The organism is Tateyamaria sp. syn59 (assembly GCF_007995245.1).
Classification (GTDB): Bacteria; Pseudomonadota; Alphaproteobacteria; order Rhodobacterales; family Rhodobacteraceae; genus Tateyamaria.
This window is the reverse complement of record NZ_VCBA01000009.1, coordinates 1-57,671: the sequence shown is the minus strand read 5'-3', so window position 1 is coordinate 57,671 and position 57,671 is coordinate 1. Positions and strand designations below refer to the sequence as shown.

The 57,671-nt window shown below is 57.0% G+C and carries 50 protein-coding genes and 2 pseudogenes; 13 read left to right on the top strand and 39 right to left on the bottom strand.

Features of this window, described 5'->3' with window-relative positions; genetic code table 11:
- Positions 1-527: 527 nt before the first annotated feature.
- Together FD715_RS16760 and FD715_RS16755 are read left to right on the top strand one after the other, a co-directional pair.
- Positions 528-1,106 carry a Uma2 family endonuclease gene (locus tag FD715_RS16760; protein ID WP_223274943.1) on the top strand — a complete coding sequence of 193 codons (579 nt, stop codon included), beginning with the start codon at positions 528-530 and terminating at the stop codon, positions 1,104-1,106.
- Positions 1,107-1,470: 364 nt separating this feature from the next.
- The gene (locus FD715_RS16755; protein ID WP_147112405.1) at positions 1,471-1,824 is read left to right on the top strand and encodes a hypothetical protein; all 354 of its coding nucleotides are present in this window, start codon (positions 1,471-1,473) and stop codon (positions 1,822-1,824) included.
- Positions 1,825-1,896: 72 nt separating this feature from the next.
- Here the strand turns inward: FD715_RS16755 and FD715_RS16750 are convergent.
- Positions 1,897-2,013 (bottom strand): annotated as a pseudogene (locus tag FD715_RS16750) (integrase core domain-containing protein); the annotation flags it as partial.
- A gap of 234 nt (positions 2,014-2,247) precedes the next feature.
- Here FD715_RS16750 and FD715_RS16745 point away from each other — a divergent pair.
- Entirely contained in the window at positions 2,248-3,798 is a 1,551-nt protein-coding gene (locus FD715_RS16745) for an aldehyde dehydrogenase family protein (RefSeq protein ID WP_147112402.1), read from the top strand.
- 131 nt (positions 3,799-3,929) lie between these two features.
- Here FD715_RS16745 and FD715_RS16740 read toward each other — a convergent pair whose 3' ends face one another.
- The 9 genes from FD715_RS16740 to FD715_RS16700 form a co-directional block, all read right to left on the bottom strand.
- A complete protein-coding gene (locus FD715_RS16740; RefSeq protein WP_147112398.1) occupies positions 3,930-6,062 on the bottom strand; it encodes a TonB-dependent receptor in 2,133 nt (710 codons plus the stop codon).
- Positions 6,063-6,206: 144 nt separating this feature from the next.
- Complete coding sequence (locus FD715_RS16735; protein WP_147112395.1) at positions 6,207-7,232, bottom strand: siderophore-interacting protein; 1,026 nt, start codon at positions 7,230-7,232, stop codon at positions 6,207-6,209.
- A gap of 9 nt (positions 7,233-7,241) precedes the next feature.
- Complete coding sequence (locus FD715_RS16730; protein ID WP_147112392.1) at positions 7,242-8,018, bottom strand: ABC transporter ATP-binding protein; 777 nt, start codon at positions 8,016-8,018, stop codon at positions 7,242-7,244.
- On the bottom strand, positions 8,015-9,043 hold the full coding sequence (locus FD715_RS16725) for an iron chelate uptake ABC transporter family permease subunit (RefSeq protein WP_147112389.1): 1,029 nt from the start codon (positions 9,041-9,043) through the stop codon (positions 8,015-8,017). Before FD715_RS16725 ends, FD715_RS16730 begins: the two co-directional genes overlap by 4 nt.
- The gene (locus FD715_RS16720) at positions 9,040-10,008 is read right to left on the bottom strand and encodes an iron ABC transporter permease (RefSeq protein ID WP_223274941.1); all 969 of its coding nucleotides are present in this window, start codon (positions 10,006-10,008) and stop codon (positions 9,040-9,042) included. Before FD715_RS16720 ends, FD715_RS16725 begins: the two co-directional genes overlap by 4 nt.
- A gap of 8 nt (positions 10,009-10,016) precedes the next feature.
- A complete protein-coding gene (locus tag FD715_RS16715; protein ID WP_223274939.1) occupies positions 10,017-11,075 on the bottom strand; it encodes an iron-siderophore ABC transporter substrate-binding protein in 1,059 nt (352 codons plus the stop codon).
- 382 nt (positions 11,076-11,457) lie between these two features.
- Entirely contained in the window at positions 11,458-13,569 is a 2,112-nt protein-coding gene (locus tag FD715_RS16710; RefSeq protein WP_147112383.1) for a TonB-dependent siderophore receptor, read from the bottom strand.
- A gap of 96 nt (positions 13,570-13,665) precedes the next feature.
- Entirely contained in the window at positions 13,666-14,526 is an 861-nt protein-coding gene (locus FD715_RS16705; protein ID WP_147112380.1) for a helix-turn-helix domain-containing protein, read from the bottom strand.
- 224 nt (positions 14,527-14,750) lie between these two features.
- Positions 14,751-15,233 (bottom strand): hypothetical protein, encoded by a 483-nt coding sequence (locus FD715_RS16700; RefSeq protein ID WP_147112377.1) that lies wholly within the window; start codon positions 15,231-15,233, stop codon positions 14,751-14,753.
- 195 nt (positions 15,234-15,428) lie between these two features.
- Here FD715_RS16700 and FD715_RS16695 point away from each other — a divergent pair, with 195 nt between their 5' ends.
- Positions 15,429-17,087, top strand: a complete 1,659-nt coding sequence (locus FD715_RS16695; RefSeq protein ID WP_147112374.1) for an ABC transporter ATP-binding protein — start codon at positions 15,429-15,431, stop codon at positions 17,085-17,087.
- A gap of 68 nt (positions 17,088-17,155) precedes the next feature.
- On the opposite strand, the gene FD715_RS16690 is transcribed toward FD715_RS16695, so the two are convergent.
- The 6 genes from FD715_RS16690 to FD715_RS16665 all read right to left on the bottom strand — a co-directional run bounded on the left by FD715_RS16690 (position 17,156) and on the right by FD715_RS16665 (position 21,249).
- Positions 17,156-17,431 (bottom strand): XRE family transcriptional regulator, encoded by a 276-nt coding sequence (locus FD715_RS16690; RefSeq protein WP_147112371.1) that lies wholly within the window; start codon positions 17,429-17,431, stop codon positions 17,156-17,158.
- A 442-nt stretch (positions 17,432-17,873) separates the two neighbouring features.
- A complete protein-coding gene (gene pufX, locus FD715_RS16685; protein ID WP_147112366.1) occupies positions 17,874-18,113 on the bottom strand; it encodes an RC-LH1 core complex protein PufX in 240 nt (79 codons plus the stop codon).
- A 12-nt stretch (positions 18,114-18,125) separates the two neighbouring features.
- Complete coding sequence (gene pufM / locus FD715_RS16680) at positions 18,126-19,049, bottom strand: photosynthetic reaction center subunit M (protein WP_147112363.1); 924 nt, start codon at positions 19,047-19,049, stop codon at positions 18,126-18,128.
- Positions 19,042-19,890 carry a photosynthetic reaction center subunit L gene (gene pufL / locus FD715_RS16675; RefSeq protein ID WP_147112360.1) on the bottom strand — a complete coding sequence of 283 codons (849 nt, stop codon included), beginning with the start codon at positions 19,888-19,890 and terminating at the stop codon, positions 19,042-19,044. Before pufL ends, pufM begins: the two co-directional genes overlap by 8 nt.
- 399 nt (positions 19,891-20,289) lie before the next feature.
- Entirely contained in the window at positions 20,290-20,763 is a 474-nt protein-coding gene (gene puhC / locus FD715_RS16670) for a photosynthetic complex assembly protein PuhC (protein WP_223274938.1), read from the bottom strand.
- Positions 20,764-20,787: 24 nt separating this feature from the next.
- Positions 20,788-21,249 carry a sel1 repeat family protein gene (locus tag FD715_RS16665; RefSeq protein WP_189799525.1) on the bottom strand — a complete coding sequence of 154 codons (462 nt, stop codon included), beginning with the start codon at positions 21,247-21,249 and terminating at the stop codon, positions 20,788-20,790.
- A 273-nt stretch (positions 21,250-21,522) separates the two neighbouring features.
- Between FD715_RS16665 and FD715_RS16660 the strand changes: the two genes are divergently transcribed.
- Positions 21,523-22,029: a pseudoazurin gene (locus tag FD715_RS16660; protein WP_147112352.1), complete on the top strand. Its 507-nt coding sequence runs from the start codon at positions 21,523-21,525 to the stop codon at positions 22,027-22,029.
- 60 nt (positions 22,030-22,089) lie between these two features.
- Positions 22,090-22,821 carry a hypothetical protein gene (locus FD715_RS16655; RefSeq protein ID WP_147112349.1) on the top strand — a complete coding sequence of 244 codons (732 nt, stop codon included), beginning with the start codon at positions 22,090-22,092 and terminating at the stop codon, positions 22,819-22,821.
- A 36-nt stretch (positions 22,822-22,857) separates the two neighbouring features.
- Here FD715_RS16655 and FD715_RS16650 read toward each other — a convergent pair whose 3' ends face one another.
- The gene (locus FD715_RS16650; RefSeq protein ID WP_189799524.1) at positions 22,858-24,858 is read right to left on the bottom strand and encodes a TonB-dependent receptor; all 2,001 of its coding nucleotides are present in this window, start codon (positions 24,856-24,858) and stop codon (positions 22,858-22,860) included.
- A gap of 413 nt (positions 24,859-25,271) precedes the next feature.
- Between FD715_RS16650 and FD715_RS16645 the strand changes: the two genes are divergently transcribed.
- From FD715_RS16645 to FD715_RS16635, 3 genes are read left to right on the top strand one after another with little or no spacing between them, the layout of a single operon-like run.
- A complete protein-coding gene (locus tag FD715_RS16645) occupies positions 25,272-27,098 on the top strand; it encodes an ABC transporter ATP-binding protein (protein ID WP_147112344.1) in 1,827 nt (608 codons plus the stop codon).
- Positions 27,095-28,828, top strand: coding sequence for an ABC transporter ATP-binding protein (locus tag FD715_RS16640; protein WP_147112340.1), 1,734 nt, complete (start codon positions 27,095-27,097; stop codon positions 28,826-28,828). Before FD715_RS16645 ends, FD715_RS16640 begins: the two co-directional genes overlap by 4 nt.
- Positions 28,825-29,472, top strand: coding sequence for a protein-S-isoprenylcysteine O-methyltransferase (locus FD715_RS16635; RefSeq protein WP_147112337.1), 648 nt, complete (start codon positions 28,825-28,827; stop codon positions 29,470-29,472). The genes FD715_RS16640 and FD715_RS16635 overlap by 4 nt, the downstream gene beginning before the upstream one ends.
- A gap of 291 nt (positions 29,473-29,763) precedes the next feature.
- Here FD715_RS16635 and FD715_RS16630 read toward each other — a convergent pair whose 3' ends face one another.
- From FD715_RS16630 to FD715_RS16605, 6 genes are all read right to left on the bottom strand, one after another.
- Entirely contained in the window at positions 29,764-30,441 is a 678-nt protein-coding gene (locus tag FD715_RS16630) for a bifunctional 2-polyprenyl-6-hydroxyphenol methylase/3-demethylubiquinol 3-O-methyltransferase UbiG (protein ID WP_147112333.1), read from the bottom strand.
- 3 nt (positions 30,442-30,444) lie between these two features.
- A complete protein-coding gene (locus tag FD715_RS16625; protein WP_147112330.1) occupies positions 30,445-30,927 on the bottom strand; it encodes a pseudoazurin in 483 nt (160 codons plus the stop codon).
- Positions 30,911-31,681: an ABC transporter ATP-binding protein gene (locus tag FD715_RS16620; protein WP_147112326.1), complete on the bottom strand. Its 771-nt coding sequence runs from the start codon at positions 31,679-31,681 to the stop codon at positions 30,911-30,913. The genes FD715_RS16625 and FD715_RS16620 overlap by 17 nt, the downstream gene beginning before the upstream one ends.
- Complete coding sequence (locus FD715_RS16615) at positions 31,678-32,751, bottom strand: iron ABC transporter permease (protein ID WP_147112323.1); 1,074 nt, start codon at positions 32,749-32,751, stop codon at positions 31,678-31,680. The genes FD715_RS16620 and FD715_RS16615 overlap by 4 nt, the downstream gene beginning before the upstream one ends.
- Positions 32,752-32,797: 46 nt before the next feature.
- A complete protein-coding gene (locus FD715_RS16610; RefSeq protein WP_147112321.1) occupies positions 32,798-33,958 on the bottom strand; it encodes an ABC transporter substrate-binding protein in 1,161 nt (386 codons plus the stop codon).
- A 528-nt stretch (positions 33,959-34,486) separates the two neighbouring features.
- Positions 34,487-35,290, bottom strand: a complete 804-nt coding sequence (locus FD715_RS16605; protein WP_147112318.1) for an aminoglycoside N(3)-acetyltransferase — start codon at positions 35,288-35,290, stop codon at positions 34,487-34,489.
- Positions 35,291-35,667: 377 nt separating this feature from the next.
- Between FD715_RS16605 and FD715_RS16600 the strand changes: the two genes are divergently transcribed.
- Positions 35,668-36,879 carry a dienelactone hydrolase family protein gene (locus FD715_RS16600; protein ID WP_189799522.1) on the top strand — a complete coding sequence of 404 codons (1,212 nt, stop codon included), beginning with the start codon at positions 35,668-35,670 and terminating at the stop codon, positions 36,877-36,879.
- Between the two features lie 181 nt (positions 36,880-37,060).
- On the opposite strand, the pseudogene FD715_RS16595 reads toward FD715_RS16600, so the two are convergent.
- The 7 genes and pseudogenes from FD715_RS16595 to FD715_RS23075 all read right to left on the bottom strand — a co-directional run bounded on the left by FD715_RS16595 (position 37,061) and on the right by FD715_RS23075 (position 44,769).
- A pseudogene (locus tag FD715_RS16595) lies at positions 37,061-37,818 on the bottom strand (IS5 family transposase).
- Between the two features lie 1,175 nt (positions 37,819-38,993).
- Positions 38,994-39,503: a hypothetical protein gene (locus FD715_RS16590; protein WP_147112313.1), complete on the bottom strand. Its 510-nt coding sequence runs from the start codon at positions 39,501-39,503 to the stop codon at positions 38,994-38,996.
- A gap of 557 nt (positions 39,504-40,060) precedes the next feature.
- Entirely contained in the window at positions 40,061-40,747 is a 687-nt protein-coding gene (locus FD715_RS23080) for an N-terminal phage integrase SAM-like domain-containing protein (RefSeq protein WP_223274950.1), read from the bottom strand.
- 599 nt (positions 40,748-41,346) lie between these two features.
- Positions 41,347-41,748 (bottom strand): hypothetical protein, encoded by a 402-nt coding sequence (locus FD715_RS16580; RefSeq protein ID WP_147112307.1) that lies wholly within the window; start codon positions 41,746-41,748, stop codon positions 41,347-41,349.
- Positions 41,749-41,858: 110 nt separating this feature from the next.
- Entirely contained in the window at positions 41,859-42,317 is a 459-nt protein-coding gene (locus FD715_RS16575; protein ID WP_223274937.1) for a hypothetical protein, read from the bottom strand.
- A 143-nt stretch (positions 42,318-42,460) separates the two neighbouring features.
- Positions 42,461-43,846 (bottom strand): MFS transporter, encoded by a 1,386-nt coding sequence (locus FD715_RS16570; RefSeq protein ID WP_147112301.1) that lies wholly within the window; start codon positions 43,844-43,846, stop codon positions 42,461-42,463.
- A gap of 410 nt (positions 43,847-44,256) precedes the next feature.
- On the bottom strand, positions 44,257-44,769 hold the full coding sequence (locus FD715_RS23075; protein ID WP_147112298.1) for a DUF2799 domain-containing protein: 513 nt from the start codon (positions 44,767-44,769) through the stop codon (positions 44,257-44,259).
- 646 nt (positions 44,770-45,415) lie between these two features.
- Here FD715_RS23075 and FD715_RS16560 point away from each other — a divergent pair.
- Positions 45,416-46,525 (top strand): tRNA-dihydrouridine synthase, encoded by a 1,110-nt coding sequence (locus FD715_RS16560; RefSeq protein ID WP_147112295.1) that lies wholly within the window; start codon positions 45,416-45,418, stop codon positions 46,523-46,525.
- A 197-nt stretch (positions 46,526-46,722) separates the two neighbouring features.
- Here FD715_RS16560 and FD715_RS16555 read toward each other — a convergent pair whose 3' ends face one another.
- Both FD715_RS16555 and FD715_RS16550 read right to left on the bottom strand, forming a co-directional pair.
- Positions 46,723-47,502, bottom strand: coding sequence for a phage tail protein (locus tag FD715_RS16555; protein WP_223274936.1), 780 nt, complete (start codon positions 47,500-47,502; stop codon positions 46,723-46,725).
- Between the two features lie 221 nt (positions 47,503-47,723).
- On the bottom strand, positions 47,724-48,146 hold the full coding sequence (locus FD715_RS16550; protein WP_147112292.1) for a heme-binding protein: 423 nt from the start codon (positions 48,144-48,146) through the stop codon (positions 47,724-47,726).
- Positions 48,147-48,212: 66 nt separating this feature from the next.
- On the opposite strand from FD715_RS16550, the gene gndA reads away from it, so the two are divergent.
- Positions 48,213-49,634 carry an NADP-dependent phosphogluconate dehydrogenase gene (gndA, locus tag FD715_RS16545; RefSeq protein WP_147112289.1) on the top strand — a complete coding sequence of 474 codons (1,422 nt, stop codon included), beginning with the start codon at positions 48,213-48,215 and terminating at the stop codon, positions 49,632-49,634.
- Here the strand turns inward: gndA and FD715_RS16540 are convergent.
- From FD715_RS16540 to FD715_RS16510, 7 genes are all read right to left on the bottom strand, one after another.
- Positions 49,623-50,546: an SMP-30/gluconolactonase/LRE family protein gene (locus FD715_RS16540; RefSeq protein WP_147112287.1), complete on the bottom strand. Its 924-nt coding sequence runs from the start codon at positions 50,544-50,546 to the stop codon at positions 49,623-49,625. The genes gndA and FD715_RS16540 overlap by 12 nt on opposite strands.
- A complete protein-coding gene (locus FD715_RS16535; protein ID WP_147112284.1) occupies positions 50,506-51,249 on the bottom strand; it encodes a cytochrome b561 domain-containing protein in 744 nt (247 codons plus the stop codon). Before FD715_RS16535 ends, FD715_RS16540 begins: the two co-directional genes overlap by 41 nt.
- Positions 51,249-52,184: a carbohydrate ABC transporter permease gene (locus tag FD715_RS16530; RefSeq protein ID WP_147112281.1), complete on the bottom strand. Its 936-nt coding sequence runs from the start codon at positions 52,182-52,184 to the stop codon at positions 51,249-51,251. Before FD715_RS16530 ends, FD715_RS16535 begins: the two co-directional genes overlap by 1 nt.
- Entirely contained in the window at positions 52,184-53,095 is a 912-nt protein-coding gene (locus FD715_RS16525) for a carbohydrate ABC transporter permease (protein ID WP_147112278.1), read from the bottom strand. Before FD715_RS16525 ends, FD715_RS16530 begins: the two co-directional genes overlap by 1 nt.
- Positions 53,096-53,177: 82 nt before the next feature.
- Entirely contained in the window at positions 53,178-54,506 is a 1,329-nt protein-coding gene (locus FD715_RS16520) for an extracellular solute-binding protein (RefSeq protein ID WP_147112274.1), read from the bottom strand.
- A gap of 28 nt (positions 54,507-54,534) precedes the next feature.
- A complete protein-coding gene (locus FD715_RS16515) occupies positions 54,535-55,623 on the bottom strand; it encodes an ABC transporter ATP-binding protein (protein ID WP_147112271.1) in 1,089 nt (362 codons plus the stop codon).
- A 99-nt stretch (positions 55,624-55,722) separates the two neighbouring features.
- The gene (locus FD715_RS16510) at positions 55,723-56,754 is read right to left on the bottom strand and encodes a LacI family DNA-binding transcriptional regulator (protein ID WP_223274935.1); all 1,032 of its coding nucleotides are present in this window, start codon (positions 56,752-56,754) and stop codon (positions 55,723-55,725) included.
- Positions 56,755-57,010: 256 nt separating this feature from the next.
- Here FD715_RS16510 and FD715_RS23000 point away from each other — a divergent pair.
- Positions 57,011-57,671, top strand: a 661-nt coding sequence (locus FD715_RS23000) for a M15 family metallopeptidase (RefSeq protein WP_147112270.1), incomplete at its 3' end; no start/stop codon positions are given.

The following is a 57,671-nucleotide window of genomic DNA, read 5'->3' as shown; positions in this document are numbered from 1 at the left end:
ACACGATAAAATGCTCAGTTGCGCGCTGGTAGTGCTCTTCTGGTAGCAAAACGTGCCAGAAAAGTGCTGCAGAACGAGCAAAGCAAGCAAACGAACCCTGCAATACATGACGGAGCACCGTTTTCGCAAAGTATTAGGCTGCCGACTTATGGCGTGAGACTTGTACGCCTTACACTGGCCATCCGGTCCGCCTGCTTGGTTTTTTGCGCGGTTCTGAGACAGGAAGGATCGACCTGAAGGCACCGTCTTTCCCCCTGACCAAGACCGATGCGGGCGGCATGGCACAGTGCAAACTCTTTGAGACCCGACGCGCGGCCTACCGACGCCTGTAAGTGGCTGCGGACTGTAGCAAGGACCGGGACGCGCACTTCAAGATTATCCGCTTGAGGCTGGGCCGTGGCCCCGTCTGGGCGAACTGGATGGTGCTGTGCGCTGATGATGCAGGCTGATTTTCAAAGGAAAGAGAGGGCTTTGTGTCCTGTCGTGGCAACTTGCCAGCAAAATTGTTATATGATGATGGAAGCTTCATGATGAGACACGCCATGAACAAGATGATCCGACCGCGCGGGACAGCCACGTACCAGGACGTGATCGACGCGCCGCCCAATGTGACGGCCGAGATCATCTACGGTGCGCTGCACACGCATCCACGGCCCGCTCCGAAGCATGCCGTCTCACATTCGAGTTTGGGTGCCGAACTGCACGGGCCCTTCAGCAAAGGCAGCGGTGGTCCAGGCGGATGGTGGATTCTGGATGAACCAGAGGTCCACCTGGGCACGGATGTTTTGGCTCCAGATGTCGCTGGATGGCGCCGAGAACGGATGCCCACCATCCCGGACACTGCCTGGTTCGACATCGTGCCGGATTGGGTCTGCGAGATACATTCTCCATCCACCCGCAAGGTGGATCAGATCGACAAGAGCGAAATCTACGCCACCTTTGGCGTGAAGCATATGTGGTTTGTCGATCCCGACGAACGCACATTGATTGCCTACGAGAACAACGACGGCGCCTGGACTACCATCGCCACGCTGCGCGATGATGATCCCGTCTGCGTGGCGCCCTTCGATGCCATCACCTTCAAGCTGGATGACCTCTGGGCCTGACGGCCCGTCACGCACAAAAATCTCTTCTTCAGAGTGCAAGGCCCGGTCAATCGACCGGGCTTTCTGCGTTCTGGTGCCCGGAAAGGACAGATCTAAGGATACACTGTGGTGAATTTCCGCCGCCACATATCCGGATCGTTGACGCGTGTGTCGATCCTCGGGAAGATCAGACGGACTTCTTCATAAATCACATCCAAACAGAGCATCACCAGGCGGCTGACGGGATAGTTTTACAAGATGGTGAGGAAGAAGACTGCAGCACTACAAGAGCATCGAGTTCTTTGATCAGGGTGTAGCTGATCGAATCCATGACTTTTGGGTGCAATTGTCTGAGCAAATCGCCATGGACGTACTACGCACTTAGATGACCGCAAAGCGAGGAAACATGCGACGCATCGGCTGGGTGGTGATTGTGCTTGCACTGCTTTTTTGGCAGGTGCTGTTTGGGTTTGCGGCGTTCTACTGGCCGCAAACAAACCTGCCGTCTTATGCGTTTTGGTCCTTCGTGGCCTGCGTGATAGCGTATTTTGTCTGGGGGCGGGCCAGTTTTCTTTTCATAGGTATGACGATTAATATCGGGCACTACTATTTTGACCGACTTTATCTCGGCGATGGACTTGGTCCACATGAGCAATGGGTGCCCTACATGCAGGTCATCACAGTCGCGCTCGCCGGACTTGCCGTTTACTTGCGAAAAACTGAGGACGCGGAGACCTGACAGAAACGATTGTCCGAGTACTTTCGCAGTGCTCGCTTATGGGTTGTGACCTGCTCCTATTTAAGCCTGCATTTATTGGCTAGCGCTGTTCGGGGCTTGGTCCCCTCTTGACCGTGGGCGATACTCGCACGGGGTGCGTCCGCCGAGGGTCGAATGCGGACGGTGATTGTTGTAGTCGGCGCGATATGCCGATGAAGACGTGCGGTGATACCGTTACATGCTGATCCGGTTTAGTCCTCTGCCACCTTAGAAAGCGGGAAGTCGGCAACGCGCATCCCAAACGGAGTGCTTCCCGGCCGACGGCGCAATGCTAAGGTCTTATTTTCAAGCCATCGAGTTGGTGGCACCGTATGTCCACCTGCCAGCATCAGAATTCCTCAGCCAGCCATTAACGCCTGAATTCAGACTTCTGGGAGGAAGATCATGAACGTACACACCAATGCGAGCGGTCCCAGCACCGCTTTGGACGCAACTCATTTGGGGGTCGAGTTCCCCTACAAGGCGCGCTACGGCAACTTTATCAACGGCGCATTTGTGGAACCGAAATCCGGGAAATGGTTTGAGAACGTGACCCCGATCACGGGCGAACGCCTGTGCGAGGTTGCGCGGTCCAATGCAGCCGATATCGAGGCAGCACTTGACGCGGCCCACGCCGCCGCCCCGAGCTTTGGCAAAACATCGCTCGCAGAACGATCCACAATGCTGTTTCGCATCGCCGACCGGATCGAACAGAATTTGATGACCCTCGCCGTGGCCGAAACACTGGACAACGGCAAACCCATTCGCGAGTCGGTCAATGCCGACCTTGCGCTGGCCATTGATCACTTTCGGTACTTCGGCGGTGTGATCCGCGCAGATGAAGGTTCGATCGCTGAGATCGATGCAAATACCTATGCGTATCACTTCCACGAACCGCTTGGAGTGGTCGGTCAGATCATTCCGTGGAATTTTCCGATCCTCATGGCGGTGTGGAAGCTTGCGCCCGCGCTGGCCGCAGGAAACGCGGTGGTTCTGAAGCCAGCCGAGCAGACACCAGCGTCGATCATGGTGCTTGTGGAGTTGATCGCGGATCTGCTGCCCGACGGCGTCGTCAACGTGGTCAACGGCTTTGGGGAAGAGGCGGGCGCCGCGCTCTCGACGTCGACACGGATCGCCAAACTGGCATTCACAGGCGAGACGGGCACCGGCAAAATCATCATGAAGGCAGCGGCCGAAAACCTCATCCCCGTAACGCTGGAATTGGGTGGCAAGTCACCGAACATCTTCTTCGGGGACGTCATGGATGCCGACGATGCCTTCCTCGACAAGTGCTTTGAAGGGTTCGCGATGTTCGCCCTTAATCAGGGCGAGGTCTGCACGTGCCCATCCCGGGCGCTCGTGCACGAAAGCATCGCAGAGGCCTTCCTTGAACGTGCCGTCGAGCGGGTCAAAAACATCAAACAAGGCAATCCCCTGCAAATGGAGACGATGATCGGCGGGCAAGCATCGACCGAGCAGATGGAGAAGATCACCGGCTACCTCAAACTTGGTCGGGAAGAAGGCGCAAAGGTGCTTGTCGGTGGCGAAACCGCCGCCTTGGGCGGTGATCTGAACACCGGGTACTATGTCCAGCCCACGGTCTTCCGCGGCGACAATTCCATGCGGATCTTTCAGGAAGAGATCTTTGGCCCGGTCTTGTCCGTGACGACGTTCAAGGACGAGGCGGAGGCGATCGCGATTGCCAATGACACGACCTTTGGCTTGGGGGCAGGCGTCTGGACGCGCGACGGAAATACCGCCTTCCGGATGGGTCGCGCGATTGAGGCGGGCCGCGTGTGGACCAACTGCTACCACCACTACCCGGCACATGCGGCGTTTGGTGGATACAAGAAGTCCGGCATCGGCCGCGAAAACCATAAGATGATGCTGGATCACTACCGCAACACAAAGAACCTGCTTGTCAGTTACGATGAAAATCCGATGGGGTTCTTTTAAACTAATCGACTGCACTATGATGAAAGGGGCCGACGGTTCGTCGGCCCCTTTTTCATGATGCTGATGCCGTCTGATTATGTCGCGGCCTAACCGGCATCCACCTTCCGAAGACGCTGACGTCAATGGCCTTGTTAGAACTCGGCCTGAATGTAGGCGCCGATTGTCCGGGGTTCTCCGACCCGGATAATCGTGGGATCGGCAGACTGGAACCGAGCTGTCGCATAGTCCTCGTCAAACAGATTCCGGGCATAGATTCCTGCCGTCAGATTGTCGTTGATTGGATAGGTCGCGTGGGCGTTTACAAGCCAACGCGAGTCGTCCTTGTACGTATTTGCGTTGTCCTGGAACGAGGCTGCCTTGTAGGACGCATCAACAGCGAGTGAAAAACCACTGTCCCACGTATAGCGTCCGCCGATGCTTGCGGTCCAATCTGGCGCAAAGGGGAATTCATTTCCGGTAAAGTCGTCTGAACCGCTGATGAAGCTTTTGAATTCGGTTTTCGTGTAGCCGACGTTTCCAAAGAGCTCGAGTTGATCGGTCGGCTCTGCTTCGACACTCAGTTCAAATCCGTAAAGCTCCGCCTTGGCCGCGTTAACCGTGTCGAAGTTGAACAGCGGATCAAGCGGTGTACCGGTCTGCGTGCCTGGTACGGAAATCTGCATATCTTTCCAGTCCGTGTAGAACAGGTTGCCTGCAACCCGCAGGCGGTCGTTGTTGAACGAGCCGCGGTATGCAAGTTCGAAGTTGTTTGAGTATTCCGGATCATATTCCGAAAGGAAATTCTCTCCTGGTATAAGCGTTTCGACAAAGTTCGAGCTGACACCGCCGGCGCGGTAGCCGCGTTGTACTGTGAAACTGACCGACTGATCGGGATCAATATCGTAGGTCAAGCCGACCTTTGGCAAAAATGCCTCAAAGCTCTTTTCGCCGGTTGTCAGGCCAATGTCAGGGATCCCGGCGGCCCCATTTAAGAGCGGGCCAAAATCCACAGACTGGGCAAACTTGAACTCTTCTGTGTCATAGCGGGCACCAATCGTCAGGGTCAACCTATCCGCAAGAGCAATGTCCGCCTCGCCATAAATGGCAAAGTTGCGAACCTCGGTTGTGAACTCTTCATTGCGGAAGTCAGAAAAGCCCGGGAAGCCGAGAAGCGTCAGATCGGTGTCTGTACGGGAGGGCCGTGAGTCCTCGGTCTTGGTGTAAAAGAGGCCGAACACGCCCTGAACGCGTTCGCTTTCATATTTGAATTGGATGTCCTGCTCAAAGGTCTGGCTGTCGCCGCTGAAGTCACGGAAAGACTCGCCCGGTTGAAATGGCTTAACGGAGCCTTCTAGCCGCGTATAGTCTTGGTCGTAGAAGTTTGTCTGCGTTTCAAGCGTCCAGAATCCGTTGATGTCGTAACGCGTGGACAGCCCCCAGTTTTGATGGACTGACCCTTCGACCGCGTCCGCTGTGTCGAAGGACACGCGCTCTGCCTCGCGCACATAATCCTCGCCACCAGTGCTGTCGGTGTAACTATACTCCAGAACCGCATCGAACCGGTCGCTGGGCCGCCAGCGCAATTTGGCACGGTACGCTTCGTAGTCGCGCGCGTCATATTCATTGTCATCGCGCGGCTCGCTCCGTACATAACCGTCGGTCGAATTGGTTTCGGCGGTGAACCGCACTGCGACGGTGTCGCTCAGTGGTTCGTTGATCGCAAATGCCAACCGTTGGGTGTTTCGCGATCCAACCTCGGCCCGGAACCGGTATTCTTTGAAAAACTCCGGGTCACGCGTGTTGATGATCACGGCCCCGGCAAGCGCATTTCGGCCCTGTTGTGTCGACTGGGGACCGCGTAAAATCTCGACTTGGCCCACATCCCACGTGGAATAGGGACCAAAGAACGTGGATTGATAGTTGTTCAGCGCGACACCATCGACTTGGACAGACACTAGAGTGCCATTCAACTGGACATTGTTGACGGCCCCGTTGGTTTGAATACCCCGCAACACAAAACCCTTGTTGCCGAAAGTCGTGCTGACATTGGGTGCGCGCTCAACAACATCGTAGATGTCTACATCGCCACGCTTTTCCAGTTCTTCACCGCTTTCGACCACGGCAGAGGTCGAACTGTCCTGAACCGATCGTGTCTGCAATTCGCCAAGGATCAGCGTGCCCAAATCGACTGCATCGTCGGAAGATTGCGCATGTGCGGCTATCGTCAGGGATGTAATGGCAAGGATGGATGTCGCGCAAAGATAGCGCGGGTGGGCAAATAGCATAACGCGGCTCCAAAGGAAGGTCTGGTGAGGAGCTTGGGGGCGTTGGCCTGCCTGGCGCTCGCGTCCTAGCAGTGCGCGGCTTCAAACAGAATGCAGCAGCCGCCTAACGATAACAGCCAGTGACATTTTTGCACATTTACGTGATCAGTCGGACTCCGAAGCCACGCGTGTCCAATAGGTCGCAAGATAGCGCGCAGACTTGGGATGCTTTTCAATCGCATTAGCTTTGCGCAGTAACTTAACCTGTTCTGCTTCCGCAGCGATCCAAACGTATCCATCTGTGCACGCTGACGCCGCCGCGCACACTGCAGTGACAAAAGCATCCGGACCAACCGTTTGAACACTAAGGCCGGGATGCTGCGGCAGCGGATAGTCCTTGCGCATGTCGTGATTCAGAAGGATCACGCGGCCAGATACATCATCTGCAAGGCTTTCGATGATACGCGATATCGCGGGATAAGCGGTTTCGTCGCCCGCTAGTACAACGTCGGACGCATCGATCACACCGCCCCCACCGGGCCCGATCACGGCAACCTGCGTACCCGGTCTGACCTGTATCGCCCAGTCTGATGCCTGGCCGCCTTCATGCACAAACACATCAACGTCGATCTCTGCACCGCGCTGCGCACGCAGGGTGTAGACGGGCCTGTGCAACGCTTTGTCACCGGTTGGCCAGCGTGTTGAACCATTGGCGGTGAGTGTTGGCCACTCAGGATCGGTATTCCCTTGGTGCGGCAGCACGAACCGGAAGTGGATCGCGCGATCATTAAAGCCTTCCGGTTTGGATAGGCACAGGGTTAAGCGCTGGAACGACGGACATAGCCGTTCAGCGGCGATCACCTCGGCAAACTGGAAGTTCGGTGGACGCAGACCTTCTTGCACCGTATCTGACCACGCGATCTGTTGGGTGAGATCAGGCAGGAAGTGGATAATGTGGTCGACCAAGCCTTCGCGCAGAACGTGCAGATTGCTTGGGCCATCAGCCTCAACTTCGATCCTGATAGCGTTTGAGCCACGGTCCACAATACCAAAAACGCCGTATTCTGACTGGATCCGCAGACTGTCGGCACTGTTGTCCAAAACTGGCAAGCCATGTTCCGTGGCCTCGTGCAGCATCAAACCCTTCATTGCGGCAAATGTCAGTCCGTCGATATCGGAATAGACTTTCATGGTGTGCTCTCAGAGTGGAATGACATGGGGTAGATCGTCGATTGGCCCGGTGATGATCTCCGAATGCAAATCGTAGATGGCGAAAATATTGGCTTTCGTGACCACCTCTTTTGGTGTGCCTTGGCAAACGATGCCGCCGCTGCGCAAGGCTATGATGTGGTCAGCAAATCGTGCGGCCAGATTGATGTCGTGCAAAACCATGACGACCGTTAGATCACGCTCTTGTTGCAGCTGCCGCACCAGTTTGAGCGTTCCAATCTGGTAGTGCAGATCAAGAAACGTCGTTGGTTCATCAAGGAGCAGTATGCCGGTGTCTTGCGCCAAGACCATCGCAATCCAGGCCCGCTGCCTTTGGCCGCCCGACAGATCGGACAAGGGACGGTCGGCCTCATCTTCGAGCCCGACTTGGGTGAGCGCTTCGCGAACGACCCTCTCATCCCGGTCGGACCATTGTTGAAGCGGGTTCTGATGTGGCGTGCGTCCACGCGCAACAAGGTCGATGACCCGCATGCCCGTCGGGGCCTCGGCACTTTGTGGCAGCAGTGCAATGGCGCGTGCGACAGCGCGGGTGTTTTGGCGATGCAGTGGCGTGCCGTTCAATAATGCTGCGCCGCTCTTTGGTACAATCAATCGCGCAAGACAGCGAAGCAAGGTGGATTTGCCGCAGGCGTTGGGGCCGACAATCGCCGTGACCTTGCCGCTTGGAATATCAAGCGTGATCCCGTCCAGCACTGGGCCATTGCCATAGCTGAATTCAAGATCTCGCGTGACCAGTTGCGATGTCATCTACGCGCCTTTCGACTTTGGAGGATGAGGACCCAGATCAACACCGGTGCACCAATCAGCGCGGTGAAGATCCCAGCAGGCAAAACGAAAAGCGCAGGCAATGCTTGGGCCGCCCGGTCTGCCAATAGGGTCACCAGCGCGCCAACAAGAGCGGCAGAGAACAACGTGGGACGCGGCAGACCGTTCAGCCCATGCGCAATCGGTCCGGCCACGAAGGCCACAAATGGCAGTGGGCCGGCGGTTGCGACGCACAAGGCGACAAGGACAACGGCCAAAGTGATGGTGATCAGACGTATTCTTACAACCGGCAGGCCCCAACTGATTGCCACATCATCGGCGACCGAAAGGCGGTTCAAGGAAAACTGTTGCCAAAAACACAGTGGTGCGACTGCTGCGAGACCAGCCCAGATCAGTCCGGTATCATCCCAACTGCGCGCATTGAGCGACCCAACGATCCACTTGACCAACTCGCCGACATTATTGGCGTCAAGCCGTGTCATCAGTAGATCGGTGATGACACCAAGGCTTACCGTCAAACCGACACCGACCAGCACAATGGCGCCCGGCGTCAGCCCCTTGTTCCAACTCAAGGCCAACAGCAGCGTGGCAGCCAAAGCGCCCCCTGCCAATGCGCCGAGCAAAACAAACGCTGTTGTTCCGATGAGAGCAACTGACATCACAGCGCCAAGCCCCGCTCCGGCGCTGAACCCGATCACATCGGGGGAGGCGAGCGGGTTGCGCAAGAGCGTTTGCACCATCTCGCCTGCCAATCCAAATGCAAGGCCGACACCCAGAGCCGTCAACAACCGTGGCAAGCGATTTTCGAGAACAACCATCTGGGTGACCTGGTCGGCGGTGCCGTTGAGCGCGGCCAAAACATCCGAAAATGTGATCGGAAACGTGCCGCCCAGCAACCCGGTTGCCAGCATCGCCAGCACACCAAGCAGCAGCAGCGCATTGACGACGACGATCCTGCTTGTGATCCGTGCTGACAACAGGCGATTGCGGAGAACAAGCGTTGTCACAACCGCACCTCGCGCCGTCGTTGTACGAGAAGGACCAAGGCCGCACCGCCAATCAGTGCCATCACGGCGCCTGCCTCAACCTCTTGTCCGGGCAGTATGAAACGCCCCGCTACATCCGCAATCATCGCCAGTGCTGCACCCAGTACCGCCGATCCAAAAGCAAGCCGTCTTGTGTCACCATGTACGAATGGCCGCACAAGATGCGGAACGACAAGCCCTACAAAGGCGATAGGTCCCGCAACCGAAACGGTTGTCCCGCACAGCAGCACAACGGCAATCAAACTGACCAGACGTGTCAGTCCAACGCGCACACCTAGTGCACGCGCAGTGTCGTCTCCGACAGCCAACGGGTTGAGCAGAAATGAAGCGATTGCTGCCGCTATGAAGCCAAGAACAAACAAGGGCGACACGGCCCAAAGGCTTTGGGGATCGATCTGGTTGAAGCCGCCAAGAACCCAGTATCTATAAATGTCCAGGGATTGGCGGCTGAGGATCAGCAGACCCCAGGTCAGCGAAAGAAATAGGGCGCTCAAACCCGCTCCGACAAGCACCATGCGGATCGGGTCAGGCCCGTCGCGTCGCATGCCACCACCCAACAGCAGAACAAGGACAGCTGATACCGTAGCGCCGGCCAAAGCGGGGATAACGAGTGCACCGGGCGCCGTCAGTTGCAACGCCCAGATGCCGACGGCAACGCCAAAAGCTGCACCACTGTTGATGCCTAAAATGCCTGGATCAGCCAGAGGGTTCCGCGTCATCGTTTGCATAAGCGCCCCGGCAACACCAAGCGCAGCGCCGCCGATCAGAGCAGCCACCGCACGTGCAACGCGCAACTCCCGAACAACCATGTGGTCTGCGTTACTTGCATCGAAGTTCAGCAGCGCATCGACAACTTCGCCAAGGGGCACATCGCGCACCCCAAGTCCAAGCGACGCCACTGCCGCACACAGCGCAACTACTCCCATACTTCGATTCATTCGGGCACACCGGGAACAGTTGTGTCGGGTTTCCCATCCAAAGCGGCCTCAATCATCGGCTCTAGCCGATCCAAGGCATAGTTCAGGGCGAGGGGGCTGGAATGGCTCAGTGCCGCCGTCAAAACCGGGTCAGCAACAATCTCGCGACCTTCCCGGTATGCTCGCATCGACCGGCGCAGCGTGATCCGCTCAAGACTGTTTTTTGGATCAGCGACAGTCAGCCAGAGCAGCAGATCTGTATCAATTGGGTCCAACTGTTCTTGAGACAGACGGACATTGTACGTGGTGGGTCCGGCCAGCGCCTCGACTTGTGGGGCGTTTACAAAGCCAAGCTGTTCCAGAAACTGCCCGCGCAAATCCGCGCGGGTGTATGCACCAATCTGATCTGGCCAAACCGCTGAGGCTGTTCGGCCCTGCCAATGTGGATAGGCACCGCGCAGCCTCGCAAATCGTGCTTCAATCTGGGCAATTTGTGCTTCCGCCGTCTCCTCGATGCCCAAGGCGCGTCCGACTTGACGTGTCATCTGTTGCCACGTCGCGCTGAAGTCGCTGGCACCTGCAGGCGGCGGCAATGTCGGCGCGATACTGGAGAGTAAATGGTATTCGGTTTCAGTGATGCCGGACCACTGTGCCAAGATAAGGTCGGGTTTAAGCAGCGCGATCGCCTCGACATCTATACCACCTGTAATGATGTGCGGCTGTGCATCGCCCAGGTATTCGGAAGCCCACGGCCAAACGCCGGACGGGTTGTTCCCGTACCAATAGCGCAGCGCGATCGGAACATGCCCAAGGCCCAGAAGATAGTCATGGCCAATGAACGAAAGTGATACGACGCGTTGCGGTGTCCCAGAGATTTCCGTGTGTCCAAAGCGATGATGCAGCACACGAGGATCTGCCGTCGCCATGACCGGCAGAAAGAGTATGAGCAGCATACATGCAAGGCGCAGCACCACGACAGCGAACCTATTTCCATTGGAATGAAATGGTGTGGCTGGCGAACGACGCGGGCTCACGACAAGCATATGCCTACCTTGTCCGCCAATGACCAGAGCCAATCTGGTGCGCAGCCAGTAGCGGCGTGATCAGTTTCGCTGATATGCGAGCATCGTCCTGCGCCTTCAATAGTGCTGACTGCAAGCAGGTTTACGGTGCCGGTTTGGACCATCTATCGTCCGCCGATCCAACACTTTTACCGTCGGCCAGCATGTATTTCGAGCAGGAGGCCGACTGATATAGACGCGGCTCACCAACCTTTGGCTTACGACATGTATAGAGTAACCTTACAGTCTAATCGCATTGCCGCGCACAGTGTTAACGGTCGCATGATTAAACGGATGAAGGCAGTGCTCCCTTAAGCAGGCCGATTTCCGCGGAAACAAGCTTTTGCGTATCGATACACAGGCTTGAAACGGTTCCAGCGCCTCTACAAGAACTCCATTACCACTGGTAGGTCACACGTGCCTGGAGCGTTCGACCATCCCCGAAAAAGCACCCGAACGGGCCGCAATTTGCAACATATGCCTGGTCGGTGAGGTTGGTTATGTTGAGCGACATGTTCAAATTCTCGCGCACTTGATAGCTTGCGCGCACGTCGAGCAATGTCACACCTTCAAGGCCAAGGGTGTTGCCTGCGTCGCCAAAACGATTGTCGATAAAGCGCACGCCACCGCCCAGTTCAAGGCCGCCGAGTTGGGAGCCGCCGTCAAAGGCATAGTTTGCAAAAAGTCCGAAGCTTTGCTCGGGCGCGTTTGGCAATTCGTTGCCTTCGTTGACTCCTGACAGAACCTTGGTTTGGTTGTAGGTGTATTGCCCGCGAATGCTCCAGCCGTTGTTGAGGTCGATCGTGCCCTCAAGCTCCAGCCCGCGCGAATGGGCTTCGCCAATCTGGCGAGTGCCCGTTGCAGTACCTTCTGTCACAGTATTGGGAATGTTCTGCTGACGCAGATCATAGATGGCGGCGGTGAACAACGCATCGAGGCCATCGGGTTGCCACTTCAAACCGACCTCCCACTGCTCGCCCTCGGTTGGTTTCAATGCATTGCCGTCGATGTCAGAGCCAATTTCCGGATCGAAGGAGGTTGTATAACTGCCATAGGGCGCAACCCCGTTGTCGAATACATAAGACAGCCCGATCCGACCGGTGGTTTCTGTGTCATCTTGGTCGATTTCGGAAATACCAAGGCTGTTTCCACTGCGCCCTTTGATTTCGCTCCGGTCGTGCCGGATGGCCAATGAGCCGCGCCAGTTTCCCGTACTAAATTCGTCCTGAGCGTAAAATGCCACCTGTTCCTGCACCAGGTCGTTGACGATAAAAAATGTCGGTCCCCTTAGGTCAGCGCCAGTGCGGACTGGGTTCGATAGGCTGATGGGGTTAGCGTTCAGAAACTCTGTCCGATCCACCAAGTCATAGCGCAAATACTCCATACCAAAGAGTAAGTCATGTGTGACCGCGCCTGTCTCGACAGTTCCGCTTAGCCGCAGGTCCAAGTTGACGGTCTCGGAGTCCTCAAGCTGGTTGATACCGCCGCGGTTGATCGTATCCCCGTCCGCAACTGCGTTTTGTACAAAAAAGCCCGTGTAGTCCCAATCAAAGTTCTGGTAGCGGAAGTTGGCATCGAGCGCCCAGTTGTTGTCCAAATCGTGACGCATTTGGAATCCCAGATTGAGGTTCTTGCGTTCACTCCTGTCGTCGGTCGGATCACCGGCATAAGAGTCGCGCAATTGTTCATCAATGCCCGTGCCGACGAGATCAAAGGGAACGCCAGCGGGCGTGATCGGGTCGTCTTCCTGATACGAGCCGAGAAACTGAAGCTCTGTGCTGGGCGTAATGCTCCAGCGCGTCGCAAGGCCGAGATAGCGCCGTTGTTGTTCAAGTTCTTCCACGTCTTCTTCACTGTCGCGGGCAACGGCCGTTATGCGCGCGGCAAACGTGTCGGAAACGGCAGCGTTCCAATCGACAAAGGCCTCGGTCGCTTGAGGATCGCCAAGACCAACGCCGGCCTCACCAAATGTCAGGAATTGTGCACGTTTCTGGACCTGGTTGATGACACCACCGGGACTGCCTGAGCCATATAGCACAGACGCTGGCCCTTTGAGTATTTCAACGCGTTCGAGTGAGTAGATTTCGAATGAGGGTGCGCCAAGGTTCCGCAAGATGCGCAGCCCGTTGAGATACTGCGCTTCCGACCCGTTGAAGCCTCGGATCGTTGGGCTATCGAACCGGGGGTCTGTGCCAAAGGGCTGTGCGAAGACACCTGCGGAGTATCCTAAAGTATCGCCGAGCGTGGTGGCCCCTTGATCCTCGATCTGTTCGCCGGTGACCACGGAAACCGATTGCGGAATTTCTAGGATCGGTGTCCCGGACTTTGACGCCGTGGCGGAGCGGTCAGCCACATACCCTGGCACAGGGTCAGATGGAGCCGCGTTCAAAATCAGTTTGCCAAGGTCAACCGGGTCGATCAGGTCTGCGGTGGACTGTGCTAAAAGTGCTTGAGCGCCCAATCCAAACGTTGTGCCTGACAGGCATAGAAGTTTGATAATCCGTTTCATAATGTGTCCCCCGGGTATTTTCCCAAAGGCTCGCTAGCGCGTATGGCAACAGCAGTCTTGGATCAGACTGGCGTTTTTTGATCCATTCTGCACATCTTATCCCTTACGCCAGATGGCTGGGGTCTGCCCAACAGCGGCCCTGAAGTTGCGCGTAAGGTGCGCCTGGTCTGCAAAACCCGTGGCTGCCGCAATCTCAGACAACGTTCCATTTGTTTGCCGCATCAGCTCTTTCGCAGCGCTGAGACGTTGGTCCATCAGCCAGCGCAGAGGCGTCGTATCAAGTTCTTTTCGGCAGAGACGGGTCAACCAGCTTTCTGACACGCCGATGACTTCGGCCATGTCAGAAACCGTGATACGATCCTGGAGGTGATCAGATACAAAAGCGCGTAAATCTTCAAATACAGCATGGTTTTGTGCGGCTAACTCAATCGGATCAGACACCTTCCCGATATCCAGAATTTCAGCCAAAAGTGCTGAAACCAGTCCGTCTGCGACCATACTGGGGCGACGCGGGTTGCACACTTCTTCGGCAAGCACGTCGGCAAGGTGAGTTACCGCCCTGGACTGTGTACAAATGACCGGTTTGCGAACGAGGTGATGCGCCCCCATGGCCTGCATTCTTCGCAAGAGTGGGATCGTATCAAGATGGAGATCGAGATGCTTCAGCTTGCACGCCTCGGAAACGGCACTGCGCAATGGCACTCCTCCAGGCACGTAAAGCGCCTGAACACCGTTTTGCCAAGTCGTGCTATCCGCAATGCGGAAGTGAAGTGCGTCTGTCGGTTCGTTCAGGAACACAACCAGCCGCGGGTTTGGTGCCATGTAGTGGCCGCCGCCACCGGATTGGAAACGAACACTCCAAACGTCCCCAATCACGCCGGGCAAACGCCGCCATGACAAAGGTTCCAGCACCCGCATCATGCGTGTCGAGGCAGTCATGTTGGGCATAAAAGTCATCGCATCACCTTGCACGTCGGTTGGAACCCAGTTTGAGCGTAGGCTGGCGATGGTATGCGCTTGCTATGCAACGCGGTGTGGCGTTGCGGAGCTGAACGTTATTGGAAGGTAAGTATCCGCGCAAGCCGCGTGCCTTGGCCGCGGTGCGGTCTTGATTGGTATAAGTAGCCTGTAAACCAATTGGTCGGTCGACAGGTTGCAGATCGCTTCGGACTACCCTTGACTCAGGGTTGAAATCGCAACTCCGTGACGTCCCCAGTGATCAGGCATAGCCTTTCCAAAGCTGCCAGAAATGGCTGTGTATCATCGCCGCAGCACAACATCAGTGCTTTGGTTTGCAGATGTGTTGTGTCACCGGACCTTAAGCCGCGCAGGACCTGAAGCAGATATTGTTCTTCCCGGGTGATGGCATGGTCTGCCAATGCATGACTGTTTCGGTAATATGCAAATGATCCCCTGCGCGTCGCTAGCGCACTGACCGCTAATGAAATTGCATGCGCAATTGTTGCACCGAAAGGTGGTGGAAAACGCTGTTCTGCCGCCATGAATGCTTGCATCCAGCACTGTGTGTCAGGCGCATCGTGCGTCTCAAAGAAATGCCGCGCTACACAAAGAAAGGCCTGTTCGAACGGGTCGAGTTCCAAGCTTTGCCGGTTTCCCATTCCGGGATCACAGAAAAAGATCAGAGATGGAGAATGCTGCGTCATGGTAAGATCCTCAGCGATTGCAGATCGTAGTTGCCTGGCACGCGTCGACGCTTGGTGCACATGCAATGCCTGTGGTTGCGTGCGTATGTCAAGGTTGTCTGACAGGCTTGCGAAAGTGCCGAACACCTGATTGGATCATAGTGCCAGGCTCCGTTCCCAGCTCAGTACCGCAAGCCAATGCGACAGAGCCGAGCAATGTCTACGAAGCCTGAAACCATCCTTGAGATACGCAATCTGTCTATCGCACTTCCACGAGGGGCAGACCGCGAATATGCGGTTGAGAATGTGAACCTGAAGCTGAGGCGCGGTGAAATTCTGTGCGTGGTGGGTGAAAGCGGTTCGGGCAAGTCCGTGATGACGTCGGCCATTATGAATGACGTGCCCGACAGGCTTAGCATCACCTCGGGTGAGGTGATCTTTGACGGGCAGAACGTGCTTCACATGCGCCAAACCGAACTGAACAAGCTGCGTGGCGCGCGCATTTCGATGATCTACCAAGAGCCGATGGCCGCGTTAAACCCGGCAATGAGAATTGGAGCCCAGGTGGACGAGGTCTTTGCTCTGCATCGGCCAGATATCGCGTCGGCAGCGCGCAAGACCGAGACCCTGAAATTGCTGGAGCAGATGAAGCTGCCCACACCGCCGCGTATCTATGACAGCTATCCGCACCAGATGTCGGGCGGTCAATGCCAGCGGATTGTCATCGCCATGGCGCTGGCATGCAAACCGGATGTTCTGATCGCGGATGAGCCTACTACCGCGCTGGACGTGACGACACAGGCGGAAATCCTTCGTCTGATCGACGACCTGCGCGAGGTCTATGACAATGCAACCATTTTTATCACGCATGATTTCGGGGTCGTGGCTGATGTGGCGGACCGGGTCGCCGTCATGTGCTGGGGCAGGGTAGTTGAGGAGGGGCCCAAAGACGAGATCCTCATGCATCCCAAAGAGCCCTACACCCAGCTTCTCGTCGATGCGATGCCGCTGTTGGAGACAACACGCGCACCTGATCAGACCCGCAACGACGCGCCTGTCGTCAAGGTCGAAGGGCTGCACAAGATCTATCATACCGGAACGCGCGAGATACACGCCGTGAACGATGCGCGCTTCGTGCTGCGCGCTGGCGAAACACTTGGCGTTGTCGGGGAGTCAGGTTCAGGGAAATCCACCTTGGCCAAGACTCTGATCCGGCTTGAGGAGGCGACAGAGGGCACAATCATCATCAACGAAGAGGATTTCCTGGGCCTCGTCGGTGATGATTTGGTGCGTGCACGCAAGAATATCCAGATGGTTTTTCAGGACCCTTATGGCTCGCTGAACCCGTCGCAATCGGTGGGCTTCATGATCACGCGGGGGCTGCACCTGCAAGGTCTGGACGCATCCACGGCACGGGCGCGGGCCATCGAACTGCTTGACCAAGTCGGTCTGAGCGAGGCGGCGTATAAACGCAAGCCGCGCAATTTTTCCGGCGGACAGCGTCAGCGCATCGGCGTCGCGCGCGCGCTCGCAATGGAACCAGATGTGGTGATTGCTGATGAAAGCGTTTCGGCGCTGGATTTATCGGTCCAGAAACAGGTTCTGCGGCTGATGAATGATCTGCAAACAAAGTATAAAATGGCGATCATCTTCATCACGCATGATTTGCGGGTTGCGGCCCAAATCTCGGACTACATCACAGTGATGGAAAAAGGGATTATGGTCGAATTCGGGCCAGCAGCTGAGGTCTTTGCCGCCCCAAAGCACCCCTATACCCAAAAGCTACTTGAAGCCGCTCCCGGGCGGGATTGGCATCCACCACGCCTCACACCGGAGCAAGCGGATCGGATTGCTTCAAGCATAGACAGGGCATGAAGCACACGCCTGATAGGTGCATACATGCGCGAGCAGCACAAACGTCGTAACTTGTTTGCCTGAGCCGACTAGCCGCAGCAGCCGCTTGTACATTTTTTCGCTGACGCGGGCTCAAGATCTTCAGCGATCAAAGGAAATTCGCCCGTCAGGGTCTGGACTGGGACATGCAGCGCGTCCGATACCTGAACGAGTAGGTTTTCGGCAACGACTGGTGCACTGTCCGTTTCGATCTTTGCAATCTGCCGCTCAGTCAAACCGGCCAGCTTCGCAAGCTTTGGCCGCCCGATCTTACGTGATTTACGGATGGCCTTTATTCGATCTCTGTCAACTGTCACGCTGTTCATAGAACATTCCCATGGAAGCAGATTATTATAGCGGCAAGTCGCAAAGCATGGCTCTGACATCAAGCCTTGAACCAGTTGCGGATTGAAGTCTGTGAACCGCACCGGTGATGAACAGGTGGGTGCCTAAAATTCAGTCGGGACAGCGGCAGCTGGGTCCGCACGTGCAATCCTCGCAAGTGCATGTCTCACCGCAACAGCATTGCCCATCTGTCGGTGCTTCTTGTGAACATCCACATTCGGGCGAGCATTGGGCGCACCCACAAGTATCAGGTTCTGTCATGAATCACTCCGTGTCGGGCGCTGCGATTGCGATGCTAACCCATTTATGAAGGCGGCACAAATCGACTGCATATAAGCCTGTGAAATTCAGTGCCGATTGCGGGCCGTGGCACCCATAGAATTGCCGCGTGGGTGGAGCGACCCATGCGGCAAAAGTTAATGCCTACGACCCCTCTTCGCTGGACGACACGAAACTATCTGGCGTGGGGTCTTGCGCCTCTTTTGACTCCGGGGGCAGGAACGTCCCCACCACATAGATCGCATAGATAAATAGGATCGGCCCAAAGAGGACTGTCGCCGCGAACGCGCAGCCCCGAACCATCTGCCCGAGGATGTTGTCCAGCAGGAATTTGCGGCGGTCCCTTTCGGAGACGTTTTCCAGTTCAAAGATGTGTTTGGTCATCCCGCGTACCTCCTAGTCCAGCGGCGCATAGCCGTGCTCTTGTGCCCAGACGTACCAGTTGTCGACCACTGTACCGGTCAGCAAGATGCCGATGCCGCCTGTGATCGGCGTCAGGATTGCGAACCACCAGGCCCAGCGGTGAATGCCCTCCATCGTGGCGTTGAACCCCATGGTCCAGCGCCAGAATAGAGCGGCGCGTTCTGTTGCTGTCCCGCGATTGGCGATCTGCTCCAGTTCGCGGTCGCCACCGTAGCGGGACACCGCGAGGATCGTCGCACCGTGCATCGCGAACAGCAGTGTTGACCCATATAGAAACACGATCGACAGGGCGTGGAACGGGTTGTAGAATAGGTTGCCATAAAGCACGGAAAAATTCATCGTCCAGTCGAGGTGGCTGAAGATGCCATATGGCACAGCCTCCGACCAGTTACCGATCAGGATCGGGCGGATCAGGCCCAGCACCAGAAACAGCCATATGGCGGCTCCAAATGCCCAGAACACGTGCTTGCCCATCTTTTGCTGCTGCGCAAGCTGGTAGGACCGCGCCCACCAGGCCATCACTGACACCAGAAGGAAGAAGCTGGCAATCAGCCACATCCCGCCCTCTTTCAACGGCGGCATACTCAGCCCGTAGTCTGGCGAGGGTGGCTCAAGCGAGAACCAGAACAGATCGCGCATGAAGACGCCCGGATTGTAGCCTGCCTGCGCCCAGTAGCTGGCGCCGACCATCAGGAACCAGATCGCCCCCGTGGCCAGTGACACCACTCCGAAGCTGCCAAGGTAGATCGGGCCCAACTGAGCATTGCCGAACCAACCGAGGAGCGTGGAGTAACGCGCGGACGTCGTGCGATCGGTGGGATTCGCATCCTCGATCATGCCCATTTCAGGCGGTCCTTGGATTTGAACCTGCGTAAAGATGTTCTGATACTCAGCCATTAACGCCTCCCTCAAGGTCGATCCAGAACGGCAGATCGACATACCAGTACCACCAGTCAGCCCAGGCATCGAACCAGACCGTTCCGGAAATCACGATGCACACGGCCGACCAAAAACCGGCGTTCAAAGCGAGCAACAGGCCAAGGCGGTGGATGCCAAGTGGCCCAATTGAATAGCCGATGAAATCGCGGAAAAACGTGTCTTCATGTTCGGGACTCCGCATGGTTTCGCCCTTTTCGGGGTTCGCCGCCGACAGGATCAACGACCCGTGCAGTGCAAGTGCGAGCGTCGTGGTGAAGAAAAAAGTCACCGCGATCATGTGGGCCGGGTTGTAGTGGAAGTTGCCATAGGCATAGCCCACGTTGTTGACCCAATCGAGGTGGCTCCAAATGCCATACGGAAAGCCGTGCCCCCAGGCGCCCATCAGCACAGGGCGAATGACCACAAGTGTCGTGTAGGCAAAGATCGCGACACCAAAAGCAACCGGCACATGGCATCCGATACCAAGCTTTCGGCAGATCTCCGTTTCACGCAGCGCCCAGCTGATAAAGGCGCCATGGGCGCATATCGTGATCAACTGCCACAATCCGCCTTCGGCCAGCGGTGCTACACCCAGACCGACATCAAGCTCTGGCGGCTCGATCGAGATCAGCCAAGGATTCCACGTGTCACCCAGAGCGGCCCCATAGAATATCAAAAATGTCCCCAACAGCGTGAAGAATGCCGTCGTGACCCCGAAGAAGCCGACGTAGAACGGGCCAACCCAAAAGTCGAAGAGGTCGCCGCCAATGAGCGTGCCTCCTCGAACCCGGTACTTTCGTTCAAACGAGAGCAATGCCATCGTTTTCCCCTTTCCAGCGTAGCCAAGCGCCGATGCCGACCGCACACAATCTATGCGGCAAAACCCAATGTGCGCCCGACCGACCGCCGTGCGCAGACAGTCGGTCGAGCCGTGCACATCGCACGGTGATAGGAGCGGAGGTCCTATCGGTTCTTAGAAAATGAACTGGCAAGACTGCTGGTCCGTGTCGCAGGCAATGGCCTGCCGTCAAACAGCGTCGCGCCGCTTCCAGCATAAGGGCAGAGCTTGCCAACCGACCCCTTTTGCCAACCGGAACCGCGGAGAACGATCCGGCCCCAAGCTGCTAAAAGCAGATAGCAATGTTCGACTGCCTTAGACTACCGACCCGCGGCAATCTGTCAATAATAATTTACATATTTTGTCAGGAATATTGGACAGCTACTTTGCGTCTTGCTGAAGCAGTGCTTTGAAGGATGCTACATTGTCTTGACCAAAGCTGTTGAGTTCAGTCTCGCGTTGCGTCTCTGGGTCGAAAAACGTCAGGCGTGTCTTACCACGCTGCCGCAGATAGATGGCCGCGTCGGGATCCGCACCCACCTTCATGCGCTCGCGGTCAATAACCCGGACGATTGTCGAAATAAAAACGGCCTGGCCTGGGCCGAAATCGGCGATGAGGGCACCTCGAAGATCTGTTACCTGCGCCGACCCATCAAGCTCCGCCTCCAAGTGTAATGCCCGCTCGGAGGTTATTGGCAAATCGGCTGGCCGCGCAGCAAGGGGCTGCTCCGTCAGCCGGGCCCAGGCGACAAGCGCCACGATGACACACAGCAGGGCGGCGATCATAATCATCGCCCGCCCAGACTGCGGACCAAGATGGGAAGGGGCGGTGTCCTCTGTTTCAGGTGTAAGCATTGCTATGCTCTCCGATGTCCGTATTCATTTGCACGCAACATCGGTCTGAGGGCTGAAATCCATGTCCGGATTTTGGAGCAGCCCGGCAGTTTCACGCCATAGCGCAGCTGCGCAGCGGTCCTGAACCACGCCGTGCATGCCGCTTTTGTAAAGCTGCGACAGCGTCATGGCGGCCAATACAGATCCGTCATTTGCCGCAAGTCCCAACCAAAGAAACGCTTGATCTCGCTGATCCTCAGTTCGGGAAACAGACATGAGATGCGCGCCAAGGAAAGCAGCCGCATGGGTATGACCAAGCTGCGCGCTTTGTTCAATGTAATCGAGGCCGAGCTGTTCTTCGGTTTCCTTTGCAGCGTCACGGATCAGCGGCGTGCCAAGCGTAAACATCGCTTCGGGGTGTTGGGCTGTCACGGCGCGTGCAATAAGACGTATCCCTTCGTTTTGTTGGGCCTGTGTGCAAACGGGCTGGATCAGTTTCTTGCCCAAATACACCATTGCACCGGCATCACCCGCCGCGGCCCGATGCGCGACAAGTCGGTTGGACAAGGGCGATCCACATGGGTGTGGGGTCGGCTCCGCAGACACTGTGGGCGCAAAAAATAAAGCGGTCGAAAGTGCCGCCAAAGTGATCTTCACGGTGCAATAAAAATACCTGAGCATAATTGTAGACTTTAAGGCAATCTGCTCTAATCTGCAATGCACCGCGAGGAATGCCGATGTGCTGCCCCAGCAGAAACATATATCTACTGAGGTCTTTTCATGTCGAACTCGCACAGCCGTCGCACCTTTCTGGCAGGCAGCGCCGCCGCAACTCTTGTCCCTGCTTTGCCTACGAAGGTGTTTGCCCAAGAACCTGTCACAATCGAGATGCTGACCAAGCATCCGACTGACAGCAGGCTGCGCAACATTTTTCTTCCGCGGGTGATCTCTGTCGAAGCAGGCCAAACCGTGTTGTTCAAGGCCACCGATCGTAGCCACAACAGCGCGTCAATCGACGGTATGATCCCTGAGGCAGCCGAAGAGTGGGATGGCCGGATCAACGAGGATATAGAAGTTATCTTCGATGTGCCTGGCATCTATGGTTACAAATGCACACCGCACGCCGCCACGGGTATGGTGGCGCTCGTCGTCGTTGAAGGCGAAGGCAAGCTCGACAACCTCGAGGCCGCGCAAAGCGTACGCCAACGCGGTCGCGCCAAGAAAGTGTTTGAAGAAATCTGGGAAGAGGCGTCCGAGATGGGGCTTCTCGAACCAAGCTCTGCTTAAGGGCTTCGCGGCCTCGTGCGTATCGTTGCGATATACTTGGTGGCCGTGGTCGTTCACCTCATGGTACTACCCGGGGCTGTCCGCGCCGAGGTGGTTTCGATTGTGGTGAACCGCGCAGCGACGCACACTGAACTCTACATATCGGCCGAGGCCGAAACTCTGTTTCGTGCCTTCGGCGCAGATACGCAGATCGTTCCAAAACATGATGACCGCGTCGATTACGCCGCCTTCGCGGGTGGGACGTGGGGCATTGGCGACGCCCTGATTGCGGACGCGGTGATAGAGATTGACCAGTCTCCGGTTCGGCCTGAGGCAATGTCTTTCATGCTTCATCCCTCGGGCGACGCCCTTGCCTTTGAAACACCATTGGACGGTATGGTCGCGATTGGCGTCTGTAACGCATTGTCGTCCGATGCGACGTACTATTTGGCCGAGTTGTCCGGCTACGCGGGTTACTTTGCCGATGTCGGCAGCGTGGAGGCCACCTTAGAGCTGACATTGGCCACGCCCACCGCCAGCGACCTGACCGTTCGTGTCTTCGACTTCGGCAGCGGTCAACAGACCAAGTCTCTGCGATACTTTGAACCCGGAGCAAACGTGACCCTGACCCTTGCCGCGCCAGGGTCGTATTTCGCCTTTGGCCATGTGTTGATGTATGCGCTCATTCTCCTCATCAGTGCCGTGTTATCTGCGTGGACCTTCGCGATATGGCGCGGAAGGACCGAGAAACGCATTCGATCCCAAAGCCATTTCAGGCCAAGGAAATCCAGCACGTCTGCGCACGCGCGTTGACAACACCCGGCCGATCAAACGATTTCCGCAGTCTGATCAGAACCGCAGTGTCGCCGATACGCCGATTGTGCGTGGAGCACCAATGGCCTCCACATTGAAGGCTGCGAGGTTGGGATCTGTGGAAATGACGATGTCTTCGTCGAACGCGTTTTCCACAAATGCCTCAAGCCGTAGGTTTCGACCCTGAAAAATCGTGTCATACCCGACGCGCAGATCGACCTTTGTGTAGTCTGGCAATGGTGTTGTGCCTGCAAATCCCGAGCGGTCGCCGACATGCTGGATGTCAATCCCAAAATCCCAACCCGCGGGCGATATGTACTGATAGCCAACCGAAAAGGTCAGACCGACAGACTCGGGTAGATCTTGGCCCAAAAACGCTGCGGCGCCCGCCGAGTTCCCGACGTCGGTAATCTCCGTATCAAGCAAGCCAAGCGAAGCGCGAAGCCGCGAATTTGGTGTCAGCGCCACGTCGCCAGATATTTCCAAACCGAACCCTTCTGCTTCGGGCAGATTGGCAATCAACCGACCGCCACCGGCCCCGGGGATTTGGGCGTCATTCAGGCGATAGTGGAATACAGCGGCATCCAGATTGAAGCGATTCTCGGGGTCGTTGAAACGGACCCACGCCTCGTGCTGGCGCAAGGTTTCGCCGTCAAAGACACTCACCCCCGGCACAGGTGGTAGCAGATTGACGTCGACAGAGCCCGGCCGGAACCCTTCGCTATACTGATAGCCTACAACCAGCGTTTCGCTGAATTCGTAGCGAAACCCGATTCTGCGCGTGAACCGGCTGTCCGCAGTGGTCGAAACCGCGCTTTGTGACACACCGGCAAAGGTCAGATCAACCTCTCTGCGAATGTCCTGTTCTTCGTATCGCCCGCCCACAAAGGCAAACAAAGACTCGCTGAAGGCAAACTCGATCTCGCCAAAGATCGACTTGTTAGTGAACTCGCCGTCCGCAAGAAAGACAAACGGGATGGGCACGGGAAACAGCGTGTCATTTGCACCGTCTTCGTCCTGATCCTCGTATGCGACACCGATCACACCGGCGCTCACAAACCCATCCCCCTGGTAGCGCGCCAAAAGCTCGAACTGCGTGTTTTCGAAACTTTGCGTCAGATCAAAGGCTGAATTGGTCGCCGGAATTCGCGTCACCAAATCCTGGTATGAAAGCTGCCCTTCCAAAGACCAGGCCGCGTTGATGTCGAAATTTGCCTGGATCGAAAAGATGTCCTGATCAAGCCGGGCTTCTGACGCGGTGTTTGTAAAATCGCTGAGTTCAAAGTTATCAGACCCAACATCACGGGACGGGAAGCCGATCCGATCTTGCCTTTGCCGTTCGTAACCAAAAACAAGCTCAAGGCCCGGTATCGTTGATGGCGCATACAACAGTTTGGCACGGAGGGTCCCATTTTCGATATCTTCGATTTCGCTCCGATCAGCTTGGACCTGCGGGGTCGGATCGACCACGTTTATGAATTCATCGCCGAAATCGGCGTCAAAGCTAAGCCTGACCGCCACATCGTCGCTCAGCGGAGTGTTGTAGACCCCCGATAGACCAAAAAGCGGCTCGCCGTTGCGCGTCTCATAGGAAAAGCGCAACGCACCTTCCCGTTCGAAAATCGGATCGTTGGTCACCACGTTGATCGCGCCTGCCAGAGATGACCGCCCACCCAGCGTTGTTTGTGGGCCGCGCGCAACCTCCACCTGCTGGACATCCCAGCCCGATGCAAAAGCCCCCAATGCACCGTTGGTGGATGACACACGGCTCACACCATCAACAACCACATTGACCCGAGGGTTAGACCCCGTTGCAAATTGTGATGCCCCAACGGCGCCGCCCGTGCCGTCAAGGCCCCGGATCACCGGCAGTTGAAAGCCGCGCTGAACGTCCACATTGGGCAAGCCGTCGGCCGCGTCGATGACGCTCTCATGCTCGGCGGATTGCACTGCATCGGTTTCAACCACGGTGTTCGAAGCCGAGGTTTCCCGAACGGGGCGTCCCAGATTATCCCAACGCAAGACAAGTGTACCCAAATCAACGGGTGTTTCCTGGGCTGCGACAGTTGTCGCGGAAAAAAGAGAAAAGGCATAGATCGCGCATGTGCTCGCGTGAAGGCGAGCCTTGGCATTAGGCGCACGCATGTGACGGTCCCTCTGTTGTGACCGCGTGCCTCCAATTCTACGTGGGTGGCGGTTGTATTTTGATTGGATGATGCGCGATCCCACGCGCCAGCGTGACCGTGTATCAAATGTGTTTTCCTGTAAACGCTCACTTTCCCACGTGGGCTGATACGCCGCATTGCAGCAACGGGCACGTACTCGATTGGGCGGTCACGAACCCACTGACAACGTGCCGCGTTGAATACCCAGCATCTGTTAGATAGTGTCAATGCACCTAGGTTGCGTTTCTGATTGCGTACTCTGTATCGCTTTCACCCAGGGCTGGCATGTCGCGACATGCCCCAGATTCAACCCATTCACCCGTCAAAGCCGCACTCGTACGGTTCTTGTCAGGTGGCATCCTGGAGTATGCCGTGGCCCGAAAATCCCCCAAAACCCCATCACCTGTCGCGCGTATTGTTGGGCCTGTCAAAAGAGCTCTCGTTCTCGCTTGCATCGTACAAGGTTTTGCAGCCATCGCAGGTATCGTCCCCTTTCTGTCAGTGATCGAAATTGGGCGTGCGTTGCTGACAGAGGGTGACACGGCCCGCGCGATAACAATCGCCTGGGTTGCTGCCGCTGCCCTTGCGGCGCGCTTTGTGCTGCTGTTGTCGGCGTCGGTGGTTTCGCACAAGGCCGATGCGGATTTTCAACTGTCGCTGCGGCGCCAGATTGCCGATGCGATGACTCGGGTGCCGCTCAACTGGTTCTCGACCCACAGCGCGGGCGATCTGAAAAAGAACATGCAGGACGATGTAAAGGCGATGCATGTCATCGTTGGCCATGTCTACACCGCCATGGTCAGCGCCGTTATCACGCCTGTTTGCGCGTTGATCTACCTGATTTACCTGAACCCATGGCTCGTTCCCGCCGCTATCGCGCCCGCACTACTGGGCGTCGCAGTGTTTGCCACGCAGATGAGCGAAGCGAAGGACGCCGCTGACGCCTATCATGAAAAAATCGCCAAAGTGAACGCCTCTGCACTTGCTTATGTGCAGGGGATTTCAGTGATCAAGGTTTTTGGCGGATCCGACCGCGCATTTGATCGGTTTGTCCAAAGCGGGCATGATTTCGTGCAGGAATTCTGGCTGTGGATCAAAGACAAGTTACGCGTCGCAGCCACCGCCGAAATCATTATGTCGCCGCTGACATCCATCGTGATCGCGGCAGCCGTTGGCCTCGCAATGTTTTCGGGTGGCTGGATCGGTGCCATTGATGTACTTGCTCTGTGCGTTCTGACACCGGCTTTTACACATCCTTTTCTCGTCCTGAATTTCATGAGCCACTTCATGCAGCAGGGCCAGCATGCCGCGACACGTTTGGTTGAGCTGCTCGAGACGCCGAAGCTTGAAGTGCCGGACACACCGCGCACCCCCGACGGGTCGCGCGTGGTTTATGCGGGCGTGTCCGCCAGCTATGACGGGCAACGTGATGTCCTGTCAGGCATCAATTTATCCCTCGCACCACGCACCGTGACGGCGCTTGTGGGGCCGTCCGGTTCAGGCAAGACAACGCTTGCGCGCCTGTTGCCACGGTTCTTCGACCCGCGCGCGGGTGAGGTGACGCTTGGCGGTGTGCCCCTGACGCAGATCGACCCTGATGTCCTGTACAGCCATGTCAGCTTTGTGTTTCAGGATGTGCGCCTGCTGCGCGCGAGGGTGGCCGACAACATAGCGCTTGCTGCACCCGACACGCCGCGCGCGGATGTCGAGCGTGTGGCAAAAGCCGCGCATATCCATGATCGCATCATGGCCCTACCAGACGGGTACGATACTATGCTTGGCGACGGCACCAACCTGTCCGGGGGCGAGGCGCAGCGTATCACCATCGCCCGCGCCATGCTGTCGGACGCGCCTATCGTTGTACTGGACGAAGCCATGGCCTTTGCCGACGCCGAAACGTCCGCTGCTCTGCGCGCAGCATTGGCCACGTGGACCGGAACGCGCACCGTTCTGATGATCGCGCATGATCTCACCTCTATCGTTGGGGCGGACCAGATCTGTGTGCTCAAGGCTGGGCGTATCGTTGAACGCGGCACCCACAAGAGCCTGCTCGCCGAAGATGGGCTTTACGCCGAGCTTTGGGGCGCGATGGAGCGGAGGGAAGTGGCATGATCCCCCGATTGCTTACCGTTGTCGGACACTCTTTCCGCCCCCGCATCCAAATGCTGATGGCGGGCCTGGCCCTCGAAGGGGCGTTGATGGGCTTGGGCTTTGTTGCGCTCGTTCCGTTTCTGCGCGCGGTGCTCGACGGGGATGCAGATGCGGCTGTCCTGCCGCTCATAGGCCTTGCCGTGGTCTTCCTGGCCTATGCCGTCACCCGCTGGGTGATGCAGCTTTATGGCTACCGGACGGGCCTGCAGATCGCGAATGTCCTCTTTGAACGCTTGGGCGCGCAGATCAAGGCACTGCCGCTTGGCTGGTTCAATGAACGGCGCGCGGGTGAGTTGTCTGTCATGTCAAGCGAGGGGATTGTCGAAATCATGAGCCTCGCCGCCCACCTGATGCGCCCATTGGTCGTTGCTATCACGGCACCAGCCATCGTGCTGATTTTCATCGCTTTCATCGACTGGCAACTGGCTGTGGCGCTGGGTTGCGTCATCCCCTTTGCCGTTGCTGCATTCATTTGGTCGGGGTCGCACATGCACAAGGCTGATCACTCGGTTCATGGCACCTCCGTTGATGCAGCGGCACGCATTTACGAGTTCGCGCAGGCCCAGACTGTGCTGCGTGCCTTTGGGCGCACGGATGGCGCCGCGCGGGAACTGGACCGCGCCTTGGTCCAAAGTCATGACGCCACAATGTTCAAGCTCAGGAATGCTGCTTCCGGCTTTCTGGCCTTCACGCTGACAATCCAACTCGCTCTGACAGTGCTGCTGGTCTACGGCGTCAATCGCAGCCTCGGGGGCGAGGTGGATGTTCCCGAGCTTGTAGCGATCTTCGTCCTCGGCATCCGCTTTGCGGAGCCGCTCTTGGGCGCAGCCGACGTGCAGGACGTTGTGCGCAGTTCGGACGCAACGCTGGGCCGAATGCAGGACATCCTGGATCTGCCATTGATGCAATCGACAGGCAATGCCAAACCGCAAGACAATGCCATTCGCTTTGACAACGTCACCTTTGGCTATAACGACCAGCCTGTCCTTGATGGCTTTACCCTCGACGTTCCGGCAAACAGCCTCGTGGCGGTAGTTGGCCCGTCAGGCGCAGGCAAGTCCACTGTCTTGCGGCTGATCGCGCGCTTCTTCGATGTCGAGGCCGGGCGCGTGTCTGTTGGCGGCGCAGACGTGCGCGATATCGCAACAGAGACGCTGATGGATCAACTTGCCGTGGTGTTCCAGGACGTTTACCTGTTCGATGGTACCATCGCCGACAATATCCTGATCAGCAAACCCGACGCCAGCCGAGACGCGCTTTGGGATGCGGTACGCGCCGCACAGCTTGAGGCGACACTGGCCCGCTTCCCCGCCGGGCTTGATACCCCTGTAGGCGAGGGCGGCGCCGCATTATCGGGTGGCGAAAAGCAACGGGTGTCGATCGCCCGCGCCTTGCTCAAGAATGCCAATATCGTGCTGCTGGACGAAGCAACGGCTGCCCTTGATGCACTGGACGAGGCCCGCATGCGCGCTTCCATCGAAAAGCTGGCGCAGGATCGAACGGTGATCGCAATTTCACACCGGCTCAGCACCATTCAAGCCGCGGACAAGATTGTCTTTCTCGAAGACGGCAAGGTTGCCGAAGAGGGTGATCACGCAACTCTCTTGGCCAGGGGCGGACGCTACGCTGCGTTTTGCGCCCTGATGGACGCCAAGTTGCAGTCCACGGGCACAGTGGAACCTTCCCGATGATCGGTGCTGCAATCCCTTATGTCATCATGCTTGCAGCTGCTGTTGCGGCCACGCTGCGCGGCTCACCCTATTCCGCTATCGAATTCCTAGTGTTGATGGGAGCGTGGTATACTGTGCGGATGTACCTGACCTGGGGCGAAGAAAAGCCGGTCAACACAGAGAAAGACGCAAGGCGCGAACGCATTCTTGCGGGTCTTGTAGGCGCTGGCATGGTGTTCTTACCGATCCTGACCATCAGTCTGCCGATTATTGACTTTGCATCCTATATCACATGGCCCGGTCAGTTCGTGATCGGGATGCTTGTGGGCGCGCTGGGGACCTACGTGTTCTGGTGTGCGCACCGTGATTTGGGCAAAAACTGGTCTGCACATCTTGAAGTGCGCGAGAAGCATACGCTGGTCACAAATGGTATCTACGGTCGCGTGCGGCACCCGATGTATACGGCGATCTTTCTGCTTTGCCTAGCTCAGGCGTTGATCCTGACCAATTGGATCGCAGGTCCCGCAGGCTTGGTGTTTTTCACCCTGCTCTACGTAACCCGTGTGGGTCCGGAGGAGGCAATGATGGAAGACCAGTTCGGCGACCAATGGCGCTCCTATGCCGAAAGGACGCCTCGGCTCATTCCTTCATTGGGTCGCGTTTGAAAGTTCAGAGTTGCTCGCACGGCTTGGGATGGTCAGCCGAGTGAGGCAGGATATTGATGCAGTTATTGTCCTCGCCAATCATGACCAATCCGATGATCTGCATTTGTTTGCCAACCGCTAACATCCCAGCGCGATGAGACCGTTTCCGCCAATTGTAATAGGCAGAGCCTGGATGCGCGCTCAGGGGTCTCTTGCACCCTTTTGTTTTGTCATCCGTAGAGGGCAGTCCGTAGTTGCCCGGTGTGGCATTGGCGCGCCCGTAACTCCGCGGCTACAGTCGTGGGTCCTGTTTTAGGCAGGGCGGTGGCAGCTAAAGCAAAGCTTCCAGGTGCAGTAGGTGTCTATGCGTGCCAGATCGCTTGGAAAATAGTCTGAAGGCCCCTCAGCCGGGATGGGCGTTTGGGCCAGAAATCGACTTACCGACACTTCGAACCCAGCGGTCCGAAAGGCTTGGGTAATCTGCGCAACGCTATGGCTTGGGACTTCGATATTCGAAAACGTTTTGATCTTAGCGCGCCAGTGTTTCCAGAGTGGGTTGTCGGCGTGACAGCAAGTGACGGCGTCGTACCGCCCACCGGGCGCCAGCAAGGTAATTACCTGCTTTGCATGGTGTTCAAGATCGCTAATCAGGTAGATCACCTCGTGACTGAACGCCAGGTCGAAGTTCTGGCCTGCATCTGTAAGCGTGGGCGTCGCCAAGTACGTCAGCGGGCGGCTGCCCTTGGCCGCTTCCGCCAATGCGATCCGGTCGCGGGCCAGATCGACGCCTGTACCAGCGGCGAAGGGATAGGTGTCATAGAGCATCCGCAGAAATCCGCCCTGGTTGCAGCCGATATCGAGTATGCGTTTGTCGGAAAGATCCGAATGCGGGATGCAGCGGATCATTTCGCGCCAGATCCAGGCATGTTCATGTGTCATGCCATCCTCTTCGGATGGATCCTTGGACCATGTGTCGATCAGGCTAGACATGTGCTACGTCTTTCCCTCTTCGAGTTGCCGCAGCAGGGCGCGGAAATTGGTGCGTGCTGCGCCGGGGTGGCGTACCTTCTTGACCGAGTCGAGGTTCGTCAGATCGCCGCCCACCACGATCAGGCCCACCATTCCCTGTTCATAGTGCGGTAGGCAGAGATATCCGTAGATGCCCGGAACGGTTAAAGTGAGAGTGATTTCTTCGTCGATACCGCCGTTCCATGGCTCCGCGCCCTCAGGGATCATGCCGCGTTTTGATGCGGAGTTGTGGCTGGGATCGGTCGCGAGGAAGGTCACGCTATCGCCAACGTCTACATGCAAGATCGCAGGGTCGAAGACGTTGAGGATGTTGCTGTCATTGCAATCCGCGTTGAGCATCAGGATGGAATGCTTGCCTCCGGTGGCTGTTGGAATGGGTGTCTTGGCCGCGGCATAGGTGCCGGTAAGCGCTGCTAGGGAGATGGTAAAGTTACGACGTGTAAGCATGGACGACGAGATCCTTTTTAGGGCCTGTGGTGATGCGGATGTCTACGCCGTACGTGGCGCCAATTTCGGGCTGATGAAGCACATTTGCGGGGGTGCCTTGGGCCAGAACCGTACCTTGGCGTAGCAGGATCAAGTGATCTGCAAAGCGGGCCGCAAGGTTTAGGTCGTGAAGTGCTACAATGCCGATGGCATTACGGTTGGCGATGGTGGTTCGGATACGGTTGAGCACGTCAAGTTGGTGGCGAAGGTCAAGCGCGGAGGTTGGCTCGTCAAAAAGGTAGACGTCTGCTTGACGGATCAGGGCCTGGGCCACCGAAACCATCTGGGCCTGCCCGCCGGAGAGGTCGGAGATGTATGCTTCGGAAAGGTGACCGATGCCCGCGCCGTGCAAAGCCTCGCCCACGGCGTCCATGTCCTCAGTTGTGACGCGCCAACCGGAGAGGTTCTTGCGCGCCATCATGACCACGTCAAAGACCGTCAATGCGGCATTGGCAGCAAAGAACTGAGGCATGAAGCACACGCGTTTGAGGCGGGTGCGGACGGGCAGGGTGGCAAGGTCGGTGTCGCCGAGCATCACTGTGCCTACCGAGGGTGCCAAAAGACCCGCAATGACCCGGAACAGGGTCGATTTGCCGGATGCATTTGGTCCAATTAAGGCTGTCAGTTCACCCGGTTTCAGCGCATCAAACCCGGCTCCTTGCAGGATCGGCCGCTTGTCATATGCGAAGTTGAGGGCGACGGCGGCGAGGCTCATTGCCAATGCCTTTTGCGTTGGCTGAGGATCAGACTGACGAAAAAGGGGATCCCGATGAGTGAGGTGATCATTCCGATGGGATAAACGATGCCGGGTGTGATCGCCTTGGACGCGATGGAAGTGCCGGAAAGGATCAGCGCACCCGCGAGCGCCGACAGCGGCAGAAAGCCCCGCTGATCCTCGCCGACGATCATACGAGCGATATGTGGGCCCACAAGGCCGACAAATGCGATGGCACCGACAAATGAGACGGCAACGGCCGACAGCAGCGAGACGCCTGCCAGCACAGCAAGACGGAGCAAGGAGACGTTGACGCCAAGCGCCGCGGCCTTGTCTTCGCCCATGCGCAGGGCGGTCAGGGCCCATGAGCGGCTAAGGAAATAGGGCATGACCACGGCCAGCACCAGTAGGCAGATGCCAACCTTTTCCCACGTCGCGCGGGCGAGGGAGCCCAGCTGCCAGAAGATTAGTTGCGCCAGCTGCAGTTCGGATGCGCCGTATTGCAAAAAGGCCAGCAGCGCGTTGAACGTAAACAGCATAGCGATGCCGACGAGGATCATCGCCTCGGGTGTGACCCCGCGCAAGCGGGTGAAGGCGAAAAGGGCAAGGGACGCCAGCATCGAAACGACAAACGCGTTGACGGTGACAAACAGGCCTCCGACACCAGGGATCACCGACAGGCCCAGCACGATGGCGAGCGCAGCCCCAAACGAGGCAGCTGACGATAGACCCAGTGTAAACGGGTCTGCCAGCGGGTTGTTGAGAATGGTCTGCATTTCAGCGCCCGCTGCGCCTAACATCGCACCTACGACAACGGCCATCAGTGCGACTGGCAGGCGCAAATCCCAAATGATCACCTCTTCCTTCACTGTGGCGATAGAGGGATTGACGATGATATGGGCAACCCGCCAAAAGTCGAGATCGGCAGGCCCGGTGATGACGTCCACCACAACAGTGGTGAACAAAGCAAGAGCAGCAAGGCCAACAAGTGAAACGCGGCGGACAGACCGGCGACGATAGGCCGTAACGATGCCCTGCGCAGTGAGCGAAGGTGTGGTGTCTGTGGGCATATTGAGAGGTCCACGGGCGCGTTGGACACGCCCGTGGTCGATGGCGTCAGTCGGCAGGCGCCGAAGCGCTGAGCCAGAACTGGCCGGAGTTGTCATAGGGCATGAACTTGTCATGCATGCGATCAAATGTCTCTTGCGGGTCGAGATCCGCAAAATCATCCGGGTAGAGCCACTTAGCGATCTGTTGCACAGCGATGAAGTGATAAGGCGAGTTGTAAAACTGGTGGTAGATCGAGTGGTAGTTGCCATCCTGCACCGCCCGTAGATCCTTGAAGCCCGGGCGTCCCGCCAAAGCGTCGATCTTTTCGGCGTTTACGGCCGGGTCTCCCTCGTACCCTAGCAGGGTTGAGGTAACTTCAGGTTTGGCTTCGGCCCAGTTGGCACCGGTCCCGATGATATGGTCGGGGTCGGCGTCTATGATCCCTTCCATCGAGATGTCCACGGAGTAAGCGTTGGCGAGTTTGGAGGCAAAATTCGTACCGCCCGCCAGTTCCACAAAGCGCCCGTAGTTGTAGGGGCCGAAGGACCAGCAACAGAAGTCGTTCTGCCACCCGGCTGCATTTTCGATCACCACAAGCGGGCGTTCTTCTGCCGGAATTTGGTCGACCACATTGGTTACTTTGCGCATTTCAGCCACGTAGAAATCGACGAATTCAAGCGCGCCTCGTTCTTCACCCAGAAGCCGTCCGAGAATCAAAAGTGACGGCACCGTGTTCTCGGTTGCATTGCGGCGGAAGTCGATGAAAGCGACGGGTACGCCAGCTTTGTCCAACTTCTCGATCAGTCCTGTTTCTTCGGCTTTGAAGAGGTTGCCTGCGTCGAGCAGCAACAGGTCCGCTTCAGCTTCGAGCACAGCCTCGACGCTAAAGTCACCCGCGTAGGGATTGCCGAAGTTGATCATGCGATCCGCATCGTCCGGAAATGCGGACTGGAATTTGCGGAACGCATCGGGGTCATACTGGATCAGGTCGTCTTTCCAGCCGACGATCTTTTCAAACGGATTTCCGTCGGTGATGGCGGCAATGGAATACATCATCCGGCCTTCGCCCAAGATTATCTTGTCAGGGGCTTCGGTCAACGTGACTTGGCGCCCGGCGATGTCGGTAATGGTCAGCGCTTCGGCACTTGCATCAGGGGCTGCTGCGAGCAGGGTCGCAGTTGCTGCTATAGCGGGGACGAAGCCGCTGACATTCGTAATGAACGTCATAGCGGTCTCCTGTTGGCTACATTCGTGTGATATGATGTGTCATCCTGAAATCCAAGTAAAATTATCGGAATTACCCCCCAGGATGAGGAATCATAGCCAAGAGATGATCTTGGCAGTGCGTGAGATGGTTGAGAGGGAGACCTTTGCACACCTGTCGTATAGGGTCGCTACCGTCCGCCAGTCTTTGCGCTTGTCGAATGTGTTTTTGATCCGGTTTCTACGCCCTGGGGTCGCGACCAAGACAAAGGAGACTTGAACCGCAAGCGGTTCAGGTCACGGTTCAGGAAGTTTGGATCCGTGACAGATAGGCCAGACAACCTCAAGGGGGCCATCCACAAAAACAGTCGGGCTACGCCCGCCAGTTTATGCGGTACGGATTTGGTGCCCAAATCTGGCAACCCTTGATCCTGTCTGTCTAATCTGTCGGATCAATCATGCGCCCCACGCTCACTTCTGCCCGAAAACGATGTTTTCAGACAGCAATGAGTGCGCGGGCGCGAATAAGGGGCAACCGCAGATGCACACCTGCTAGCGTGTTTCGCCGCTCTGTTTGTTTACGCGATCAATCCAGCCCGAAGCAAATTCAACAAGAGCTTGAAAGCCGCAGAGTTGGCATAGGGCGTCGCCGAATTTGCCATTGGAAACAGCGCCAGTGTCCTCAAACGCTGAACCGACTGCCGGGAAAAGCCGGTTCATGTCATCAGCGACATCAGGTGTTTCAATCCACGCTCCATCCATTGAACCGTATTTGAAACGCCGGGTCTTAATCCGTTTGTGCGGTGACAGTGTCTCAGCGGTATGGAGAGCCGAGCATCGGTTCCAACCTACGCCTATGAGCAAAATCTTCATCGATTGACGATGTCTGATTTTGCCAAGTGGGGTTTGCTCGCCTGTTGCCCATGCCAGGCTATGGGCTTCGACAAGGCGGTTCGCATCCAGACCGTTAAGGCATATCGAAACTGTCGGATGACTGCTGCGCTTTGTTCCTGGCCAGGTTCTGAACATCTCGGCTATGACACCCATGCCCGATGTTGGTGACTTTGCAATGTCGAACCCGAGTACGGAGTTTTCTATTTCCGCGATCTGATCTTGCGATAACGCGGACCGGACCAAGTAAGCCGGAAAGTATGCGTCCGCAGAAAATCCCGGCATTCCGACCAGTCCGTTCTCTCCTACAACTTGCTGAAGCGCTTCGATGACGGTTCGCGGCCCACCCACAACAGAACCAACTGACTTCATTGAAGCATGAACGAACAATCCGTCACCTTCTTGAATACCAAGGTCAGTGAGGTCGGTGACGAGACTTTTGAGAGTATGAAATTTTGCAACCATGCTGCTCGCTAACACGGATGCTACTTATGCAACATACATCGAAGCGAACTCGGAGGCTTCATCCGACGGTTTGGGTCAATCAACTCGTCTGACCCGAAAAGTGGCATTCAGTGGCGCCGGTTGAGTGGTGATCGCGCGGGACAAAGTGAGCTTTTGCCGCGTGTGCGCCGATGTGCGCCTTAAAGAATAGGATCCAGTCTCCTGTCCGCTCCTCATCTACCGGGCGTTCCAATGAGCAATACTCAGCCGTACTCGCCGCTTTGGGGCCATTTGCAAAATCCTGTATGTTATGATGTGCCGAAACTGACGCTCCTCACCGGAACGAGAGTGAAAACTCTATGTGGTGTTTTCGAAATTTGAAACTAGCGCTCCAGACCATGCTGCTCGCCTTCGTTCTGGCTGGAGCCGCCATTGCCCAGGATGTCGTTCGCATCGGCAATGTACCACTGCCTGGTGATGCCGTCGAAACGCAGGAAGGGTTGTCTGGATTTGCCGGAACTTGGGTTGGGCAATGGGACGGTTGGCGCAATCACGTCTTAATCATTGAACGTATAACCGAAAATGGACTGTCAGATGTGGTCTATGCTGTTGGAAGCGATCTGAACGGAGCAGGGCGTTGGTTCAGGCGAAAGGCAAAAATCCAGGGCGACACGCTTACTTTTATCGATGATGGTTTTTCCGCAAGTTACCAATTGTCGGAAACTGGACGAATGCGAGGCGTATTTGATGATGACCGGGGTTTTGCGGTTCTGGAGCGCCGGAACCTGTCGGACATACTTGCTGCGCCTGGTGAGGATTGGTTTTCTATTGCAAATCGGGAGTACCTTCAAACCGATCTCGTTGAGAACGGACAGCCTGTTCGGCTAACCGTTGTCACCTATGCGCCGCAGGGCGACGGCCCTTTTCCACTTGCATTGCTTCACCACGGCTCAACAGGGTCTGGAACGCGGCCAAGTGACTTTGACAGGGTTTGGACAAGTGCTTGGCTTGCAGACCTATTGAACGAGTATGGCTGGCTTGTCGCTTTTCCCTACCGAAGGGGCCGAGGTATGTCAGACGGTCTTTATGACGAAGGCTTTGCACCGGATCGGGCAGACGGATATTCGCCCAAGGCTGAGTTTTCGATACCAGGTGCTGAACGCGCGCTGACAGACGCGAATTCTGCTCTGGCAGCCCTCAGATCGCGACCTGACGTGGCGCAAAGCGACATTCTGGTCGGCGGCGTATCTCGCGGTGGGGTCGTCGCGATAATGCAAGCTGGTAGCAAACCGGATGACGTCGCTGGCGTGATTAACTTTGTGGGCGGTTGGACTGGGAGTAGGGGCGATGCATCAATCAATCCCACGCTCTTCAAACGTATCAACCCATTCAAAGGTGAGGTCTTGTCTATCTACGGCGAGGAAGACCCTTATTACAGCATCGAGCATTCCAAATCGAACTTAGCCGAGATGGAAAGGCAAGGAGCGAAAAACACGCTTCACGTTCTGAAACTACCGGGATACCGGAACGGTCACTGGGTGATCACAATGCCGGCCTTGTGGGAGAAAGAAGTCGAGTTATTTCTCCGCCATATTGATAAATCGCGGTGATCATACTGCCATAACTGAGGTGTCAGCACCTCCTGGATCTATCCAAGTTCGTATCCAGTAGGATGAACATAAGCCGAGGTTCGCAAACAGTGTAGCATCCTTCGTTTATGTTGACCGCTTTACCCGGCGCGAGCCGTCGCACAGAGGAGATTTCTTTTCCTGAGCCGGTTAGGGTCAGGACTCATAGCCAGTAGATGACGGTTGCGGCGAGTGCGATTGCTGAGAGGAATACCTTTGGACAGCGATCTTATCGGGTCGCTACACGCCGCCAGTCCTTGAGCCTGCCGAACATGATCTCGATCCGGTTGCGGCGTTTGTATCGACGCTTGTCGTACTTTACCGGTTTCTTCCGCTGCTTCCGGCCAGGGATACAGGCGCGTATCCCATTGTCTTTCAACGCTTCCCGGAACCAATCGGCGTCATAGCCGCGATCTCCGAGCAGCCAATCGACATCAGGCAGGCTGTTCAGCAATGCCCTCGCTCCGATGTAATCGCTGACTTGCCCAGCTGTGACGAACAGGTTGAGCGGACGCCCTTGGCTGTCGCAGATGGCGTGCAGCTTGGTGTTCATGCCACCTTTGGTGCGACCGATCAGGCGTCCACGCCCCCCTTTTTGACGCCCAAGCTGGTCGCTGTGCGGTGGGCCTTCAGGTAGGTGGCGTCGATCATCACGGTCTTCTCTTCGCCGTGCTCGGCAGCCAAACCCATCATCATCCGGGCAAAGACACCCTTATCGCTCCACCGTTTCCAGCGATTGTATAGCGTCTTGTGGGGGCCATAGGCGGCGGGTGCATCGCGCCTGCGTAAGCCATTGCGATTGAAGAAGATAATCCCGCTCAGCACGCGCCGATCATCGACGCGCGGCTTACCGTGGGACTTCGGAAAGAAGGGCTCAAGGCGCGCCATTTGCGCATCCGTCAGCCAAAATAGATCAGACATGGTCACCGCTCGGTTTTCGAACCGTGAATCATGCTGCCAAACGGAAATCAATGGGTCCTGACCCTAGAGGGGCGAGACCTATGCCTTGCCCCTTGAAACAGGTCGGTAATTCCCCACCCCTTTTGGCACATGAATTGGGCATTCATGGGAAAATAGAGAGCGCTTTCCAAGCAACAACTCAGATGCGATTAGCAAGTTACCCTGAACAGCTGAGACTTCCCAAACGGGTGAGGTCTCTGGAAAGCGAGCTTAGAGCACACTATTTATCACCAATCCGGCTTCACTAAGTAGGGTGCTACAATGTGCATTAACCGGCGCTCAATCATATTTTTCAAACCGGCGCTCGCAGTGTCAACTCTCGCGCTTCTTGTCGCCTGTGCGGAGCCCACGGCATACGCACCTGCAGGCAGCGACGGACGAGGATTTACAACTCAGCCAGTGGAAGAAGGTCGTTACATGATCTCCTTCCGTGGCAACTCGCTGACAAACCGGGAAACAGTCGAGTCTTATCTGCTCTACCGCGCTGCTGAGGTTGCACGGGATGCTGGCGGCACCTGGTTTCGGATCACGGATCAGGACACTGAAACCGTGACCCGTTTCTCCGGCACTTCATCGGGCTTTGGCAGATCGCATTTTGGTAGGGTGGGGTACGGACACTATGATCGGTTCAGTACAGAGTTCGTAAATGTACGCCCGATCCGAAGCTTTGAGGCCTTTGCACAAGTGCAGGTGTTTCGGGGCCGGAAACCTACAAATGAGCCAGATGCGTACTCCGTGCAATCGGTCTTACAGACTTTAGAGCCACGAATTCAGCGTCCCCTACACAAAGCAGAATGAGATGATGCCTCAAACTTAAGTCATCGAAGACGAGCAGCAGATGGAGTAGCAACCTGAGAGCATTCCTCCAACGAGGATGTATTTTTTGGATGTTGTATCAGTGGTGGCTGGAAAACGACAAAAGCCCGAAGAGGCTATATTGAAGCTTCGGCAGGGCAAAATCCTGCAAAGATCAGTTTGGACGATTTCTGGGGGTGTGCAAGATCGCTGTGACACAGTGGTGCTCAGCCGAGCGTCTGCTTTAAAGTAAGACCCCTATCGGCCGATCCGACTTCGACCAAAGAGGCCAAAACGCGCGCCGACAGGGGCTTGGCTGATGCAGGCGCGTTGACCCGTGATCAGACCAATTCGGATGTGCAACCATGGCCGCGCGCAGTCGCAATGTCCGGTTTGAGCGCGTCCGCCAGAGAGGACATGCGCTGAATGAAACGTGTAGTGTCGTTTCCTTCGCATAGTAGCATGGCGTGGGTCCGAGCAGGGCCGAGCCGTCCCGCACGGATCGCTTGAGCGACAAACATGAACTGGCGCTCGTGTTCGCTTAAGATCGCTGCGCAATGTGGGCAGGCCGGATTGTTGAAGCGGAAACATGAGATGCGCGTGGTGCGCATGGCCTGCACGGCGGCGAGTACTTCCAGCGCCACTTGAGGGCCCTGTTCACTGCCAAATGCGACTTCAGCCCGGTGCAATGCCATGAGCCATGTCTGTGCTTGAGGGGTTGCAAAGGTCTGCCAGTAGCACCGCGCCACATCAAGGATGACGAGCTCAATCTTGTCGAGACCGGCATCGCTGAGTGCGCATTCTTTGGCCTCCGGGCTGCGTCCACAGCACTGTGTGGACCTGCCAGTCATGCTGCGCCTGCCCAAGTTACAGGAGAGCGTTTGATGATGGAGATCACATTCAGCCCTTTCTATCTGATCGCGCGACGCGCGAAGTAAAGGCTGGGTGTCTCAGACCACCTTGCAATGAGCTTAATCTGACAATAATAGTAAGATAAGTCTACTGCTTTTTTTGCATCGGGTTCGGATGAGAGTTCAGTGTCTTTGAAGCCCTCCCACGCAGATGCTTTAGCTTTTTGAACCCGATGTGCGCGATGATGCCGATACAGGCTATGATCCAACTAAAATCGTCATCACCGCCCATGAACGCGCAGCTTTTCAGTCCGTTTTCCTCGAAACATGATCGCTAACGGGATGGCGAAACGGAATTGATGCGCGCAGATGACTTGGGAGGGTCCTATGCTTTTCCTAGCAGTTCACTGCTTGTAACCTCGCGTTTTTACGGTCATCGCAAATGGCCAGTTCGACGGGCGGCAATGCGGAGCAAAACTGATCGCTCAACTCCGCTAACGATAGTGATTTTGCGCACTGTGGGGTAGGGGCCTCGGCATCGCTGCGGTGATATCTGTTTAACGTCGAGCATGCGGAGTTCGTGCCCTCTCCAAAGATAAACCGGTTGATGCGGGGAAAGGAACTGAGAAGTCGCCGCGCGGATTGTCCGAGCCAAATCGAGAGCGGACCGGTCTTGGAGTCGCTGGGCACGCAACGCATAACGTCGATCTTATCCCACTGCAAAGACAAAGCCTCGCCCTTCCGGCATCCGGTGTAGGCCAGAAACCGCAGCACGCCCACTTCTCTTGGGTGCGCCGCTTCAAAGCCGGACAAGGCTTGTCCCAGTCGCTTCCATTGCGCGTCAGACAAATAGGTGGCCGTGAACTCGGATTTGCGCCGATGCAAACCCTTGCACGGATTGCTGTCCGGGGTTGCACACCTAACAGTTCCGCGTAGCGCATCATACCCGACAAGACGGCCAGAGCGCGATTGCCACTGGCGGCACTGCAGGTCAGTCTTTCTTTCCAGTTCTCCAAATCTGAACGAGACAGTTGATCCAATCGCTTGTCGCCGAGGGATGGCAGGATGCGGTTCCTGACATCCAATGCATGCGCGCGGCGCGTAGCCGGTTTCCAATTCTGCGCGCAGTCAGCCAGGTATCGTTGACTGAACTCTGCCACCGTCGGCGAAATGTCTGCAGACGCGCTTACGTCTTCGAGACCAAGCAAGTCCCGCGCCACCACGCGGGCGTGCGACAGCGACATGTCGTCTGTACGACCAAGCGTCTGTTTGCGCGTTCGGCCTCCTTCGCGACGTTGCACGATCCATGTCGCAGTCGCCCCACGCTGCCGCAAACCAAGGCCCGGAACTTCCGCGTCCCAGGACACGGTTTCTCGGTGCAGCGGGTGTGGATTGATTTTGTCGGTTTTTGGATGAGCTTTTCCCATGTCTGGTGTCCTTTGCCGCTTCAGGAAAAAATCCACGCAGTTCCCTGGGAAGCAGCCAGGAAAAGCTGGGAAGCAGAAAATGACAGACAACAGCGACGCGGCAGCGACGCGTTCCATGCGCGGGACACAAGTCACGTCAGGGACTTACGAGTTTCCCGCGCACGCCGTTTTGGTCCTTCGGACCGCAGAAAGGGGTCACACCCCACGCAGCAAGCTGCAAAACGCGCCAAACCCCTTGTTTTTATAAGAAAAACGGTGATTGGCAGCGAGGCGACTGGCCGCAACCTGTTTTTGTTGTTTTTCAACCGGTTGCGAGGCGTGGCACGGGTCTGTGCCACGGCATGGCACGAGAATGGTACGGCATGCCACGACAATGGCACATCTCAGGGCGACGGTGGCACGGGAAGTTGCGGGTTTCAACGGAGGATCTCCTCTGTTTTTTCGTCTACCTTCTGGGGCTCGATACCTCTCTCCAGTTCCATCCGATTGAGGCGTACGAACAGATCTTCCTTCCGCTCCAGGTCCTGCTGATCCTCAAGCGTCAGGAGTGCGGAGTTCGCGTACATCTTCTGGATCATGCTGTTTGCAAAACGAAGCAGGGCGGCATGGTCCTCGTTGCCTTGATCGACCAGCGTTCCGACCAGGAGCCGCGTCATCCGCATCTCTGCCAGCGCGATCTCTTTCATTTCGATCAGCGCTCGGCGCAGAGCGCCAACCTCATCTATCAGGACTCCGATCTCCGCATCAGCTCCGGATGGGGTGTCTGAGTCAGGGTTATCGCTCAGCGCCGAGTCCGCACGATCGGCGGGCGCGTTCATCAATCCGGTGATGGCTGCGTCAAGCGCATCCTGTCGGTTCTCCGTCACACCCGGTATAAGGGACCTCGCTACCGGGCCCAGAACCACACGGACGTTCTGAGTGCTATCGCTCACCGTTCAATCTCCTTGTTGCGTTCGCGGACACGCTCCGCATAGTTTTCGATTTCCTTAATATCGTTGCGCAGCTCTGCGCGCTTGTCGGGATCTTCAAAGAAGGACAGTTGACGATCTTTCGCGTCTTTCGTGTTTTCGAGAACACTGTCTTTTGCGTCTTTGTCTGCCTCTCTCTGAGCGTCCTTGTCCGAGGCTTTGGCGTGGGCTGGGCCGTTGGCCATATCGCGCTCGGCTGCGCGCTCAGCGTTCCTGTGAGGGCTTCCAGCACTGGCGCGATCTCGGTTCATCAGATCGTCAAAACTGGCTGGACGTTCGGTGCGGCTCGCATCCAGTTTGAGCTTGAACTGATCCCCGTCCGCGCGCTGGCTTTCGAGCCAGGTGTCGAGTGCGGTGGTCCGTTCCCCGGTGTGTTCGACGAGGCGGTCGCGTAGCTTCTCCGCATTGTCCGTGATCAAAGACACCCTGCCCACGGCACGGCTGATGTCGAAAATAGGCTCTTCTGGTTTGAGAGGCCCTCACTGGGCCACCGACCGTTCATGATACGCTGCATCGAGATGATATCTCTCAAGCACTGCGCCCTGTCCGGCCAGGCCCTATCCTAGCGTGTTGCGGGTCGGAGCGGCCATTCGGTATGGTGCAAGTCGATTGTAAAGTCATGGCTGTGACGCAACGCAACGTGATCATGCGGATGACTGTGCGGCTCCGGTCCTTCCCACCCCTCATGCGCGTGTTGGTGGTGTTCGTCATGCACGTGCAGATGCGCGTGGTTTAGTGATGGATGGTCATGGAGAATGACGCGATCGTCCTGTGCAGGCCAGACAAGCATCGCGACGCAAAACGAAAGCCCGGCCAAACCCGACAAGACAACGAAAGCGACCGGAAGCCCAAAGGTGGCACTAAGCCAGCCCGCCAATGGATACGTCACCAGAAAACAGCCATGGGATAACGCAAACTGCGCGGTGAAATACGCTGATCGATCAGGCTTGGTTGATGACCGTTGCACCAATCGACCCGCACACACTAGCACTGCTGAGTAGGCAGCGCCGACGACACACCACAGAACAGCTGCCATCGCAAAGCTACCTATCGCTGTGCCAAGAGCCAAAGCAAAAGTCATCGCACCCCCTGCTACCAGCGAGACTTTACGATCATCAATGCTTGAAAGAATGCGCGGCATCGAGAATGCAGCCGCCATGGAGCCAAAGCCAAACGCCATTAAGAGAGCAGCGGTCCATACCTCCGTCAGCTGCAATTCCGTTTGGACAAGAACAACGGTGTTTACGATCACCATCGCCCCCGCCGCAGACACGGCCATGGACATCGCCAGCAAGCCACGCAGGCGTGGTGTCGCTAGGTATGCCCGAATGCCAAAGGCGATCCGCTCTACGAAACCTGAGGCGGTTGCACCTTGCGGGCGGTCGCGCAATGAAACCGAGATCACAAGTCCAGCGGAGACCAGAAACGCCACTGCGTTGGCTCCGAATAGAGTGTAGAAACTGAACATCAAAAGGGCAGCTCCCGCCAAAGCAGGACTGACAAGGCTCTCGATGTCATATGCCAGCCGCGACAAAGATAGCGCTTTGGTATACGTCTCTTCATCTTCGAAAAGGTCGGGAATTGTCGCCTGAAACACAGGTGTAAATCCGGCGGAGCATGCCTGGAGCAACAAGATCAGTACGTAAATGTGCCAGACCTGTGTGACGAACGGCAGGCACAGAACCAGAACGGCGCGCAGCACGTCTAGCGTAGCCAAGTACCTCTTGCGTGGCACCAGTGGGGCGAACGCACCAGCCACAGGCGCGAGCGTCACATACGCAACCATTTTGATGGCGAGGGCAGCGCCCAAAACCTGACCTGCATCATCGCCGGCCAATTCAAAGGCAAGCAGCGCAAGCGCAACTGTCGTTAACCCCGTACCCAACAGTGCGATGACCTGGGCGGCAAACAGAGCAGCGTAATTTTTATTCGCAAGTGGCTGGAGCATACCGATGTGGCAATGATTTCTGGGTTGCGGCCAAAGCGTGGCGAGCGATGCACAAAGGTCAAGTAAAAGGTGCCCCTACACAGCCAACTGGTGAGGAGGTGCCGAAGCATTCCCTTGAGTTACTGAAACCTTTAGCTTGTCCGGATCACACAGATGCGATGCGCGGAAAAAGATGGAATTCGCGACGCCCGCAGCAAGCCTGAGTGCAGGCATACAGGTGTGATAAATCGTCAGGCCCTGGGCAGACCAATCCGGCTCGTTACACTTGAGAAGTTCCGCTTTGCACGGTCGGTGATTTTCCGAGTATGCGCAAACGGAACAGAGATCACATCGTGGCGGGAACGTTCAAAAACTACATTAGTCTAGAATTCATAAAACATGTTCTGAAGACCAACGTTTGCTGGGAACTGCTAGTCAACCAGCGTGAGAAGCAGCCTCCGATCTCCAAGTCGGTCGATACGACGGTCAAGCTCTCGAATGTCACCTCTGATTTCGGCGCGTCGATCTTCATCTGTATCTGCGCGGTCGCGCAAATCCAGAAGACGATCGCGCTCGGTCTCAAGATCTCTGATTTGCGTCGACAAGCGACGATCTTGGAGGCCGCGTTGATGAGGTTGCTGCATAAGCGAGAGTTCCTCGGGCGCGCAGAACGACGACAGCTCGCCTCCGCGCTGGCCTATCCTGAAGGCGTTGGTTGGCGTGCAATAGTTCTCTAAACCAGCGCGATAACCTTCCAGCGCGAGATCTTCGCGGGGTGCTGTTGCGCTCGCTTGGCAGATGCTTGCTTCACCCGTGACAACGGAGGATGACCGTCCATCCAATCCAGTCTGATACCCGAAGTTGTACCAGTTGATGTTGGCGCAATGTAGATCTGTGATTTCGGCACAAGATGTCAGTGTTAAGATCAAACTTGGTAGAACCATGAGACGCGGGTGCACTGGGAGTCCCTCTTTTTTGAGCTGGAGAGCTCTGCGACCGCCTAAGCAATATCTAGAAAGCGCAGAGAAGTGTTTCCCGCTTAGATAGTAGCTTGCTTGCCCGTCCACTAGGGTCCCGATGCCGGTATCGATGCTGTACTCTGCTTTTTCCGCATGATCCCAAGGCGCGCCGAGGATCGTGCACAGTGTTAGTTTCGTGAGCTTTGAGTATGACCGATTGGAACGGATAGGGATCTTGGTCGACGGTGCGATTTTGCGATAGGCGCCGGTTTGGCGCTTCTACAGCCTAGCACTTATCGACAAACCGTTCTTGCGAGGGTCACAACGCCGATAGCCTCAGGTGCGTTGCATTCGGAGCATAAAGGTCATTGTGATGCGAGCAAATGGGTGGCCGGACTTCGGTTTTAGCAAATCGGTCACAAGGACTATCGAGCCCACGAACTGCAACACACCCGCGGTTACACGAGCCTACAGTACCCCTTCTTTGCACACACTGAGTAAACGCCGAAATTTTGGGCTACTTGCCACTCAAGGCCTTGTAAAAAGTGACGCCAAGCCAGCAGTAGGCGGTCTTTCATTGCTCGAAAACACTTTTTTGACTATTTGGTAAAATAAAGCCCTTATCGTTAGGATGACACCAGAGATGCCAGCTGACCTCACGACGCACTTCACAGGCCTTAAGTTTGTAAATCCGTTCATCCTCGCGTCTGCGCCCCCGACCGAGAGTAAACGGAAGATAATGAAGGCGTTCGAAGCGGGGTGGGGTGGCGTCGTTACCAAGACAATCGGATTGCATCCCGTCGAAAACGTAGCAGGTCCAAAAACGATATTTCAGCGTGTCAGCGAGGCAAAACCGTATGTGTCGCGGAACAAGAGACCTGACACCGTTTCTCACTCCTCATGGAACTGGGAGCTCATCTCTGATCAGCCGATCGACTTGTGGCTTCCGGACTTAGAAGAGATTAAATCAAGCTACCCAGATCGCATGCTGATCGCGTCGATCATGGCGGGCGCCGGCGGTGCACGCGAGATGGAGAACTGGAAAAAGCTGTCGACGGCCTGTGTTGATGCAGGATGCGATGCCTTGGAGTTGAACTTGTCTTGCCCTCATATGGACCGCAAGGACATGGGCGCGCATATCGCAAATGATGAACAGATAATCACATCAATCGTAACCGCAGTGCGGAGCGCGGTGAGCGTGCCGATCTGGGTCAAGCTCACGCCGTCGAACTCGGCCCTGGTGGATGGAGCCGCGGCCGCATATGCGGCAGGTGCGTCGTCTATCTCACTCTGTAACACCTTCCCGTCGCTGCCCCTGATGGATCCGGAGACGATGAAGTTCGAAGTTGAGGTTGACGGGCTTGTCACCTCGGGGGGATTGGGAGGGCTGGCTATTCTCCATCAGGCGCTGCAACGCGTCTCGGACATCTCGCGCGCTTTCCCCGACAAGGAAATCTCGGGAATAGGTGGCATCCGTGGCTTTCGGGAAGCCTTTAACTTCATCGTGCACGGGGCAGGCAACCTGCAGGTGTGCACGGCTGCTATGGAGGAAAAGGGCAGTGGCGGAATTGGAGTGAAACTCATCCAAGAATTGAACACTGACCTGAGCGATTACCTGGAGCGCAAGGGATACAAGTCGATTGAGGACTTTCGCGGTCTGGCACGTCAAAGAATTGTCGAGCACTCGCAAGTAAGAAGAAAAAGCGACGCCTATAATGGTGGGTATGTGCAATCGGCTTGAAGCCGATTGTTTTGAACACGGCGCAACGACAGCAGAAGTGTGCACGCCTGCTCAAGCCCAGCGGCCAGGGTGAGGACATATTGAGTGGGGGCGGACTTTGTTTCGCCAAGCTGTCATTTGCAAGGCGGCTCAATTCAAGTAGACCGCCTCATTGCTGAGGCGGTCCTTGACGATATGTGGTTATTGATCTCCCGCTGTCAGATTCGGCTAGGGAAGATACCATTGAGCGCTATGCAGACCGACACTGCCAAGTATGGGTTTTCGATCGAAAAAGGCTGATTTCCACCAGCGGGATCGACCATACGCGGGTCGAATTTAACGTTGGCTTCATCGACGTAAATGGCGAGGTCTTCGGCCGGATTGTCCGGCGCATTGTAGCTTGGGACGCCCAAAAAGTCGGTACCCGGAGCGGTTCGATTGCCAAAGCCAACCTGATTATTGCCGCCATTCACCAAGTGGTTGTGGCTGGGCATTTCGTCGATGGTCAGGGTTTTCGTTTGCGCGCCGCCCAGCTGGCCGAGTTGCTTGGTTTGGAGCCCAGGACCCGTGCCGCGGTTTAGTGCAGCACGGCCTCGAAAGTCGGGCAGAGCAAAGGTCGTACGCCCGTCCCCTCCATAAGTCGTGCCAAGGATTGAGAAAAGCGCTTGGTTTTGTGCAATCGAAAGCAGCTGCCCATCAGCATAGGCAAATCCGCGCGGGCAGAAATTGCCACCAAAATACATGATCTGACCGATAAACGGGTCAAAAGCAGCCGCTTTTTGCGGGGCGCTGATCGCGGCAAGCGCAGCAAAAGTAGCGGCTGCTGTTGTGAGTTTTGAAAGGCATTTTTGAAGAACATGGTCAACCCTCGCTTGTGTGGGACCGGACAGCCGAATTGGCTGATGACCCCAATCGTTTTTAGTGTGAGATTGAACTGTCGTAACGTAATGCAATTGTGTCAAACGAAGTTTTGACGAATTTGCAGTCAAGAGCTTCACTATCGGAGGTTGAGGCGCTCGGTCTTCTGGCTTTAGAGCGTCAGACTAACTTGGCAGTAAGTCAGTATTACAAGGCAAAAGCGAAGCAGTGGGCTTTGTATCTGCCGGTCAATCAGAATTTCCAGAGCGTTTTCGATGTCTGATGGAAATGTTGCGCCAACAGCCCGATGTTGGGAGGTTGCCGGTGTTGTATAAAGCGCGCCAAAATAAGATAATCATGATTATGTTATATAGATCCGTCCACCGATTTCGTTAAGTGCGGCGTTGGCGACATCTTTGTCTTGCTCCGCCGTTCCTGATCCAACACCAATCCCTCCGACGCAGATGTCGTCGACGATAATCGGTAAACCACCACCAAGCCGTGTGACGGCATTACCCGTGGCGGCTGCGATCGCGGGTCCGACTGCTTCCGGGATCGCGTCGCTTGGCACGCGGATTGAGGCTGCGGTGCGCGCCTTGGCTTCGGCGCTTTTGAGGCCGAGGTATTTTGCGCCCGACATGCGGATCTGACCCAACGTGACGCCGCTTGCGTCGACAATCACGATGCATTGCGGTTGGCCGATCTCATCGGCCCGTGCGATGGCGGCCTGCAACATGGCCATGACCGCCCCGTGTGTCAGCACAAGTGAGTTTTCGACATGCATGGCTTCCATCCTTTCGCGGCCTTTGTTATCGGTAACATAACAGCGGCTCCGGAAAGAGGAAAGCATATGTCTGCAGCAGAAATCGGTTTGATCGGGTTGGGAACCATGGGCGCAATGCTCGCACTCAATATTGCGGACAACGGGTTTTCGGTGGCCGTACACAACCGTACGGCCGCGCGGATCCCGGAGTTTCTGGACAAGGCGGGCGATCTAGCAGAGCGGATCACCGGCCATGCGGAGCTGGAGGATTTCGTGAAGGGACTGGCGTGCCCTCGCAACATCATCCTGATGGTACCTGCCGGTGATGCCGTTGATGCGCAGATCGAACAATTGCGCCCGCTGCTCGATTCCGATGACATGATCATTGATGCGGGCAACGCGAATTTTCAAGACAGTGAACGTCGTGCGACGACGTCGGAAGAGGCGGGTGTCCCTTTCCTGGGGATCGGCGTTTCCGGTGGGGCGGAAGGGGCCCGTTTTGGCCCATCTATTATGGGCGGCGGCACGCCGGAGGCATGGGTCCGCGTGGCGCATATCCTCAAGGCCATTTCGGCCAAGTACCAGGGCCAGCCCTGCGCTACTTATATGGGCGCGGGCGGGGCCGGGCATTTCGTTAAAACCGTGCACAACGGGATCGAATATGCCGACATGCAGCTGATTGCCGAAGCCTATGGCGTGATGCGGGATGGGATGGGCATGGATGCCTCGGCTTGTGGGGCCGTGTTCGACCGCTGGAATGACGGGCTGTTGCAAAGCTACCTGATCGAGATTTCGGGCAAGGTGTCTGCCGCGACCGATCCTGAGACGGGCAATCCGATGCTGGACATGATCCTCGACCGGGCGGGGCAGAAAGGTACGGGTCGCTGGACAGTGATCGAGAGCCAGATGTTGGGCGCGCCTGTACCAGTCATCGAAGCGGCCGTTGTTGCCCGTAACCTGTCGGCGCAGCGTGACTTGCGACTGGCCGGGGCGGAGGCGTTTGGACCGACCGGCGGGGCGATGGCGAAAGGCACGCTCACCTTTGACGATCTGGAACAGGCGCTGATTGCGGGCAAGGTGCTGTGCTATGCGCAGGGATTTGAACTTCTGACCAAGGCGAGCGCGGAATACGATTGGGACCTACCCATGGCAGAGATCGCCGAGGTCTGGCGGGAAGGGTGCATCATCCGGTCCGCTATGCTGAACGACATGGCGTCGGCGCTGACCGATGCGCCCGCCCGTAACCTGGCGCTGGCGCCTTACTTTGCGGATATTCTGCGCAAGAACATGGCCGGGCTACGTAAGGTCGCCGTCGTGGCCATGGGCGCGGGGCAGCCTGTGCCCGCATTGGCATCGGCGCTAAACTACTTCGACACACTTACCAGCGCGCGGACGACAGCCAATATGCTACAGGCGCAGCGCGATTACTTCGGCGCGCACAGTTTTGAGCGCACGGACAAGGAAGGCGATCATCACGGGCCGTGGCTGGATCAGCACTTACAAGGGTGAGACGCCGTTCACGTTTAGGAACACGGAGTAAAGCGAGGTTGTGCCGGCGATGAAGAGCCGGTTCAGCTTCTCTCCGCCAAAGCAGACATTCCCGACCAGTTCGGGGATGTGGACCTTGCCGATCAGCACTCCATCGCTGTTCAGGCAGTGGACGCCATCAGCGGCTGAACTCCAGATCCGGCCATGGGTGTCGAAGCGGAAGCCGTCGAACAGCCCCTCGGTACAGGTGGCGAAGACCTCTCCTCCGCTGAGCATGCCGTCAGCGCCGACCATGTGGCGGCGGATGTGTTTCGGTCCGTCTGTATCATGGGTGATCCCGGTGTCTGCGATGTAGAGCATCGTTTCATCAGGTGAGAAGGCGAGGCCGTTCGGTTTGTAGTAGTCATCCGCGACGATGGTGATCTCGCCAGAGGGATCCACGCGGTAGACGTGGCAGGCGCCGATTTCGCTGTCGGCACGGTCTCCCTCGTAGTCCATGAGGATGCCGTAGCTTGGGTCAGTGAACCACACCGAGCCGTCGGATTTCACCACCACGTCATTCGGCGAATTCAGGCGTTTGCCCTGATAGCTGTCGGCGATGACAGTGATGGAGCCATCATGTTCGGTGCGTGTCACCCGGCGCGCGAGGTGCTCGCAGGACACCAGCCGTCCCTGCCGGTCGACCGTATGGCCATTGGAGTTGTTCGAGGGCTGACGGAAGGTCGACACCGATCCGTCGTTATCGTCATAGCGCAGGATGCGGTTGTTCGGGATGTCGGACCACAGCAGGTAGCGCCCCGCCGCGAACCACACCGGCCCTTCGGACCAGCGCGCGCCGGTCCACAACCGTTCGACTCGCGCGTGGCCCACAAAGCACTCTGCAAATTCGGGTTCAATGACTTCGAACCCGGTCCCCTCGATCACGCCGAACATCGTCGTTTCCTTCCGTAGTCTCGCCATACCGGCGCACACCCCAGCCCGGAGGCGGGCCCTGGTTGCCGGGATGGCTGGGGTCCGTGCCCCAGATCGCCTGATAGGTGTCGATGGCCATGCCACGCTTTTGCATGGTGACAAAGGCAATCGCCAGCGCCGTCCACCATACTGTCAAAACCAGCCACATCCAGACCGGGCCGTTCGCTTTCCACAAGCCCAGCACAATCGTAACAATGGCAAGCAAGATGACGGAATAGCCGATGCCCTTGTGCAGCACCTCGAACACCCGACGCCACGGGGTCATGTCGTAGTGGTGCCCACGCATCTGGCTGTCGGTCGGCCCACCCTTGGACCCACGAAACAGGCCAAGCAGCACCTGCGCCCCTGCCCCAGCGAGGACTGCGTACCCCAGCCAGTTGTGCAGGCTCATCGTTGCGAAGTCACTGGGAAGCACCAGCACAAGGCCCAACAGTGACAAGCCGACAACCAGCGACTGCCCCATCCAATGACTGCGCCACCAGGTCAGATTGTCGATCTCACGCGGAAAGTCCTGCCCCGGCATCACTTTGAAAAATCGCGCGATGATCACAGCCATTGGCGCAAGGATACCCCATGCCAGCACCATCGACCTTGCGTGCCACGAGATGGCGAAACCCACCTCGTGCGCACGGCTTGGGTCAATGGGGGCGAGGAGCCAGTCCATCAGCCTTTGACCGCGCCTGCGGTCATGCCGGTGATGATCTGGCGGCTGGCCAGCAGCGTGAAGATGATCGGTGGGATGGCGAGCAGCATGCCCGTGGCCATGATCACACCCCACTCCACGTTGAACTCGGACATGTTGTTCACGATCAGGATCGGCACGGTGCGTGTGTCGCGGTCCGACAGGGCGGACGCGAGCAGGTATTCGTTCCATGCGATGCGGAAGGTAAAGATGGCTGCGGCAGCGAGGCCGGGTTTGATGAGCGGTAGCACCACTTTGAAGAAGACCTGGAACGGCCCCGCCCCATCAACCCGCGCCGCTTCTTCCAGCGAACGCGGCACCTGCACAATGAAACTCTGCAAAATCCAGATCACGAAGGGCAGGTTCATCGCCACATAGATCAGGATGATACCGGAGTGTGTGCCTGCAAGGCAGACATCACCCCGCCCCCCAAACGTGTCACGGATCGCGCCGCCAATCAGGCCATCGCGATCCAGACAAAACTCGTTATTCCACAAACCAAAAACAGGGACGAGCAGCACGGCGGGCGGTACCATGCGGACCATGAGTGTGCTGAGCGATACGGTGTCCCGCCCCATGAATCGGAATCGCACGAGCGCGTAGGCCGCCATACACCCGATCACCAGCGTGAGCGCGGTCGAGATCAGCGCGATGATCAGCGAGTTGATAAAAGCACCGCCAAATTTGAGCGAGCAGAAGTCGAGGTGCTCGGGTTCGTACCAGAGGACATCGCACAGGGCTTGCTCATAGTTCTGGATCGTCGGCATGAAGATCAGGCCAGAGGTGCCCGAGATGATGTCCACGTCTAGCTTGAACGAGTTGATGAACATCAGGAGCACCGGGCCCACGGACATGAAAACCAGAAGGGCGATGACCGCGTAGAATGCCAGATTGGCGCGGGAGTTGGGGGTGGACATCAGCTTTCCTCCTCGACCAGCGCGTTTAGCCGGGCGGCGCGTGCTTCTTGCCAGCGGTTGAAGGCGAACATGCCCACGGTCAGCAGCAGAAGCAGGATCAACAGGTAGTTGGACATGGCGGCGGCGACGCCCAGTTCGCGGAATTCGGTGGCTGTGCGGCTGATCCGCAGGGCCAGGATTTCGGTCGATAGGCCTGGGCCGCCTTCGGTCATCACAAGGATCACCTCCAGCACCTTGAAGGCGTCGATCAGGCGCAAGAGCGCGGTGACGATCAGGACGGGCATCATCAGGGGCAGCTTGATGTGGATGATTTGTTGCCACGCCGTGGCACCGTCGATCCGCGCGGCCTCTAGCGCCGAGCGCGGCAGCGACTGCAGGGCCGCGAGCGACAGGATGAAGATAAAGGGCGTCCATTGCCAGATGTCGGCAATGATCACTGAGGTGAGCGCGTGGTCCCCGAGCCAGTCCACACGCGGCAGGCCAATGCTGTCGAGGAAGCGGTTAAATGTACCGACCGTCGGGTGGTACATGTAGCGCCACATCAGGCCCACCACGACGGGGGCGATCATCATGGGCAGGATAAACATGGTGCGGAGGACCGAGATGCCTCGGATTTCGCGATCCAGCAGCAGGGCGAGGCCCACGCCGATCACCATCTCGATGGTTACCACGAAGAAGGCGAATTTGAGCGTGACGATCAGGCTTTCGTGGAAGTTCGGGTCGTTCCAGAGGAAGATGTAGTTCTTGAGGCCCACGAACTCGGCCTCGCCAATGGTTTGGCTCGGGTTCCAGTCGCGGAATGAACCCCAGACCATGTAACCCAGTGGGTACATCAGCGCGATTGCCATGATGATCGCGGCGGGTGCCATGAACATGTAAGGCGTCAGTCGGTTGGCCATCGCGGTACGCATGGGTCAATCTTTCCAGGGTCTTGAAGGGGGCAAAGGGCCGGGGCGCGGGCGTGTCACCGCACGCCCCGGCAGGAGGAAAGGCTTACTGCCAGGTGTAGTAGCCGGCGTCGTCCATCACGGCGCGCGTCCGCTCGGCCACGCCATCGAGTGCTTCCTGGATGTCAAGGTCTTCGGTCAGCACTTTGGACATGGTTGTGCCGATGTCTGCGTTGATCTTGCCCCAGACGGGGATGATCGGACGCCAGTCGGGGTCGGCATATTTCAGGGCTTCACCAAAGGTGGCGGCGAACGGGTATTTTTCGTTCAGACCGGCATCCTGATAGGTGGAGAAGCGCGAGGGGTTGCCGCCTTCCATGGCGACCATCAGGTCACCTTTCTTGGACGTCAGCCACTGCATCAGAAGGAAGGCCGCTTCTTTGTTCTCAGCATTCTTGGGGATACCGATGCCGAAGCCACCGGTTTGGCTGCCGCGACGCACGCCTTTGGGGTGCATGGCATAGCCGACCTTACCTGCCACCTGGCTACGCTCGGGATCTTCAAAACCGGGCATAAAGGCGATGGAGTCCATAAACATTGCCGCCTGACCGGTTGCAAAAGCATTGGCCGCTTCGGACGGACCAAAGCTCATTGCGCCTTCGGGGCCGCAATCGACGATGGATTTCAGCGCATTAGCCGCTTCAACACCGGCGGCGTTGTTGATGATCGGGTTCCAGGCATCGTCAAACACGCGACCGCCCAGCGGAGCGAGGTGCAGCAGGAACGCGTGGCTCGCCTGGTGGCCTGATGCCGCGCGCGACGCCATACCGCCCATGCCTGGCTCAAGCTCGGGGATCTTGCAGGCTGCATCGAGCAGTTGGTCATAGGTTTCAGGCGTTGGAATGCCGTGCTTTTCAAAGATGTCCTTGCGGTAGGCGAGGACGGAGGTTTCCGATCCGAAGGGGATGCCGAACAGCGAACCGGTCGGACCCGGCAGGTAGCCTTTGAAGCCACCCGCAACACCGATGTTTTCGACATAGCCGTCGATCAGGTCGCCTGCGTCATAGTTCGGGTCGGCCAGCTTGGGGTTCATGAAATACTTGGCCAGGTTTTCCAGCTGATCGGCAAAGACATAGTCGGCCTTGGAAAACACCACGTAGGAGATGAGGTCATATTCGCCTTCGTCCTGCGCCAGTTCCAGCGTTTGACGCTCGCGCATCTTGAGGTAGGGCAGCTGGTCCACCTCAACCTCAATGCCCGTTTCCTTAGTAAACTCGGGCAAAACCTTCATCGCGGCGTTGTAGTGCGGGTGCGCGGGGAAGTTCACGATCAGGGTCGTGCCCGCGTATTCCTCATAGGGGTTAGCATAAGCCGCCCCCGCCATGATGGCCGCGGTCGTCAGACCCACCGCCGTTGTTTTCAGTCCTTTGAACATGTGTTCCTCCCTTAGAACTTATTGATTTTCAAAGTGCGTTTTCGGATGTGCGGTCGAACAGGTGTACGCCACGCTGGTTAACTGCGAATGTGAGGGTCTGGCCGAGGGCAACCGGTGTTTCCGAGTTCACCTCGACCATCACCTGCGCCGGTCCGCATTTGCAGAGCAGGACGGATTGTGCGCCGATGTATTCCGACACCTGCACGTCGAGCGTCAGGGCTGTTGCCGGGTCGGCGTCTTCGGCAAAGTTCAGGTCAGAGGGCCGGATGCCCAGGGTAACCTCTCGGCTCGAATGCGCCTTGGCCTTGGCTGCAATCTCGCCCGATAGTCTCAGGTCGAAGCCGTCGCCGGTGACCCACATCTCCCCCGCCCGCTCTTCCAGTGCGCCGTCGAGGAAGTTCATTGGCGGCATGCCCATGAAGCCCGCCACGAACTTGTTCACTGGGCGTTTGAACAGCTCTTCGGGTGTGCCCTGCTGCTGGATGTAGCCACCGTGCATGACGACGATCCGGTCGGCGAGGGTCATCGCCTCGATCTGGTCGTGCGTCACGTAGATCATGTTTTTCTGCACCCGCTGGCTCATCAGCGCCAGTTCCGCCCTCATCTGCCCGCGCAGTTTGGCATCGAGGTTCGACAGCGGTTCATCGAAGAGGAAGATGCCGGAGTCCTTCGCCAGTGCGCGAGCCATGGCGACCCGTTGGCGTTGCCCACCTGACAAGGCACCGGGCTTGCGGCCCAGAAAGTCGGTCAGGCCGACCATCTCGGCCACTTCTTTGACCTTGGCGTTGATCTCGGATTTCGGGCGGCGGGCGAGGCGCAGGGCAAAGCTGATGTTCTGCGCCACGTTCATGTGGGGATAAAGCGCGTAGTCCTGGAACACCATCGCCAGGTCGCGCTCCTTTGGCTCCAGATGGCTGACCGGCTTGTTGTCGACATAGATCTCGCCATCCGACACATCCTCCAGCCCCGCGATCATGCGCAGGGTCGTGGATTTACCGCAGCCCGACGGGCCGACGAGCACGGTAAATTCGTTCTCGGCCATCTCAAGCTCGATGCCGTGCAGCACCTCAACATTGCCGTAGCGTTTGACCAGATTGTCGAGCCGGATGGTGGGCATAGATGTACTTCCGTTCTGTGTTACCGGTCACATTAGCAAGTGTGACCGGTAACACAAGGAAAATTACTTGGCGTAACCCTCTGAAAACCCTTGGTTTCGTTATTTCGTGCTGTCGCGAAAGGTCAGATTGACCGGCACGGGGACCAATGTGCGACTCGCTGGCGCGTCGTCTGAAAGAAGCTGTCCGATCAGCTTTCCGGTCTCGCGCCCGATGGTTTTCGGGTCCACGGACACGGTGCTGATCGTAGGCGTGGCAAAGCGCGAAACCTCAAAGTCGCCAAAGCCCGCGATGCCGATATCGCCGGGCACGGACTTGCCCAGCTTCAGCATCACAGACAGCACTCCGAAGGCAGGCGCGTCGGACACGCAGAACACGCAATCAGTGTCGGGAAAATCCTCAAGCAGTCGGGTTGCGGCGGCGGCGCCTTCCTCGATCGACAACGGCGGTTTGCCGATCTTAAGCGCGCGATCAGTGGGCAATCCCGCCTCTGCCATGGCGTCCAGATACCCTTTGCGCCGGGCCGCCCCACGGGTCCAGTCATCATCCGCCTCACCGACAAAGGCGATGTTGCGATAACCCTTTTCGATCAGCGCGCGTGTCATGTCCGCCGCCGCCTGCCGGTTGGAAAAGCCGATGGTGTGGCCAATGGGATTGTCGGGCCGCTCCCACAACTCGATCACTGGAATATGCGCATCACTCAGCAGAGCGACGGTGCGGTCTGAATGGCCGTCATAAGACAGGACAATCGCCTCGGGCCTGCGCTTCAGCATGTCCTCGACCAGCTGTTCTTCGCGGTCGGGGGAATAGTCGGTGTGGCCCAGCAGAATTTGCTGGCCGATGCCCTCCAGTTCTTCGGTCAGCGCCTGCACGGTTTCGGCGAAATGCAGGTTGTTGAGTGACGGCACCAGCACCGCGACAAAGCCCGAGCGTTTGGTTGTCAGGCTGCCCGCCATCAGGTCGGGGACATAGTTCATCTCGCGCACAACCTTCAGGATGCGGTCGCGTGTGTCCTTGGAAATCGGGCTGTCCTTCTTCAGCGCACGGCTCACCGTCATACGCGACACACCGGCGGCGCGTGCCACGTCACGCATGGTGACGGGGCCAGAGGATTTGGTGGGCGTCTGGGACATGAGGTGCAGGGTGTGCCCGGTCACATCGCGCGTCAAGCTACATTTTCCGACCGCCTTCGGACGTGCGCGGACGGGGCAGGAAAATGGCGTTTTTTCTAAAAACTTGGCTAATTTGAAATTTTGTAATAACCTATGAGGGAATTCATTTTTTACATACGCATCCGACTGTTCGATAACTTCTGCAAAATTCCTTGATCTCAAACCGACACGAAATCGCAAACAACCTATTTCATCGATCCATTTAAGGGATTCACATATGTCAGGGCTCACGAAACGAGACGGAGATATTGCGCGTCTTCATCCTGCCATTCGCGACAGCGTCGCGGCCATTCAGGAAAAGCTGAACGCCGAGGATATTCCATTTCGGGTGTTCGAAGCGTTCCGCACACCCCACAGACAGGCCAATTTATTTGCTCAGGGCCGCACAAAGCCCGGCAACATAGTCACTTGGGTCGGTCCGTGGGGGTCCATTCATCAGTACGGTTTAGCGGTGGATTTTGTTTTATTTGAGAACGGCAAATGGAGCTGGGACGACAGCGGGGCCAAGGCCAAATGGTGGAGCCGGATGCATGAGGTGGCCGCCGAACACAACATGACGCCGCTGTTCAACAAGAACAATCAACTGATCGAAAAGCCGCACGTCCAATTGGTGGGCGTCACGTCGTCGGAATTGCGCGATGGCATTTATCCGGATGGTGGCGATTCTGTCTGGGCAGAACATCTTGCAGATCTGATTGACAGCTGGGATGCCGGTGCCACACCGGCCAAGCCATCGCTGGCACCAGAACAGCCCGCGCTGGATCCAGGCATTCTTGTTGATGTTGAGGATGCCTCACCGCTTGCGCCCGCAACCCCACCCAGCAGCGCCGAAGCGGACGCACGCTTTCAGACGTTGCACGGGTTCATCAAATGGGCGG

What these genes read in the sequence shown, in the direction of transcription:
- FD715_RS16705 (WP_147112380.1), bottom strand. Translation starts at nt 14,526, where the DNA reads ATGACTTTTATGCCCAACATGACTGCCTCGACACGCATGATGCGGGTG.
- FD715_RS16755 (WP_147112405.1), top strand. Translation starts at nt 1,471, where the DNA reads ATGACCGCAAAGCGAGGAAACATGCGACGCATCGGCTGGGTGGTGATT.
- FD715_RS16560 (WP_147112295.1), top strand. Translation starts at nt 45,416, where the DNA reads ATGACACCAGAGATGCCAGCTGACCTCACGACGCACTTCACAGGCCTT.
- FD715_RS16720 (WP_223274941.1), bottom strand. Translation starts at nt 10,008, where the DNA reads ATGGGAGTAGTTGCGCTGTGTGCGGCAGTGGCGTCGCTTGGACTTGGG.
- FD715_RS16690 (WP_147112371.1), bottom strand. Translation starts at nt 17,431, where the DNA reads ATGAACAGCGTGACAGTTGACAGAGATCGAATAAAGGCCATCCGTAAA.
- FD715_RS16535 (WP_147112284.1), bottom strand. Translation starts at nt 51,249, where the DNA reads ATGGACTGGCTCCTCGCCCCCATTGACCCAAGCCGTGCGCACGAGGTG.
- FD715_RS16695 (WP_147112374.1), top strand. Translation starts at nt 15,429, where the DNA reads ATGTCTACGAAGCCTGAAACCATCCTTGAGATACGCAATCTGTCTATC.
- FD715_RS16655 (WP_147112349.1), top strand. Translation starts at nt 22,090, where the DNA reads ATGGTACTACCCGGGGCTGTCCGCGCCGAGGTGGTTTCGATTGTGGTG.
- puhC (WP_223274938.1), bottom strand. Translation starts at nt 20,763, where the DNA reads ATGCTTACACCTGAAACAGAGGACACCGCCCCTTCCCATCTTGGTCCG.
- FD715_RS16590 (WP_147112313.1), bottom strand. Translation starts at nt 39,503, where the DNA reads ATGACTGGCAGGTCCACACAGTGCTGTGGACGCAGCCCGGAGGCCAAA.
- FD715_RS16700 (WP_147112377.1), bottom strand. Translation starts at nt 15,233, where the DNA reads ATGACGCAGCATTCTCCATCTCTGATCTTTTTCTGTGATCCCGGAATG.
- FD715_RS16540 (WP_147112287.1), bottom strand. Translation starts at nt 50,546, where the DNA reads ATGTTCGGCGTGATCGAGGGGACCGGGTTCGAAGTCATTGAACCCGAA.
- FD715_RS16730 (WP_147112392.1), bottom strand. Translation starts at nt 8,018, where the DNA reads ATGACATCGCAACTGGTCACGCGAGATCTTGAATTCAGCTATGGCAAT.
- FD715_RS16605 (WP_147112318.1), bottom strand. Translation starts at nt 35,290, where the DNA reads ATGGTTGCAAAATTTCATACTCTCAAAAGTCTCGTCACCGACCTCACT.
- FD715_RS16635 (WP_147112337.1), top strand. Translation starts at nt 28,825, where the DNA reads ATGATCGGTGCTGCAATCCCTTATGTCATCATGCTTGCAGCTGCTGTT.
- FD715_RS16625 (WP_147112330.1), bottom strand. Translation starts at nt 30,927, where the DNA reads ATGCTTACACGTCGTAACTTTACCATCTCCCTAGCAGCGCTTACCGGC.
- FD715_RS16745 (WP_147112402.1), top strand. Translation starts at nt 2,248, where the DNA reads ATGAACGTACACACCAATGCGAGCGGTCCCAGCACCGCTTTGGACGCA.
- FD715_RS16630 (WP_147112333.1), bottom strand. Translation starts at nt 30,441, where the DNA reads ATGTCTAGCCTGATCGACACATGGTCCAAGGATCCATCCGAAGAGGAT.
- FD715_RS16710 (WP_147112383.1), bottom strand. Translation starts at nt 13,569, where the DNA reads ATGAAACGGATTATCAAACTTCTATGCCTGTCAGGCACAACGTTTGGA.
- FD715_RS16735 (WP_147112395.1), bottom strand. Translation starts at nt 7,232, where the DNA reads ATGAAAGTCTATTCCGATATCGACGGACTGACATTTGCCGCAATGAAG.
- FD715_RS16610 (WP_147112321.1), bottom strand. Translation starts at nt 33,958, where the DNA reads ATGACGTTCATTACGAATGTCAGCGGCTTCGTCCCCGCTATAGCAGCA.
- FD715_RS16645 (WP_147112344.1), top strand. Translation starts at nt 25,272, where the DNA reads ATGTCGCGACATGCCCCAGATTCAACCCATTCACCCGTCAAAGCCGCA.
- pufL (WP_147112360.1), bottom strand. Translation starts at nt 19,890, where the DNA reads ATGGCATTGCTCTCGTTTGAACGAAAGTACCGGGTTCGAGGAGGCACG.
- FD715_RS16740 (WP_147112398.1), bottom strand. Translation starts at nt 6,062, where the DNA reads ATGCTATTTGCCCACCCGCGCTATCTTTGCGCGACATCCATCCTTGCC.
- FD715_RS23080 (WP_223274950.1), bottom strand. Translation starts at nt 40,747, where the DNA reads ATGTCGCTGTCGCACGCCCGCGTGGTGGCGCGGGACTTGCTTGGTCTC.
- pufM (WP_147112363.1), bottom strand. Translation starts at nt 19,049, where the DNA reads ATGGCTGAGTATCAGAACATCTTTACGCAGGTTCAAATCCAAGGACCG.
- FD715_RS16640 (WP_147112340.1), top strand. Translation starts at nt 27,095, where the DNA reads ATGATCCCCCGATTGCTTACCGTTGTCGGACACTCTTTCCGCCCCCGC.
- FD715_RS16580 (WP_147112307.1), bottom strand. Translation starts at nt 41,748, where the DNA reads ATGAACGCGCCCGCCGATCGTGCGGACTCGGCGCTGAGCGATAACCCT.
- FD715_RS16600 (WP_189799522.1), top strand. Translation starts at nt 35,668, where the DNA reads ATGCTGCTCGCCTTCGTTCTGGCTGGAGCCGCCATTGCCCAGGATGTC.
- FD715_RS16660 (WP_147112352.1), top strand. Translation starts at nt 21,523, where the DNA reads ATGTCGAACTCGCACAGCCGTCGCACCTTTCTGGCAGGCAGCGCCGCC.
- FD715_RS16550 (WP_147112292.1), bottom strand. Translation starts at nt 48,146, where the DNA reads ATGCATGTCGAAAACTCACTTGTGCTGACACACGGGGCGGTCATGGCC.
- pufX (WP_147112366.1), bottom strand. Translation starts at nt 18,113, where the DNA reads ATGACCAAACACATCTTTGAACTGGAAAACGTCTCCGAAAGGGACCGC.
- FD715_RS16570 (WP_147112301.1), bottom strand. Translation starts at nt 43,846, where the DNA reads ATGCTCCAGCCACTTGCGAATAAAAATTACGCTGCTCTGTTTGCCGCC.
- FD715_RS16615 (WP_147112323.1), bottom strand. Translation starts at nt 32,751, where the DNA reads ATGCCCACAGACACCACACCTTCGCTCACTGCGCAGGGCATCGTTACG.
- FD715_RS16515 (WP_147112271.1), bottom strand. Translation starts at nt 55,623, where the DNA reads ATGCCCACCATCCGGCTCGACAATCTGGTCAAACGCTACGGCAATGTT.
- FD715_RS16760 (WP_223274943.1), top strand. Translation starts at nt 528, where the DNA reads ATGATGAGACACGCCATGAACAAGATGATCCGACCGCGCGGGACAGCC.
- FD715_RS16525 (WP_147112278.1), bottom strand. Translation starts at nt 53,095, where the DNA reads ATGCGTACCGCGATGGCCAACCGACTGACGCCTTACATGTTCATGGCA.
- FD715_RS16620 (WP_147112326.1), bottom strand. Translation starts at nt 31,681, where the DNA reads ATGAGCCTCGCCGCCGTCGCCCTCAACTTCGCATATGACAAGCGGCCG.
- FD715_RS16520 (WP_147112274.1), bottom strand. Translation starts at nt 54,506, where the DNA reads ATGTTCAAAGGACTGAAAACAACGGCGGTGGGTCTGACGACCGCGGCC.
- gndA (WP_147112289.1), top strand. Translation starts at nt 48,213, where the DNA reads ATGTCTGCAGCAGAAATCGGTTTGATCGGGTTGGGAACCATGGGCGCA.
- FD715_RS23075 (WP_147112298.1), bottom strand. Translation starts at nt 44,769, where the DNA reads ATGGTTCTACCAAGTTTGATCTTAACACTGACATCTTGTGCCGAAATC.
- FD715_RS16510 (WP_223274935.1), bottom strand. Translation starts at nt 56,754, where the DNA reads ATGTCCCAGACGCCCACCAAATCCTCTGGCCCCGTCACCATGCGTGAC.
- FD715_RS16530 (WP_147112281.1), bottom strand. Translation starts at nt 52,184, where the DNA reads ATGTCCACCCCCAACTCCCGCGCCAATCTGGCATTCTACGCGGTCATC.